Raw genomic sequence first — 42,355 nt, forward strand, 5'->3', positions numbered from 1 at the left:
CTCCGCCCCGCTCGCCGGCCCGCTGGAGCGGTACGGCCCCGGCGTGGTGAGCGCGGTCTTCGGCGTGGGCGACCTCGACGGCGTCGTCCGCCAGATCGACCAGGCCGACCTCCTCGGCGCGCCGGCCGCGTTCGCGAGCACCCTCGACGACACTGGCACGCGGACCTACGAGATCGGCAGCCGTGACATCGTCGGGTTCGACATCGTGCTGGAGGAAACGCCGGCGACCGCAGCCGCGACGCTCGCCGCTTCGTAACTCCTACGACGTCGCGTGCGGCACGCCCTGTGGGGTGCCAGGCTGGAAGTCGACCTGGGCCCGTGACCTGGGACGATCCGACGTTCCGCCCACCGCCACGATGGTCAGCTGTGTCCGTACACCTGCTCTATTTGATCTTCATTCGGTTGTGTGGCCGGCTGGTGCTGCTCGGTCGTTCGTCGGCATCCAAGGACGTCCAGCTGCTCGTCCTTCGGCACGAGGTTGCAGTGCTGCGCCGTACCCAGCCGCGGCCGAGATGGGACTGGGCGGATCGGGCGGTGCTCGCCGTGCTGCTCAGACGCCCACAACCGCATCAGCCGCCTTCACGCTGACCTCCAACAGCAATGGCGGACCTACCCGAAACGGTTGCCCCCGGTGACCTGCTCGCAGGCGTGACCCCGGTCAGCTAGGGGACTGTTTCAAGATCGGCTCCGGCCCATCTTCCACTCTGTCGCAATTTCAGTGGTGACTATCTGTTGACGGCGGATGGTGGAGGATGAACCCACCCGAACCTGGACTGGTCCGCGGCGTCCGGATCGGCGCGCTGATGGATCACGCGTCCCGCGCCGGTGGCGACACCGAAGACCACCATCATTAGGCGATCCGACGGGAATAACAGATCACAATGCCTATCTACTCTCTGTTACCACTGAATGTGAGACGGAGCCAGAGTTCGTTGTTGTAGGCAACCTTTCCAGCGCGACCCGCGCGGCCCTCGGCTGACCCTCACCGGCTACCGCGGCCGATGTAATTATTTTGCCGCGCCCATAGCCGCTGCCCGTCCCGCCGGCTGGCCAGACCCGTCCAGATCGCCGGCACCTGCCGGCCCATCAAGATCTGCCACGGTCGGCGCGTCGGAGAATCGCAGCCTGGAGTGTGCGGACCGGCCGTCGGTGGACAAGGCCCAGGCTGTCGCGCTTCGTATAGAAACGTCAATGGGAGATGGCATTTCATGATCCTTCGCTGCCTGCGCATGCGTACCGCTTCGGCGACGATCGCCGCCATAGCGGTCGGGCTATCCACCGCCCTCGCCGCATGCGACACATCGTCGAACTCGAATACGAGCGCTGCCAATCCCTGCTCGACGCAGGAGCCAGGCGTGACCGCCGCTTCCGTCAAGATCGGCCTCATCTACCCCGACACCGGAGTCCCCGAGATCGCCTCCGCGTTCAAGGCGTCCCGCAGCGGCGTCGAGGCGCGCATCGACATGCAGAACGCCCGTGGCGGCGTCAACGGCCGCCAGATCGACCTGGTGTGGGGCGACGACCAGTCCGACGCCGCGACCTTCTCCACGGTCGCGCACGACCTGGTCGACACCCAGCGGGTCTTCGGCCTGATCGCCACATCGATCGTCCTCGACCAGTCAGCCGGCTGGCTCGAGAAGGAGAACATCCCCGTCACCGGAACCGGGACGAGCGCCACCTGGAGCAACCACCCCAACCTTTTCCATGCCGGCAACCTGTTCAACACCGGCGGCACCTCCGTCTTCGGCGACTTCGTCAAGGCACAGGGCGGCACCAAGGCGCTGGTCGTCGTCGACCCGAACGTCGCGGCATCCCGCAGCCTCGCGATGCAGTTCGTCCCCAGCCTGCAAAAACGCGGCATCCAGATCGTCGACGAGGTCACCTTCACCGAAGGGGTCACAGACCCGGCCAAGGTCGCCGCCGAGCTGAAAAATTCCGGCGCGGACACGCTCATCGGCACAGCCCAGTCCAACCCCTTCATCGACATCTACGCGAAGGCCAAGGCCCTCGGAGCCAAGATCAATGTGGCGTTGAACGCCACCGGTTTCAGCCCTGGTCTGCTCGCCCAGCGCGGCAGTGACATGGCCGGAATGTCGATCATCTCAAGTGTCGCCGCACAGGGCACTCCGGTGATGAACGCCTACCAGAACACCATGACCACCTACGCGCCGGAGCTGGCGGACCCCACCGACGAGCTCGCCCTCGCCGGATACGTGGCCGCGGACCAGATGATCCAGGGACTCCAACTCGCCGGGCCCTGCCCCACCCGCCAGGCCTTCATCGAGACTCTCCGCAGGGTGACCGACTTCACCGCCGGCGGCCTGATCCCCCCGATCAACCTGTCCCTGCCCACACAGCCGATCCTCTGCGAAAACTTCATCACCGTCGACCCGACAGGGCGCAGTTTCACCCCCGTCCCACCGCCCGCGGCACTCAACCGCGACGGCTACTGGTGCGGCCAAGCGCTCCAATAGCTCCACGGTGGACCATGGCGTTGATCCATGGTGGACAGGTCGCCGCGACCCGCGACTACCGGACGGCGACGCGGCAGCGCAACCAGCGAAGAACTGGCTTACTTCCCACCCGCTTCCACCGGCGCCTCGACCCCTTGGATGAACCTCGCCGAACGCCGATTCACCGAACTGAACAACCCGCATTGCCCACCGCTCCGTCGTCGAACCCGCGGTCGACACCGGCAGCTCGATCAAAACCTGGCGCAACGGCCCAAAATCGCCCATGTGGACTAAGGCCGTCAACGAGATCTTTAAATCCCCGCCACCACTACCAGCAAGTCGACGATCCAGACACCAGATGACCCGGCATTGTGTTTCTTGTGAGAATTCTCGGACTCGCCCCCTACATCCCACTCACTAACCCCTTCCTGTTGTCTCTCGGTTTCTTGCCTGTCGATGTCGACATGGTTGTGTGGTGGCCGCTTGGCCTTGGCCGCCCAATTCACTCTTCCCCGGTCTTGTTCTGCGACCGACAAGCCGGCTCTCCCTCACAGGTGATCCCCCGGGCGCGGCCCGATGTACCTATTTCCCACAACGGCGTTTCCTTCTCGTCAAAAGAGTCTTTATCGAGTAGCGCCTGCTCAGCCGGGTTGTTCGTCCAGGAATCCTGAAATCCGCGCAGAAGAGCCAGACCTGGTCGGCCTTCGCGGCGAGCCGCTTCGCCAGGACATAGGCGGGGTGGTTCGCGTCGTCCTTCCAGGCCGACACCGGTTGGTCAGCCGGCCCCACTGGACGTCGGTGTCGTAGCGGGTCCGCAGGTCGGCGAGCGACTCCGCGTCGAGGCGGTCCTTCCCGGCGGCGGTCGCGGCGACCACGGCGTGGTGGGCCTCGCGGAGCAGTTCGATGAGCCGGCCGGCCCAGGCCTGGACCTTCGGATCCAGGTTCGCCACGCCCCGCAGGTGGCGAATGACGTGCGCAGAACATTGCTGGATGCCGGCGAGCTGTGCGGCGAACTGGTACCAGCCGGCGTAGTCGTCCCGGACCAGGGTGCCGTGGTAGTCGGACAGGACATGCAGGCCGTCGATCGCCGCCGACGAGCGGGAGTGGATCCCGGCGTACCAGACCAGCCCCGGGCCCGGGGTGCGCACGGTGACGACGTGCGGGTCCCGGACAGCGGCTTCCCTGCCTCGTCGAGGTCCCGCAGATCCGGCGTGGGTCACCTGGGTTCAGCTCGGCGAGCGAGACCACCAGCGCCTGCTCAGCCTCCCCCTCGGTGGCGAACGGACCGCGCCGCGGGTGCCTGCGCCTCCCGCTCGGGCCTGGTGGAATCTCGCGGCGAAACCACCAGGCACCATTGTCGGACCGGCCCAACTTGGGGTAGTGCTTTCCGAGCTCCTTCTTCGTGAGCGGATCCTGGCAACTGCACCTCTTGAAGACAGAACCCTTCACCGGTCGACGCTCCAAGCGGCCGCCCGGCCTCGCGACGGGAGAACGTCCGAGCACACGTCGTCCGCAGCGCCGTCGACGGCCGGCTCACCCCGGCGACCGTGCTCCGCGTCGTCACGGCCCGGCCACGGGACCTGTCGGTGTTCCTCTGCGGTCCCGAGCCGCTCGTCGAAGCGATGACCGAAGGCCTGCGGGCCGGCGGCGTCCCCGCCGGCCGCTTCTACCGCGAGTACTTCGACTGGCGCTGACAATGCTCGACGCACCGCTCCGTCGGTGGTGGGTGGTGTTCGTCCGGCGACTCGGCCTCCTCGAGCAGCAGTTCCGCCGCAGGGGCGACCCGCGACGGTCGGTTCAGCAGGTTGGACACCGTGCCGACCGAGATCCCGGCCACGAGCGCGACCTCGCGGATGCTCGGCGTCGTCACCCTCCCCTCACGGTTGGATGGGAGCTCGGACATGGATCAAAACTGAAACGTGTCAAGCATGGGAACCCACGGGCGTGCGGGCCGGGCCACAACTGGTCGAGCCAGGGAGGCATCCCGGCTTGACGTGGCCCCCCAGGTCACCTATCGTTCGGGGACCGGTTATGAATCGTTTCAATTGTCTCAATCGGGCAGGACGTGCGCCAGGCATGCACCTGACGCCTCCGGACCTTCGTGTACACGCGTCATGACAAGAACGGGAACGAGATGGCCGATCTGACGGCGGTGAAGTCCGCGCTGAAGGCGCAGCAGATCGAGACACCGTCGTGGCCGCTCGGGAATGGTCGTCGACCTGCCAGCTGAGGCTCCGCTGTCCGACGTCGTCACCCGCCTCAAGGAACTGCACGCGGCCTACCGGGAGGACTACGCCGCCTACTAGCGGCGCCACACCACACCGGACTCGCCGCCGATGCGGGGCGCCGATCCGGCGATCGTGCTGGTCCCCGAGGTGGGCATGTTCAGCTTCGGAGCCGACAAGCAGACCGCCCGGGTCGCGGGCGAGTTCTACGTCAACGCGATCAACGTGGTGCGCGGGGCCGAGGCGGTCTCCCGGTACACCCCGATTGACGAGGCGGAGAAGTTCCGCTGAACCGGGTCGACGGCGTCCATGGATCCCGCACCCTCGTCGTCCTCGTCGCCGACCTCTGACGGCGGCAAGACGGCCTACCGCCCGGCACGGGTGGACCGCGAGGCCGCCTGGGCCTGGCCCGGCGAACCAGCCGCTGACGATTTAAGTCCGCGCTCCCTACTCCCTCCCTCCAGCCATACGACGGACGCAGTCACGCGACCGTCCTGCGGTCATCACTCATTCCTTACGGTCCCCGATTCGTTGCCGGTGACCGCTCGAAAATCCTACGAGAGTATTGACCAGGTGATACTCGACAGAGTACATTCTTTCGTATCGTCTCGTCCGGCCTTCACCAATCCCGTGCCGGACATCACTCGGATCGTCCGGCACGTTCCTGCCGGTGAGAGGGACGCCTGCGATGGCAACCGTCAACTTCGCCAAGGTCAGTAGAAGCTACCCGGGTAGCACAAGCCTGGCGGTGGACACGCTCGACCTTCAGATCGCGGCCGGGGAGTTTCTCGTCCTCGTCGGTCCGTCGGGGTGCGGCAAGTCCACGTCGTTACGCATGCTCGCTGGGCTGGAGGAGGTGGATTCCGGGGAGATCTGGATCGGCGACCGCGACGTCACCGATGTCGCTCCGAAGGCCCGGGACATCGCCATGGTCTTCCAGAACTACGCGCTCTACCCGCATATGACCGTCGCCGATAACATGGGTTTCGCGCTGAAGATCACCGGCGTCGGGAAGGATGAGCGTCACCGGCGGATCCGCGACGCCGCGAAACTGCTGGACCTCGAGCCCTACCTGGAGCGGAAGCCGAGAGCGCTTTCGGGCGGGCAACGGCAACGGGTCGCGATGGGACGGGCCATCGTCCGGGAACCGCAAGTGTTCCTGATGGACGAGCCGCTGTCCAACCTGGACGCCAAGCTGCGCGTGTCCACGCGCACCCAGATTGCTTCCCTACAGCGTCGTCTCGGGATCACCACCGTGTACGTCACTCACGACCAGGTCGAGGCGATGACAATGGGTGATCGGGTGGCCGTCCTCAAGGCCGGCAAGCTGCAACAGGTCGACGCTCCGCTCGCCCTGTACGAGCGACCGGCCAACGTCTTCGTGGCCAGCTTCATCGGGTCACCCGCGATGAACATCGCCGAGGTGCCGCTGCGCAACGACGGTGTCCAGCTCGGCGAGACCGTCATCCCGCTACCGCGCGAGACTGCGCAAGCAGCGGCCGCCGAGGGCGCCACGACCGTGACATTGGGGTTCCGGCCAGAGGCGTTGGACGTTAGCGGCGGCGGCCCGGGCTTCGAGGCCGTGATCAATCTTGTCGAAGAGCTCGGCCCCGACGCCTACCTCCACGGAACCATCGTCGCCCCTGAAACGGCCTCGCACGCGGACGAGGGCAAGAACGCCGATGTGGTAGTGCGAGTCAGCCCCCGCGGCGTCCCGCAGCGGGGCGAGAAGGTCCGGATGAGTATTCGCGAAGGGGAGCTCCACGTGTTCTCCGTCAAGACCGGTCAGCGCCTGCCCGGCTGAACCAGCCTCACGGCGCGTCCCACGGAGCTCATTCCGTGGGACGCGCCGTGGATCCGGAGTGCCGAAGATCAGCTAGGGTAAGTCTGATCCACTGCACACGGACGTCAAACCGGGCAGCGGTCTGGCCTGCCCCGGTCGGATCGGCCGGTGTGAGCGTGGTTATCCGATGGGGCGACCGAACCGCGACCGGGGGTGTCGACGGTGTGCTTTCCAGACCCCAGGGTCAGCCGCTCACGTCCGGGGAGTTCCACCATCCCGACGCACCCCTCGGGCACCGTGACGCGGGCAGTCATCCCGTCCGCGGTCACCTCCCAGGACAGCGCCGCCGTCCCATACGGAGTCTCGTGTCGGGTATTCGCCCACGTGATTCCGCCGCCGGGACGCGGCCTGTAGGCGATGGTGCGGTAGCCGGGCGCTGCTGGGGTGATGCCGCCGACGACGCGGTGCAGCCAGTCGGCCACGGCGCCGAAGGCGTAATGGTTGAACGACGTCATGCCGCCGGGGTTGAGGCTGCCGTCGGGGCGCAGGCTGTCCCAGCGTTCCCATATCGTGGTCGCTCCCTGGGTCACCGGGTAGAGCCAGGAGGGGCATTCGGTCTGCTGCAGCAGCCGGTAGGCGACGTCCAGATGTCCTGTATCAGTCAAGGCATCGCAGATGAGTGGGGTGCCGACGAACCCGGTGGCAATGTGGGCGTCTTCCGCCAAGACGAGGGCGGCGAGCCGGTCGCCGGCGGACTGACGCTGCGCGGGGTCGACGAGCAGGCCAAAGGCGAGGGCCACGCAGTATGCGGTGGGGCTGTCACTCGTCAGGCGGCCGGACGGCAGCACGTAGCGGCGACGGAAGGCCCGCGCAACGTCGTCGGCCAAGGTGGCGTACTGCGCCGCGGCGCCGGAGTCGCCAAGCTCCGCCGCCGACCAGGCCAGGTGGCGGGCTGACCACGCGAAGTAGGCGGTGGCGACGAGGTAGCGGTCGGTCCGCGAGGCCGCCGGGTCGTCGGGCGGTGCGGCGGGGTCGAGCCAGTCCCCCAACTGGAAGCCGGCGTCCCAGAGCCGGCTGGGTCCGGCGAGCCGTGCCACGAGGTCGACCCAGGCCCGGCCCGCGGGGAACTGACGGCGCAACAGCTCACGGTCGCCGAAACGCTCGTAGAGCACCCATGGAGCCACGGTCACGACGTCCCCCCAGGCGGCACCGGGACGGATCGGAGTCCACAGGGGACCGCCGGGGATCACGGGGACGTACCAGGGGACGGCGCCGTCCGGCAGCTGTTCGACGGCGACGTCGGTGAGCCAGGACTCGAGCATCCCCGCACAGTCGTACAGGAAGCTCGCGGTCGGGGCGAAGATCTGCAGGTCGCCGGTCCAGCCGAGCCGTTCGTCCCGGGCCGGACAGTCGGTGGGGATGTCCACGAAGTTGCCGCGCATACTCCATACGACGTTCTCGTGGAGCCGGTTGATCAGGTCGTCACTACATTCGAACCAACCGATGCGGCGCATGTCGGTGTGGTGGACCAGCGCGGCGACAGCGTCGGTGTTCAGCTCGCCCGGCCATCCAGCGACCTCCGCGTAGCGGAAACCGTGCAGGGTGAACCGCGGCTGCCAGGTACGCGGCCCGTCGCCCGCCACAATGTAGGTGTCGGTGGCGCGGGCTCCCCGCAGCGGTCGGGTGGCCAGTTCCCCGTCCTGCAGAACCTCCGCATGGCGCAGGGTGATGGCGGTCCCCGCCGGGCCGTCGACGGTGATACGTAGCCGTCCGACGAGGTTCTGGCCAAAATCGAGCAGGTAGCGGCCGTCCGGTCGGCGGGTGATCGCGACCGGGCTGACCTCCTCGGTGCACCGCACCGGCGGGCCTTGCGGCGCGACGAGCGTATGGGGGTCGCGGGTGCCGACGGCGACCGGTGCCCAGTCAGCCGTGGGTTCGGCGTGCGGCGTCGCCCAGCTCGGGTCGTCCAGGCGGGCGTCGAAGATTTCGCCCTCGTACAGGCCGCTGGCCACTATCGGCCCGGGCGCGGCGATCCATGAGGAATCGGTCGCGATGACAGTGCGGGTGCCGTCGTCGTACGTGACCTCGAGCTGGGCGATCAGGGATAGATCAGCGCCGTAGATGTTGCGGGTCCCGCCGTTGAAGCCGAGACGGCCTCGATACCAGCCATCGCCGAGCCACGCGCCAATGGTGTTGGCACCCTCGGAGAGGTGATCCGTGATGTCGTACGTGCGGTAGCGCAGCCGCGCGTGGTAGACGGTCCACCCGGGAGACAGGACGTCGTCACCCACCCGCCTTCCATTGATCTCCGCTTCGAACAGGCCGTGGGCGGTGATGTACAGGCGGGCGCGCGCGACGTGCCGGGCGAGGGTGAAGTCCTTACGTACCCGTGCTGGACGCCGGTCGCTGTCGGGGCCTTCGAGCGAGTCTGCGCGGACGGGGACGGCGCTCCAGTCGGACGCCGCCAGCAGGCCAGCCTCGACAACTCTCGGCGGGCTCCACTCGGACGGCTCGTCAGGTCGGTCCGCGGCCCCGGCCCAGACCCGGACACGGACACGGACACGCTCACGGGACGTAAGTGGTGCGCCGGGCCAGGGCACCAGGACCTGGTCGGCGCTGTCGATGCGGCCAGTGCGCCGCACGAGGCCGCATCGGTCGAGCTCGATCTCATACCCGACCTGGACGCGGGCACCGGCCGGCAGCGCCCATGACAGACGCGGTTCGGCGACGCCGACGCCGATGCCGTCCCGCAGGTGCTCGAATGACACCGGGCCAGGCTGGCGGAGCATAAATCAGACCCTCCGTGACGACGCAGTGCCTCAACCTGCGGCACCGGAACGGGGATTGGCGCGGGCGTCAGCCCTTGACTGCTCCTCCGGTCAGGCCCTTCATAACCTTCTGATTGAGGAAGAGATAGATCACGAGCGTACCGATGACGTTGATGCAGATGGCCGCGAACAGCGGGCCGTACTGGGTGGCGCCGAAGTCCCCGGTGAAGTTGAGCAGGCCGACCTGGATGGTGCGCAGGTCCTGGTTGTTAGTGAACGTCAACGCTATCAGAAGGTCGTTCCAGATAAAGAAGAACTGCACCAGTCCGACGGTCAGGATGGCGTTGCGGACCATGGGGATGCTAATACTCCAGAACGAGCGAAGAATCCCAGCGCCGTCAATGGTCGCCGCCTCGAACAATTCCCGTGGAACGGCCCTGTAGTAGGTGGCCATCATGAACACGGTCAGCGGCAGGCCGGTGCCGGTATAGGTAAGGATCAGCGGCCACAGAGTGCCCGACAGGCCGGCCCGGAAGTAGACGGTGAACAGCGGTAGCAGAATCATCTGGGAAGGTACCATGATGCCCGCGAGGAAGATTATCAGCATCAGGCCGCGCCCCTTCCACACCATGATCTGCAGGGCGAATCCGGCGGCGGTGCCAAGCACGATGATTAGTAGCAGGGCGGGAGCGGTGGCGAGCAAGCTGTTTCTCACATACAGCCCGATGTGCCCGGTCGTCCAGGCCTCGCTGTAGTTCCCCCACTCCCAGCTCGTCGGCAGACTCCAAGTGGACTTGTTCAGGTAGTCGCTGTTGGACTTCAGCGAGGTCAGGAACATCCACAGCAGGGGGTAGACCTCGACTACCAGCAATAGGCCGATAACTACCTTCACCCAGATCCGTCCGGGGTGGCGGCGTCGCCACAAGGCGCGGGTGGTTCCGGGCCGGCGAGCGCTGCCCGAGGCCTTCATCATCGGGGGTGAGTCGAGCGCCATGGCGTCAGCCCTCCGTTAGGTCGCGCCGCGAGACGCGGAAGATGGCCAGGGTTACCAGCAGGCACACAACTGTCAGCAGCAGGGCGATCGTGCTTCCGTAGCCATAGTCGCTGTAGGTGAACGACGTCTGGAACATGTAGAGGGTCAGCGGCGTGGTGGCATTGCCGGGGCCGCCGTTGGTCAGCGCGACGATGGAGTCGAAGACCTTCAACGTGCCGTTGATGCTGAAGATCAGCGCCGACATCAGCACCGGGAACGACAGCGGTAGCACGATGTGACGCACCAGCCGAAGGCCCGATGCCCCGTCAAGACGGGCCGACTCCAGCACTTCGTCGGGGATGTCGACCAGGCCAGCGAACAGGAGGACGGCGTAGAAGCCCATGGAGCGCCAGATGTCCATGATGACCAGGACCCAGAATGCTTTGCCGGGGCTGCCGAACCAGTCGACCGAGCCCACGCCCACCGTGGAGAGCAGCGAGTTCATCGGACCGGTCTGCGGGGCGACCTGGAAGAACTTCTGGAAGAGCAGACCGACCGCCACGGTGGGCATGATGACCGGGAAGAACACCAACGTGCGGATGACCGCGGAAGCGCGCTTGAGGAAGAAGATGTACAGCAGAGCGAGCAGGTAGCCGGCGAGCACTTGTCCGACGGTCACGGCGACGCCGTATTTGAGGCTGAACCAGAGTGCCTTGTGGGCGGCCGTGTCACTGAACAGGCGCTGGAAGTTGTGCAGGCCGTTGCCGGTGAAGCCGTCGATGGTGTTGCCTTTGGTGAACGAGTACCCCAACGACCACACCATCGGAACCAACATGACGAGGGAATAGACGAGCAGGGCGGGACCTATCAGGGTCACAATGGCCCTGCGGTCACCTAATACGCGGTGCATAAGCGCTTTCCACTTCGTGTGGGGATGCGGGCAGAAAGTAGGTCGAGATTTGCCAAGGGTGGCTCAGGAGCCGCCATGACGGCGGCTCCTGAGCCGCACACGGCTCGGGCTCAGCTACCCGACAGGGCCCTCTGAACGGTCTGCATGAACTGCTCCGGGCTCATGCTCCCCGTGACCAGCGAAGCCGCGTTCGTCTGGCTGACGTTGGTGGCCTTAGTGCTGAACAGAGCCTCGAACCACAGGACGTTCTGCGTCGACGCGCCGATGGTCTTCCTCACCTGCGTGGTGATCGAATTCGGGTCCTGAACGGGGGTGTTGACCTTGAATCCCGAGATGGAACCTTGGTCCTTAAGCGCGACGCTGCCGTAGTTCTGGGTGATGCACTTGACCCAGGCGCCAACCCTGCTGTCGAAGGTCTTGGCTCCCAGGGTCATCGCCAGGCCGACGTTGGAGGGATACTGGTCAATCGAGCCCTTACCATCGGGGACGGCGGGGAAGGGCATGAAGCCGATGTTCTCGGCGCCCACCTGGTCCTGCTTGGGGTCGTCAATGTTCGTCAGCGCCCAGCTGCCCATGTAGAACATGGCCGCTTTGCCGGTAAGGAACTGGTTAAACGCGGTGTCGTAGTCGATCGACCCGACGCCCTTGCCGAAGTAGCCGTTCTTGCCGAGTTCGGCCACCTTCGCCGCGGCCTCGACGTACTGGGGGTCGGTCAGCTTGGCCTTGCCGTCGGCGACGTCCTTCATTGCGTCCGGCCCCAGGCTGCGGTATAGGTAGCCGCTTACCAGCCGGGTGATAGGCCAGCCCTGCTGGCCGGAGGCAGCGAACGGCTGCACCCCCGCCGACTGCAGCGTGGCCGCGTCCGACACCAGCGCGTCCCATGTCGAGGGCACTGACAGGCCGTGCTCGTTGAACACCTTCTTGTTGTAGAAGATGCCCTCGATGTTGTACTCGTACGGCAAGACCTCCATCTTGCCCCCGTACAGCGCCTTGATCGTGGAGATCGCCGCCGGCTCAATCTGGTCGTATACGCCGAGATCCCTCAGCTTCGTCTCGAGGTCGGCGATCTTGCCGGACTTGTAGAGCTGATCTGTCAGCGCGGGCGCGTTACCTGCGGCGAACTGGACCGGCAGGGCGTTCTGCCCGGCGAGCAACTGGAGCTTCTGGTCCAAGCTCGTCTGCGGCACAGTGTCCACGTTCAGGGGTAATGTCTGGTTCTGCGCCTTACATGCACCATTCGCCAGAGTGCCCAGGCCCGTCTTGACGGTGGTGTTCTCGACGTTCGTCAGATAGCTGAACTGTTTCGGCGCGGAGGACGAGCCCGTGCCCGTGCCTCCACACGCCGCTACCAGAACCGCCACGGCGGTGGCGCTCGCCGCGAGACCAGTGATCCGTGCCCTGCGGGCGCGGAGAGAGTGGATGATCACAGTTGGCTCCCTGTCGTCGTTCAGGCAGAGGTAGGCGGAGACTCGGATCGCGCCGGCGCGTATAACGTTCTCCATGCGGAAGTGGGACAAGGCTGCACTCAGCCCACCGCTGTGTCAAGACCTCCAGGCCGCCATCGGGGTCGAGGTCCTCTAGCTGGGTCGCCGAACCGCTGGCGAGCTCGGTCAGCTCGGACCGCAGGTCGACCAGCACGTCCGGGACCTCCGCCCGCCAGGATGCAGGCCCCGCAGCGAGTCCACGGTCTTGAGGCCGCGACGGCACCGCCCCCGTGTGGCGATCGGCCTCGCGCCTATGATCAGGCTAGCTCGTGCGCGTGACACGATGTAGATCGTTCTATAGGCATGACTCAGGAGTACACCAGGCATGGACTCGTCGCCAAAACGGACGAAGCGCGTGACGATCACAGATGTGGCACGGCACGCTGGCGTCTCCACCCCCGCGGTCTCCAAGGTGCTGCGCAACGCCTACGGGGTGAGCCCCGCGATGCAGGAGCGGGTTCGTGCGGCCATGGCCGAACTGGACTACCGGCCCCACGCCGCCGCGCGCGGCATGCGTGGACGCACCTATACGATCGGCGTCCTGCTGGACAACATCCGTAACCCCTTCTTCGCCGACATCCTCGACGGAGTCCGCGACCAATTACGCGACAGTGAGTACACCGTCCTGGTCGGGGCGGCCGGGTTCGGCGCTGATGACCAGGCCAAGACCATCCGCTCCATGGTCGACCGCCGGATGGACGGACTGATCCTGATCGCGCCCGGAACCCCGCGCAGCGAAGTGCTCACCATGGCCGCCGCCACTCCTACGGTGGTCATCGGCCACCACGACGCTGCCGACGTTCATGACTCGGTCGTGGATGCGGACGCCATCGGCGCGGGACTCGTGGTGGATCACCTCGTGTCCCTCGGCCACCGCGACATCGCTCTGGTAGCAGCAGCGGGGACCAAGGTGAGCCTGTGGAAGCGCACTCCGGAGATTGAGCTCACAAACGGCTATCTGGAGGCGATGAGCGGCCACGGCCTGCAGGAGCATGCCCGCGTCTGTCGCGCTGCCTACTCAGACGACGGCGGCTACAAGGCCGGCAGGCAACTGCTTACCGGCGCAGAACCTCCAACGGCCATCATGACAGGCGCGGACATCGCCGCCCTCGGCGTCTACCGCGCGGCGCACGAAATGGGCGTACGCGTCCCCGAGGAACTGTCCCTTGTCGGCTACAACAACACCGCCATCGCGGCCCTTGCCCCCGTGCAACTAACCAGCGTCGACCAAGCCGGCCAGGAAATGGGAGCCGCCGCCGCGAAGATGCTCATCGAGCGAGTGGAAGGCCATCGGAACCGCGCTATGCAGACCTCGATGACACCCCAGCTCGCCATCCGCCACAGCACGGCACCCCCGAGGCTTACGCCGGTTCTCGGACTGCGCTCTTCATGAGAAACAAGGACATGTGGGATAATTACACTCCTCCCATGACCCCCCAACGACATCGCCAGACGAAGAGACAACGCAACCACCCCACCACGCGCACGCACGGAAGACGGGGTTTGGCTCAATGCGTCCGAGCCCCTCGAATGAACGCGATCATGGAACGGTGGGTAGGAACCTGCCACCGAGAGCTCCTCGACCGAACCTTGATCTACAACCAGCGGCATCTCCTGCATGCGCTCCGCGAATACGAGGCGTTCTAGCCAGGTAGCCCCGGCGCACGAAGGATCTGGGTTAGTCGAAGACGATGACGCCGCGGATGTTGCGACCCGCGTGCATGTCGTCGTACGCCTCGTTGATCTGATCCAGCGTGTAGGTGCGGGTCACCAGCTCGTCGAGCTTCAGGTCGCCCTGCTTGTACAGGTCGATCAGCAAGGGGATCTCGCGCGCCGGAGATCCCATGCCGTAGAGCGCACCCTGGATCCGCTTCTGGTACATCGTGAGCTCGAGCAGGTTGACCGGAATACCGACCTCGTCCTGAGCGGCGGCGGCGGTGGCGACGACCGTCCCGCCCTTGCGAACCGCGCTGAACGCCTGGGCGAGGTGGGTCCCGGTCACGACCCCAACCGTGACGATGGCCGCATCGGCGCCCTGGCCCTTGGTCACGCCGCGCGCGAACTCGCTGGCCTGCTCGATGTCGGCGAAGGCGTCGGTCGCGCCCAGCTTCAGCGCCAGCTCACGTTTGAACGGCACGGGGTCGACCGCGATGACCCGGGCCGCGCCGACATAGCGGGCGCCCTGGACCGCATTCATGCCGATGCCGCCGGTACCCATGATGATGACCACGTCGCCCGGCGTGATGCCCGCGGCCCGGATCGACGAACCCCATCCGGTGGGCACACCGCAGCCCACCAGGCACGCGACGTGCAGCGGCACGTCGTCGTCGATCCTGATACAGGACACCGCCGGCATCACGCTCCACTCGGAGAACGTGGAGACACCGCCGGCCTGGCCCACGTCACGGCCGTCGACATGCATGCGGAAGGTCCCGTCGAGCTGGCTCCCGACCAGCATGAGCGCGCCATTGTCACAGAGGTTCTGCTGGCCGGAGGCGCACCACCGGCAATGCCCGCAGCTGGGGATGAACGACGTCACGACGTGGTCGCCAGGCGCTACCGACCGAACTCCCGGGCCGACCGCCTCGACGACACCAGCGCCTTCATGCCCGGCGACGAACGGCAGGGTGGCGACACCGATGTCACCCTTGGCGAAGTGGTCGTCGGAGTGGCACAGACCGCTCGCGGCCATCCGGACCAGGACCTCGCCCTCCTTCGGGGGGTCCAGCTCGACCTCCCCGACCTGCCACCGACCGGGCGTCTCCCACAGCAGCGCGGCGCGGGTTCTCACGTGTTCAGTCCCTTTCGTCGTTGATGGATTTCGGGTGGCTCGGCCGCGGTTGGGTCCTCCTGGTTTTCCGGCGCTCCGGTGTTCCCGCGCGCCGGGCGGTTCCGGCTGGCGTCCGCGTTCTAGTCCAGGGCGCTGGTCGGAGGTTCCAGTCCGAGCTGTTCGGCCGCCCGGGTCAGGCTCCGCCGTTTCTCCGCGAGGTCTCCCGATGGCCACACCTGGTCGGCCCACACGATGTGCTCGCCCAGCCAGATCGCGTCGAAGCCGAGCTCGTCGGCGGCCACGGCCAGGTCCAGCAGGTCCCGGGGGTACAGCCCGTACACCGTCAGGCCGATGCTCACCGGCCTGCTACCGTGTCGAATCTCACGGCCGCACTTTAAACGTCATGAGGAATCACCGCAAGTGTCTCCCTCGAGCCCCTGCCATGATTCATCATGAGGTCGATGAATCATCAACCCTCCGCCCCCAGTCGACTACTCATAGTGTGCGACCTCGTGTCGCACCGCATGCTTGCACCCTTCAGGACGACATCAACTGTTAACAAGGCGTCGAGAGATCATGCTCCACGGGCCGCACGAGTCAGGGCCAGCGCTCGTGCCCTGTAGGCGCTGCTAAGACTTGACCGGTGGCCGGCAGGTGCGACAGCGCGCCTGCACTGCTGGGCGACCGGCGCTCGGCGGGCGACAGCATCGCCTAGGCCTCGCCACCCTCCCGAGCGGGCCATGCTGCGGCCGTCGTTCGTCCCGCCGGCCGCGGTCCGGGACCTGCGGCCGCTGACCCGGCTGCGGCTGGTACTGGTCATCGAGTCCTACCGCCACCGCAATCGGATCGAGAAGGCGCTGGCGGACCCGCTGCCGAAGATCTCGGGGTGCTGCCGGACATGTTCGGGGTCAGCAGGCCGCGGATCCTGGACGCGCTGGTCGTCGGGCAACGATCCGCGAAGGTTCTGGCCGGGCTGGCCGACCCCTGCGTCAGGGCAAACTGGACGCGGCGCCCACGGGCCAGTTCCGCGACGCGCACGCCACCGAGATCAAGGTGCGGTTGGAGCTCGTCGACATCCTGCAGACGGAAATCGCCCAGCTCGACGTGCAGATCGCCGTGCGGGTGGCGGAGACCTGCCCGGCGCGCGCGCCGGGCCGGTCTACGCCGGGGGGGTCAGCGGGACGGCGCACGCCCCACCCGCCCGGACCAGGCACGCCCGGTCTTATCACTCGTCGAACAGCTCGACGAGATCACCGGCGTCGGGCGGTCGTGCGCGCACGACATCAATCACCGAGCTGGGTGTCGACGTTGCCGTCCAGTTCCCGACCCCGGGGCATAGCCACCGACTGGTCCCGCTGGCCGACCAGTCCGGCGCCACCACCAGACCCTTGCCGACCGGCGCCGGAAGCCGAGAAGCCGCGGCCGGGCGGCGGCGACCGCCCGGTGGTCAGGCCGGGAGAGCGATGCCGGGACCGGGCCGCGGCGACCGCTCGGTGGTCAGGCGGGGACGGCGATTCCGGAAACGTCCGCGGCGGTGACGAAGCGATCGGGACGCAGCGCGACGACGCGGGCGCCATGGTCGCGCAGCCATCCCAGGCCCGCGCCATCGAGGTCCACGATCTCGTCCGACCCCAGCGTGCGCTTGTCGGGCGGACGGACCGCGACGTAGCAGGCCCCCAGCGCGTCCCACCCAGCCTTCTCCTCGGCGGTGAGCATGTCCGCGGGGTCGACGTCGTCGCCGAGCAGGTCGTCCAGCCGGGTGCCAACCCCGCGCGGGGACGCCGCCCTCGGCTGGGGGATCATCCTGCCGACGATGCTGGCCTGACCGACCGGTCCGCGAACCCAGCCGGCGGCCAGGTGGGGCGGCGTGAGCAGCGGGAGTTCAGGCGGGGTCACACCCTCCGGCGGCGGGGCGGCAAGAGCGGCCATCTCCTCGTCGGAGATTTCCTGCTTAATGACCTTTCCGAGTTCCACCGCGATCTAGGTGTACATCGCGACATTGGGCTTCCGCTCGGCCTCGTAGGTGTCGAGCACGCTGTCCGGCATGGCTCTGGCGAGCACCTGGGCGATCTTCCAGCTGATGTTGTGGGCGTCGCGGACGCCCGACTGCATGCCCGAACCCGACCACGGCGGCATCAGGTGGGCCGCGTCGCCGTCGCGCGCGGCGGCGACTTGGGCGCGGTGGTCTCCGCCGTCCAGAACAGCCTGGACATGACCCGGATGGAGGCGGTGGACTTCACGTACCTGGTCGCCCGGGTCTACTGCCCGGACGTATCGCTGCCCGATATCGGGTCGCTGCTCACCCCTACGCCAACCGCGCCGCCGCGCCGGCGACGACCATCACCCCGGGAACCTGGCTGGTCGGCAGCAACATCCAGCCGGGCACCTACGAGACCACCACCGCCAGCGTGGCGATCACCGACTCCTGCTACTGAGCGCGGCTGTCCGGCACGTCCGGGGAGTCCAGCGAGATCCTCGCGAACGGCAACGTCCAGGGCCACGGCATCGTGACCATCAAGCCGACCGACGTCGCGTTCCAGACCCGCTGCACCTGGACCAAGCTCGGCTGAGCCCAGGCCGCGGCGAATAGACCGACGGCGGCCCGGTCTGGTCGCCGCGCGACGCTGGCCCACCCAGCGAAAGGAGACCCGATGACAGAAATGGACCTACGCGCCCAGGCCGACTACGACACCGGCGAAGTCCGCATCAGCCGCTCTCGCCATGATGATGGCGAGAGCATCGGCAACACCGGCGTCACCCGGCTCGACAGACCAGACCACGAGGCCGACCTTGGGGAGCTCGAACGGGCCGCCGACATGCTGCTCGCCGAGAACGGCTTGAAGCGCACCGGCCCATGGCGTCGAGGCCGGAATTGGAAGATTGCAACTACGGTCACCGAGTCCGAGCCCGTGCAGACCGCCAGCTGAGCCGATGGCGACGAACGCCCCGCCTCCTGGTTGCCACACCGGGAGCGGGGCCGTTCGCATGACCGCTGACAACCGGCCTACGGCACGAGCAGGCTGATGGGCTGGCGAGGGTCGGACCGGTTCTGGTTGTGGTGCCAGGAGACCTCGATGTGTATGGACACGGGGCGGCCGATCCCTTGGGTCGGGCTGGCGCGCGGCCACCGAGCCTGGCGCTCGGTAACACCCCCGAGTTCTTGCACTCCACGGGACCATCAATAGTGTCTCGCGAGGAAGGCCGACTGGCCTGACGGCACCGACCTACCGTGCAACGTCTGCCTGTCCCGATACGCCGGTTCGCGACCTGGGGATAGCCTCGTGCACCGCTACGGGTGTGATCGGACCGGGCAGGCAGAGTTGCGCCGCCCCCAGGGCGGAGAGTTCCTGTTCGGCCAGAACGCGGTACGGCGCACCCGCAGCGGCGGCCTTCAGCCGCATCCAGCCCGGTGCTCGTGTCCAGCCGCCGGCGCAGTAAATGACCTGCGCGCCGGGCGCCAGGCCGCGCAGCGCGGCAGCGCCAACCACGGCGAGCTCCCACACGGCTGCGGCCGCTCGCCGTTCGTCGGATAGCCGTCGGGCCGCTGCCGTCCACCGGGGAGCCTCACCGCCGGCCGTACCCGGGACGAACACCTGCGGGCCGGGCGGAGGGGGGGCAAGACCCGCGGCCAGGACGGTATCGACCTGGACGCCCAGGCCCGACCTGCGCAGCCAGGAAATGTTGCGGTCCAACTCCAGTACGGTGAGCGCGGTCTGGCCGGTGCCGAGGATCGTGGGTGACAGGTCGACGTCGCGCGGTGGTCGCCCGGTTCCGACCGTCCGGACGACAACCTCCGCGGTGCCCATTGAGTCGAGTGGGGCGCCTGGATCCTGCCGGTGCACGACCGACGCGGCGACCGGGTGGTCGTGGCCGCCCGCGACGACGACCGCGTCGGAGCTGAGCAGCCCCGCCAGCCGCCTGCTGCGCAGCTCGCCGATCACCGTGCCGGCCGGGACGACCGGGGGCAGGCACTCGAGCGGCAGGAATGGGGTGACCCGGTTCGGGTCCCAGCGGCCCGGCTCGAGCAGCCAGGCCCCGGTGCGCGCGGCCAGGGTGCTGGACATCACCGCCCGTCCGGTCCAGCGCAGGGCCGGGTAGTCGGTGCACGCCACCCAGCCGGTCGCCGCGGCGACCTGGTCGGGCGGGAGCAGGGCCCACGCCGCGATGGTGCGGGCGGCGTCGAGTTCGACGCCGTATCGGATACGGTCGTTCGGGCCGCGCAGCGCGGACAGCTTGTCCAGCGCGGTCCGCCGGGATGGGTCGTACCACGGCAGCGCTGGGCCGAGTGGCCGGGCGGCGGCGTGTAGCACGCCGTCCTCGCCGACCCCTGCGACACAGACCCCGCGTAGCCGGGGACTGCCGACGTCGTGGGCCGCCTGGAGGATCAGCTCCTCGAGTGTGTCCACGAGTACGTCGGCGTCGGTGCGCAGCCAGCTCCGCGGCGTGGGCCGTGATGCTCGGGCGAGCACGGTGCCAGTCCAGTCGGTGAGCAACACCTTGACGTTGGTGCTGCCCAGGTCGGCGCCGGCCCAGACGTCCCGCATGGGTCAGGCGCTCTGCAGCTCGTGGCTGCCGGTGCGTGACAGAGCGGCGAGCTCCGCGACGATCGCGTGCGCCTGCGGCAGGTCCCGTTGCCAGATGTTGCGGCCGACGATGATGCCGCGTGCGCCCGCTACGACGGTCTGCCGGACCGCGTCGACCGTGTCGACCGCGTTGCCCGTGCGGGGGCCGCCGGCGATGACGACGGGTAGGCCGAGCTCCTCGACCAGGCGGCGGGTGCCGTCCTCGCCGGGGAAGGCAATCTTGATGATGTGTGCGCCGAGGTCAAACGCAATCCGCGCGGCCTGCTCCTCGGCCGCGATCACCTCGTCGGTCCGCGGCGCGCCCAGCATCACCGGTTCGAGCATCAGGGGGATCTGCCACCGCTCGCACTCCGAGATCACCCTGCCGACACGGGTGACCAACGCGGCTTGCTCGGACCTGGTGGTGTTCCACGGCATCAGCATCTTCACGCAGTCCACGCCGAGCCGGACGGCGTCCTCGACGCTGTGCTGCAGGGCGCCGGCGCCGGTGTCCGCGTCGGTGTAATGGTAGAAGGCGTCGATCGCCATGACGCGGGACAGGTGCGGCCGCTGAGCGAAGTACCGTTCGGTGCGGACGACGAGGCCTGGGCTCATCATGAAGCCGGTGATGTCGTCGTCGCCGAACTCCTCGACGACCGCGGCCGGGTTCTCCAGACTGGGTAGCCGGTCAAAGATGAGCCCGTGGTCGACGGGCATGATGATGGCCACCCGGTCTTCCGGCAGCGTCCGGGTCATGCGGTAGGCCATGGTCATGGGTTCGCCTTTCGTTCAGCGGTCACGTGAGGGGTCGACGTGCACCTTCAGTGCGTCCGCCGAGGCGGCGGTCGCGAGCGCGTCGGTGTAGGACGCGAGGGGGAGTGTGTGGGTGACCAGAGGCCGGATGATCGCGGCCAGGTCGGGGATCTGCTCGACGGCCGCCGGGTAGCAGTCGGCGAGACTGTTGGACCCGAGTACGTTGAGCTCTTTTTCGAAGATCTCGAACGGATGCAGCGGTACGGTCGTCTCCGGTGCGGTCACGCCCATCTGCACGAGGGTGCCGCGGATGGCGATCCGTACGAGCGCGTCGGCGACGGCGGCGGGGTGACCACTGGCCTCCACGACAACCTCGGCGCCGTGGGCAAGGTCGAGCGCCGACGAGGAACCGGCGGCCCGGTCGGCTCCGAGGCGCACGGCGGCGTCGCGGCGGACCAGGTGCGGCTCGACGACCTGGACCCGGCCCGCTCCACGCTGCTTTGCCACGGCGCAGACCAGCAGGCCTATCGAGCCGGCCCCGTACACGAGGACGTCCTTGTCTTTCAGCGACGGCGCGCGGTCCAGCGCGTGTAGTACGCAGGCCAGTGGCTCGATCAGCGCCCCGGTCGTCGCGTCGATGCCGGCGGGCAGCCGGTAGGTGACCCGGGCGGGAATGACCACCTGCTCGGCGCAGGCACCGGGGCGGGTCACCCCGACCGGCTCGAGGCGCAGACAGAGGTTGTAGGCCTTGGCCTGGCACCAGCGGCACACGCCACAATTGATGTTGGGGTCGGCGGCGACCAGGTCGCCCGGTGAGATGGCACGCACGTCCGTGCCGACGCCGACGACCGTGCCGGCGAACTCGTGGCCCGGCACGACCGGGTAGCGGCCGGTGGCGTAGCTGCCCTCGACCAGGTGCAGATCGGTGCCGCAGATGCCGACCGCCGTGGGCGCGATGACGACCTCGTCGGGGCCGGGCGCCGGGTCGGGCAGCTCCGTCAGCGCCACGCCGCCTGTTCCGTCGAGAATGATCGCGCGCATCACTTCACCGCTCCGAACAGCAGGCCGCGCACCAGGCTGCGCTGGCAGATCCAGCCAAGGATGACGACGGGGATGCTGACCACGGTGGCGACGGCCGCCACCTGGGCGGTGTAGAGCTCACCGAAGGACAGGAACTTCTGCATGAACAAGGGCAGCGTGGACGTGGTCGTCGTGAGGTTCACCGCGTAGAAGTACTCGTTCCACGAGAACACGCAGCACAGCAGCGCCGTCGACCACAGGCCGGGCCGTACCAGCGGCAGCACGATGCTGCGCATGGTGCGCAGCCGACCGGCCCCGTCCAACGCCGCTGCCTCGAGCACCTCGCCCGGCACCTCCTGGAGGAACGAGCGGATCATCCATATGGCGAGCGGCAGGTTCATCCCCAGATGCAGGATCACCAGCACGACCACGGTGTTCAGCAGCCCCAACCGCTGCGCGACGACGTAGATCGGGATGATGCCCGCCGCGACCGGCATCATCTTGGTGCTGATGAAGAAGAACAGCGCGTCCTGCGCCTTACGGACCGGCCGCACCGCCAGCGCGTACGCGGCGGGCACGGCGAGCAGCAGCACCAGGATCGTCGAGACCGCGGCGACGGCGATCGAGTTGCCTGCGTACGCCCAGAAGCCGGCCTGGAACGCATCCTGGTAGTGCTCGAGCGTCGGGTGGAAGGCCAGTTTGGGTGCTGGCGCCGCCGCGTCGGTCTCGGTCTGGAAGCTCTTGAGCAGCATGTACGCGATCGGGGAGAACAGCAGCAGCGACCCGAGCCAGCCGAGCACCGCCACCGGCCAGCCGGCGGTGTCGCGGTCCCTGCGGCGCCGGCGTGGCCTGTCAGCCGGCCCGGGATCGACGGCCTTGTCCTGACCGAGGGGTGCGGCCGTGACGGTCATCGCCGTCCCTCCTGCTGGAAGATGCCGGAGAGCAGGCGCAGCGCCGGCATCGCCAGTGCGATGGTGAGTACCAGCGCGACCAGCCCATACGCCGACGCGGTGCCCCAGTCGAACGAGCTGAACGCGCGCAGGTACACGTAGTACGTGATGTTGGTTGTCCCGAAGGCCGGGCCGCCGGCGGTGAGCAGGGCGATCTCGCCGAACGTCTGGATGATGTTCATGCTCAGCAGCAGCGCGGTGAGCTCGAGAAACGGTCGCAGGTGCGGCAGGACGACCCCCCGCAGCTGCCACCACCACCCGGCGCCGTCGACGCGCGCCGCCTCAAGCTGATCCTCGGGCAGCGCCTGCAGCCCGGCGAGCAGCACGAGCATCGCGAACGGCGTCCACCGCCAGGATGTGATCATGATGATGGAGAGCATCGACTGCTCGCTCAGCCAGTTCACCCGCGGCAGCCCGACAAGGTCGGTGAGCCAGCCGAGCAGCCCGAACGACGGGTCGAACATGGCGCTGCGCCAGAACAGCGCGACCGCCACGGGCATGACGAAGAACGGAGTGATCGCCAGCGTGCGGGCGACACCGCGGCCGGGGAACTTCTTCTGCAGCAGCATCGCGAGCACGAGCCCGACGACCACGCTCGCGATCGTCGCGCCGCCGGTGAGGATCACCGTGTTCCAGATGGCCTTCCAGAACGTGTCGTCGGTGAAGGTGGCCCGGTAGTTGGCGAGCCCAGCGAAGCCCTTCCGGCCTGGGGACAGCAGGTTCCAGTTCCGCAGCGAGTACCAGATGGTCAGGGCGAACGGGATCTGGGTCAGCACGAGTGTGAAGCCGAGCGCGGGCAGCAGCGGGGCACGCCGGCTCCATGACCCGCGCCGGGTCAGCGGCCGCACCGGTGCGGTCGGCTGGCTGACGGCGGTCATGGCTCACCTCCCTTCTGGGTGATCGGGTGGCATGGCGGGCGGTGGCGCCCGCCATGCCACCCGGGCGATTACCGGTTACTTCAGCAAGCCGGCCTTCCTGACCACCTTCTCGGTATATTCCTGGGACTTCTGCAGCGCGTCCGGAACGCTCTGGGTGCCGCTGATGGCGCCCGCAATCTGCTGCGAGACGTAGTCACCGATGTCGACGAACTCGGGGATCTGCACGTACTGCACGCCGCAGCAGTAAGGCACCGGCTGGACGGTCGGCTGCTTCGGGTTGGCGGTGTTGATCGACGTCAGCGTCAAACCCGCGTAGGACTTGGCCGCCTCCTGGTACTCCGGGATGTCGTAGGTCGAGGCGCGTGAGCCGGGCGGGATCGCGTCCCAGCCGGCCTTGGTTCCGGCGAGTTTGATGTAGTCCTTGCTGGTCGCCCACGAGATGAACTTCCAGGCGGCGTCCTGGTGCTTGCTGGACTTCGTGACTGCCAGGGCCCACGCCCACAGCCAGCCGGATGCCGGGGTCTTGTCCACCGGCGCCAGCGCGAACGCCAGGTTGTCCTTGACCGCTGGGATGCCGTCCTGCAGCGCGGGGCCGGCGAAGACGGTGTCGTCGTACCACATCGCGGTCTTGCCCTGGGTCATCTGCTGCAGGCAGCCCTCCCAGCCTTCCTTGGCCGCGTCCGGCTGGCCATGCGCACGCACCAGGTCCACGTAGAACTTCACGGCCCTCGTGGTCTCTGGCGAGGTGAGCTGCGGGCGCCACTGCTCGTCGAACCAGCGTCCGCCGAAGGTGTTGATGACCGTGGTGATGGGGGCCAGGTTCTGGCCCCAGCCCGGCAGCCCGCGCAGGCAGATGCCGGACACACCGTTGCTCTTGTCGTCCATCTTGGCCGCGGCCGCCGCGACCTGGTCCCAGGTCGGCTTCTCCGGGATCGTCACGCCGGCCTTCTGGGCGAGATCCTTGCGGTAGATCAGGAACGAGCTGGAGCCGTAGAACGGGGCGGCGTAGAGCTTGCCGGACGCGGAGACGATGTCCTTGATCGGCTGCAGCACGTCGGTCGCGTCCCAGGCAGGGTCCTTGGCGACGTAGTCATCGAGCGGAACAATCCAGCCGTTCTTCGCCCAGATCGGCACCTCATAGCTGCCGATCATGGCAACGTCGTACTGACCGGAATTCGTAGCGACATCCTTGGTCACCGCCGGGCGCAGGTCGTTCTCCGGTAAGACGGTGAACTTGACCTTGATCCCGGGATTCTTCTGCTCGAAGTCGGAGATAAGACTCTCGGCCGTCTTCATCTGCGGGTTCGCCGCGAGCGCCACGGTGATCGTGGTCTTGCCCGAGGCGTCCTGCCCGGCCGAGTTGTCGGAACAGGCCGCGACGGCGAAGAGCGTCCCGACGGCGAGCAGCGCCGTGAGGAGTCGTTTGTTGCGGGGCATAGAAAAACCTCCTGAAGGTGGGACGGCGGGCGCGGGTCGTCTTTCTCGTCGGCCGTGGTCAGGGACTGACGATTCGGCCGATCTCGGGAGAGGGCGCGGATGCGTGCGCCGGCGCCGGCGTGCCGACCTGGACCTCGACATGCACGACGTCGCTGCGCACCCAGACCTCGTGGTAGTCGAAGGACTGCAGGTTCGCGTCCCAGGACGTTGACTTGATCTTCAGTAACGGCGTCCCGGGGCGCACCCGGAGCCGGTCGGCCATCTCGCCTTGCGCGGCGACGGCCTCGACGGTGCGAGCCGCACCCGCGAGGGCGTACCCGGCCTTGCGCAGTGTGCCGTTGAGGGAGCCCTCTCCGGTCGGCACATCACTGCGCGACACCAGCGCCCCGACCTGTGGGGGCAGGTAGTTGATGGAGAAGAGCGCGACCTCGCCGTCGAGCTCGCGCAGCCGCTCGAGGACGTAGCCATGGCTGCCCGGGGGCAGCTGCAGCGCCTCGACGGCCGACGCCGGCAGCGGCACCAGCTCGGCACGCAGCACGTGTGTGGTTACCCGGCGCTGCCGGCCCTCCACCTCGTCCTCGAAGAAGCCCTCGCGACCCTGCAGCAACCATCCGCGCTGCGACGGCATCGTGGCGAATGCCCCGCGCCGGGCAATGCGGGTGATCCACCCCTGCTCCTCGAGCAGGCGCAGCGCCTCGCGGACGGTGGCCCGGGCGAGGTCCCAGGTCGTTGCCAGCTCGCCCTCGCTGGGCAGCCGGTCGCCCCTGGCGAGGGTGCCAGCCATGATCTGCTGGCGAATCCGCTCGGCCAGCTGCTGGTAGTACGGCTGGGCCGAGGCGCGGTTGATGGGCTCGCTGCCGTCGGGTCCACTCATGAGCGCTCCAAGATCGATGGTCTGGTACGTACAGACCGGTCAGCCTGGACAAGCGCGGACTTTAGGGGTTAGTTTTCCGGCGCGTCAAGAGCTGGCAACAAAGGACAGGACCGCGGATGACTCGACGGCAGTTCGTCAACGACCCCTACCACGTGGTGCCCGAAGCGCTCGAGGGTCTCGTCCTTGCGCACCCGGGACTGCTGCGGCTGCACCCTGACCCCGCATACGTGACCCGGGCGAAACCCGCCCCTGGCAAGGTTGCCGTCGTGTCCGGCGGCGGCTCCGGGCACGAGCCGCTGCACACCGGCTTCGTCGGCGCCGGCATGCTCGACGCCGCCGTGCCCGGCGCGGTCTTCGCCAGCCCGACGGCACTGCAGGTGGCGGCCGCGACCACGACGGTGGACACCGGTCAAGGTGTCCTGCAGATCGTCAAGAACTACACCGGCGACGTGCTGAACTTCCGGATCGCCGCCGAGATCGCCACCGACCACGGCACCGCAGTCGATCAGATCCTCGTTGACGACGACCTGGCCTCGGAACGCGCCGACGGCGAAGGCCCGGGGCGACGGGGCACAGCCGCGGTCGTGGTGGTCGAGAAGCTCTGCGGCGCTCTCGCCGAGCAAGGAGCCGATCTACCCGAGCTGGTGCGGTTCGGCCGGGCATTGGTCGCGGACGCCCGGAGCATGGGCATCGCGCTGGCCGCCGGCGCGCACCCCGGCGACCGCGCCCCCGCCTGGGAACTGGCCGACGACGAGGTCGAGTTGGGCGTCGGCATCCACGGCGAGCGCGGCATCGGCCAGCGGGCGTTCGCACCCGCCGAGGAGCTCACCGCCGAGCTACTCGGCCGGCTCGTCGCCGCGCTTGGCTTGGACCGCGGCGATGGCGTGCTCGTTGTGGTCAACTCGCTCGGCGCCACGCACGGCCTCGAGCTGGCTCTGGTGCACCGGGCCGTGCACCGACAGCTGGCTGGGCGCGGCATCGACGTCGCCCGCAGCCTGGTCGGCCCTTACGTCACGTCCCTGGACATGGCCGGCCTGTCCATCACCCTGGTACGCGCAGACGACGCCCGTGTCGCGCTCTGGGACGCCCCCGTCCGTACACCTGCCCTGACCTGGTGACCCGACTCGCGTCACGAAAGGGATCGCCGTGAACGCTTCTGACACCCGCGACTGGATGCGGCGGTTCTTCGCCGCGTTCGACCGCGAGCAGCAGGCCCTCACCGACCTCGACCGGCGATCCGGAGATGGCGACTTCGGCGCCAACCTGCGCTTCGCCCTCGGCCGCGCCCGCACCGCGCTCGAGAACACCGCATCCGCCACCCCTGGCGACGTGCTCGATACGGTCGCCACCGCGTTCCTGCATACAGGCGGCACGTCGGGCCCGCTGTTCGGGATGTGGTTCCGGCAGCTGGCGAAGGCAACGCGCGCCGAGACGATCGGCGTCGCCGAACTGGCCCGCGGCTTCGCCGACGCGACCGCGACAGTGCAGCGGCTCGGCGGCGCAAGACCTGGCGACAAGACCATGGTCGACGCCATGGTCCCCGCCAGCGAGGCCCTGGCGGGAGCGTCCGGCAGCCTGGACGAGGCCCTGGACGCCGCGGCTGCCGCCGCCCGTTCTGGCGCCGAGGCCACGGCTGACCTTCTCGCAAAGCGTGGCCGAGCCAGCTACGTCGGCGAGGTGGCCCGCGGGGTCCTTGACCCGGGCGCGGTCACCGTCGCCCTGCTGGTCGAGGCGGCCCGCACTCGATGAGTGAGCGTGACCGCTGTCGTCGCCGTTCCTTCAGGCTGCGGGCGCGAACGGGCCGACGTCTAGCTGCTCAGTACTGGACGAAGGCCGGCTGAACCGGCACCTCGTTGCGCGGCGAGATACGGCGATGTACGGCACGGTATTGCGCTGGCCGGGGCCAACGCTGGTCCAGTCCAGATGCGCTCGCCAAGATGGCGCACCTGCCCGACAATGCCGCGCCCCCGAGCTTTACCACGTCGTTGGACGGCACGGACGACGCCAGCACAGACGCACAGCGCTAAGCGGCGACCGACGTTCGTGCGCGACGCACGGATTCAGTCGGATCGTCCGGCACATTCCTCCGATGAAAGGAAAGAAACATCATGGCCCGTGTCACCTTCGACCACGCGACCCACGTCTATCCCGACTCAGACCGGGCAGCGGTGGATGAACTCGATCTGGACATTGAGGATGGCGAGTTCGTGGTCCTCGTCGGACCGTCTGGGTGCGGGAAGTCGACCAGCCTGCGGATGCTGGCCGGGCTGGAGGAGGTCGACGCCGGCGCAATCCGCATCGGTGACCGTGACGTCAGCCATGTTGCGCCAAAGGACCGGCACATCGCGATGGTCTTCCAGAACTACGCGCTGTACCCACATATGACCGTCGCGGAGAACATGGGTTTCGCATTGAAGATCGCCAGGGTGTCGAAGGACGAGCGCGACCGTCGGGTCGAGGAGGCGGCCAAGATGCTCGACCTGGAGCCGTTTCTGGGCCGCAAGCCGAAGGCGCTGTCAGGTGGACAGCGGCAGCGGGTAGCAATGGGCCGCGCGATTGTGCGGCAGCCTCAGGTCTTTTGCATGGACGAGCCTCTGTCGAACCTGGACGCGAAGCTGCGGGTGGCCACCCGCACACAGATCGCCGCACTGCAGCGCCGGCTGGGCATCACCACCGTGTACGTCACCCATGACCAGGTCGAGGCGATGACGATGGGCGACCGGGTGGTCGTGCTGAAGGACGGTGTGTTGCAGCAGGTAGACCGTCCGCTGGCGCTCTACGACAGGCCGGCGAACGCGTTCGTCGCCGGGTTCATCGGTTCCCCGGCGATGAACCTGTTCGACGCGCCGGTGACGGCGACTGGGATCGCCATCGACGGCTACGAGGTCCCGGTGGCTCGGGACGCGCTTGGCCGGCTCGGCAGCACCGAGCTGGTCACCGTCGGGATCCGTCCGGAATCCTTCAGCGTCATCGGCGCTGGCGAGCACGGCGTGCCGGTCCGGGTGGACGTGGTCGAGGAGCTCGGCGCCGACGCGTACCTGCACGGCGAGTTGGCGCTGTCTGCCGAGAGGGCGGTGCCGGTCGTCGCCCGGGTGGACCCACGCCGGGCACCGGCCAAGGGCAGCAGGGTATCGCTTGCGGTGGACCCGGAGCGGGTACACCTGTTCGTCCCGAAGACCGGCGAGCGCCTCGTCGCCTGACTAAAGGATCCGTCCCCGAGAGCGTCAGCGGCCTCGGGAGATCGCCCCGCCCGCGCCGAGCAGGAACTCGCAGGTCGCTGGTGGACGTCACCCCTGCCGGCGCTCACCAAGCTCGGCATCCGTTCCCAAGCCGAACTTGGTTCCCGCCTTGCGCAGGGATGCCGAATGAATGACACAGCTGGCACACCACAGGTTGTCCTGGCAGTCGACGCGGCGGTGGTCGTGAGGCGCGCCAAGCTCAGCGTTGTCTCGGGCGGTGCCTACCGCGAGGTTTGCGCTATCCGGACGTGTCCTCAGAGCTGATTGCGGAGCCACCGCTTGGATCGCTGGGCTGGCATTGGCGCCGCGCCGCGTGTACCTCGCGCGCCGACGGCCCGGGACTGTAAGACCGCGACCGCCCCACTCCGCCCAACAACCCAGGCGACGGATCTGGAAAGGGAGTCCGGTGACTGAAAGCGTCCAGAGCTATGAGGGCTACTGCGTGAAGTGCAAGAAGAAACAGCGCCACGAGGGTGAGGTCCGGGTCAGCGAGTCCGGCCGGCGGATGGCGCCGAGGCGGCGGCTGTCGCGTCGGTGGGCTCGGTCGGTGATTCCTGCGACGCGATGGCGGAGGCGTTCAATTCGATCTTCAAAGCTGAGTTGATCCGTAACAAGGGGCCGTAGACGGGCCATGCCGATCTTGAGATCGCCATCGCCGAGTACATCGATTGGTATAGCGATCGGCGGCTACACGGAGAAATCGACATGGTCCCGCCGGCCGGGTACGAGGCCGCTTACGCGGCAGGCCACCACAAGATCGAGGTCGCCCGGAAACCCGTCGGTGCGTGACAGCCAGCTCTCCAAAAGAACTCGGTACTTGACAGTTCGTCCGTGCCGTCCACCCTGGGATGTCCCGTGTTTATATCGATACGGTGCGCGCGACTTGTACCCTGTTGCGTCCGAAGCGCTTGGCTCGGTAGAGCTCGACGTCTGCGAGGTCGACGAGCGTTTCCGGTTTGTCATCGGGGTTGGGGGTGATCGCGGCGACGCCAATGCTCAGGGTGACGATGTGGTTGGTGACCATCGGATGTGGTTCTGCCAGCTCGACGACAGCGGTGCAGAGACGTTGGGCTACCTGGGCGGCGGTGTCGGAGTCGGTGCCCGGCATGACGATGGCGAACTCCTCACCGCCGTAGCGTGCCGCCAGGAGGGGGACGCGGATGTTCTCGGCCAGGCAGGCGGCGACTTGTTGAAGGCATCGGTCGCCGGCGGTGTGTCCGAAGTGGTCGTTGTAGAGCTTGAAGTGGTCGATGTCGCACATGGCCATCGCGATAGGCATTGCCCGCTGTCGGGCGCGGTGCCATGCGGTGTCGAGGGCGTCTTCGAAGCGTCGTCGGTTAGCGAGCCCGGTCAGAGGATCGGTAGCCGAGAGCTGTTCTAGTCGCTGGTTGGCGGCGGCGAGTTGCTGGGTTCGTTCGGCGACCTTGCGTTCCAGCGACGCGTATATCAAGGCGTTGTCGAGCGAGACCGCCAGTTGCCCGGCGATGAGCCGGATCCCTTCGAGGCGTTCGGTGGAGAATGCACCGCGGATCATCCGGTTCTCCAGCAGGAGCGCTGCCCGCAGCTCGCCCCGGATGATAATGGGGACGGCCAGTACTGAGCAGTGGTTGAGGCCGGTGAAGTACGGGTCGCGTCGGAATCGGTCGTCGCGGGTGGCGTCGGCGACAACGACGGGTTCGCGGGTGCGTTCGGTGTACCAGACGACGGAGGACGGCGCCAGGTGCTGCTGGTTGGGCTCCTGGAGGGAGACGGCGCCGCCGTCGGACGCGGGCACCATCCAGTTGTGTTCCTGCTGGTCACGCAGTAGCAGGTGGACGCCGGTGGCGCCGGTCATCGCCGACAGGATTCCCACGACCCTGCTCCGGAGGCCGTCGATGCTGGTCTCGGAGCTGAGCGCCTGGGAAGCGGCGACGATACCGAGCAGGTCGATGGTGCCGGTGGTGACGGTGGAGCGGCGGGCAGGCTCGGCCGGTGGCTGTGTGACCGGCTCCACGCCAGCTGGCTCGACGCGTTGCGTCGGGTGGGCCCAGTCGAGCTGGCTGACCTTCGCGGTCGCTCCCCAGGCCAGGTACCGGCTGCGAGCCGCAACGAGCAATGCGTGCCCGGCTCCTTCCATGCCGTGGTCCAGGCAGAACCGTGCGGCACGTTCCATGATCAGTGCCTGGTGCCACGGGCGTCCCTTCCCGGAGACCTCTCGCAGCGCCCTGTCAAACGTGTACGAGGCCTCGCGGAAGTCATCGGCGGCCCAGGCCCGTTCCGCTTCCACCAGACGCAGCAGGTGCAAAAAGTTGACCGGCGCGTCGGCCGCACGAGCGGCCAGCCATGCGATCGACTTGTCCAACTCGGCCAGTATCGCGCCGCGCTCACCTGCGTCCGCCGCGCGGGCCTGCCCGGCCAACCCCAGGGCGCGCAGCAGGTGTGCCAATGCCGCCGGATGCGCCGCTCGGACGAATGGCAGCAACGGCACCACGGCCGCCGTATGCCGGGTCAGCTCGGCCGGACGATCAAGGATGGCCGCGGCGAGCGCCCGGGTGAGATGCAGGTCGGCGGCGGCAATCGGATTCGCGGCCAGCCGGCCCAGCCAGGCCGCATCGTCAGCCGCCGAATCGTCGGCCGCGGAGCCGACGTCCGTTTCTCGCAGCGCGCTGGCCAGCTGGCGGTACGCTCTGAACATCTCCTCGGCGAGGCCATTGCCGGTGCGGGCGGCGAATGCCAGCGCTTCGTCGGCCTCAGCGGCAAAGGCGTCGAGCGAGGGCGCGCAGTCCAGGAGGCCATCGAGCAGCGGACGGTGGGTCCAGCAGGCGTTCTGCAGGTCACCGCCCTGGATGAGGCCTTCCAGCGCGCGCCGCGCCACGGACAGGTTGTCCTCGAGCGGGTCGAACCAGTGACCGGCACTGAGCACGTATATCAACCACGCGTGCCACACCTCAGGCTCATAGCCGCGCTCCTGAGAGACCGCGAGGATCCGCCGCACCATTCGGTACCCGGTGCGGTAGTCGTTCCGGCGGGCGATGGTCACAAGCGCGGCGTCGCTGGTCGGGCCGACCAGGCGGGGATCCGGGCCATCTCCTGCCCACATCTCCAGCGCCTGGACGATCAGCCACTCCATCATCGGCTGATCGGAGAAGAACGCCGGGGGCAGGAGCCGGTTGACGAGCTTGATGGCGCCCAGGCGCGAACGGTCGGTGATTTCCGGTCGTCGCAGATCGTCGGCTTCGCTGGTCTGGTCGATCCACAGGTAGAGCGCGTCGAGTTTGCGGTCGATCTCCGCATCCAGGTGGTCGCGGTCCGGGGAGGCGAGGCCGAGTTGCCGCAGCTGTTCGAGGCCGAGCCGCATCGCCTCGCCAAGGCGGCCCTGGTTGGTAAGGTTACTGACCTGCACCACGGTCGCGGCCGCGCGTCGGGCCGGATCGCTACACAGCCGGGCGATCGTCCGGTATTCTTCGTCCGCCTCCTCAAGCCGCCCGAGGCTGTACAAGGCGGCGTGACGGCCGGTCCGGACCGTGATCACCTGGTCGGTGTCGGCCGGATCGACGAGCGTCACCGCCGCGGCCAGGAACCTCTCGACCAGCGGGTAGTTGCTCAGCAGCTGCGCTTCGTCGGCGGCGCGCCGGAAAAGCCCCGCCATCAGCTGGCGTTCCTCGGCCGCGTGCACGACGTCGGCCACGAGCAGGTACTGCTCCGCCGCCACGGCGAAGAACTCCGGCCGGTCGGCCAGGTGCCGAGCCAGGCACAACCGCGTAGCGCGCCGCGCATGCGAGCTCAGGCCTTTCAGGACCGATTCCTGAGCCCGGTCGTGGTGAAACCGCACGCTCGGCGGGCCGTCGGACTCCAACACCAGCAACCCGTCGGTCAACGCGGGGGCCAGCCGCCGCTCGACCTCGTCCGCCGACAGATCGGTCGCGGCCGCCAAAAGGTCAAGTTCCACCCGGCCCGCCATACACGCCATCGCCGCCAGCACCCCTCTGGTGACCGGCGGCAACGGGGCCACCCGGGCGGCCAACAGCTCGGTCACATCCACGCGGTCGAGCTCGCGGCGCAGCGCGGCTTCGTCCCACCGCGCACCGCCGGCTTCGGGGACCAGCGCGCCGTCGCGTCGCAGCGTGTTGAGCAACTCCACCGTGTCGTACGGATTACCTCCGGTCGATGGTGCGATCACCCCCGCCAGCTCCGCGGCCGGTCGCGCAGCCAGGCGCAGCAGGTCGGCCACCATCGCCGCCTGCCCGGCCTGCGGTAGGTTGCCCAACCGCAGCTGATACGGCCCGCCCGGCTGACGACGCCAGCGGGCCAGCATCGGCGCCATCGGATGCGTCGCGTCCACCTCGCTGTCCCGGTAGGCGGCGACCAGCAACAACCCCTCGACCGGCTCCTCCTCGCCAAGGATCAGATCGACGACGCCCAACGGAGTCCGCCCCGCCCACTGCAGATCATCGATGAACAGCACCACCGGCCGTTTCCGGGAGGCGACCGCGCGCAGTATCCCGAGTCCGACCCGCCGCACTCGCACCTGCGAGGTCATCGGATCCCCCAGCTGGGGCGGAACCTTCAGCAGCGCCGCAAACTCCGGCAAGGTGGCGGTGGCAAGGCCGGCGTTGGGTCCCAACATCCGCAGGATCCGGTCCCGCACCTCAGCCAGATAGTCCTCGGGCTCGGCCAGCAGCAGCCGACCCAACGCCCGAAACGCCTGCCAGACACCGTCATAGTCCTGATTACGGCGATACTGGTCGAACTTGCCGGCCACAAACCAGCCGTCGCTACCAGCCACGACCGGCCGCAACTCGTTGACCAGGGACGTCTTACCCACCCCCGGCACGCCACCGACGAGGATCCCACGACAACGACCCGCCATCGCATCGACAAACGCCGCACCCAACTCACCGATCTCCTGATCACGCCCGACCAGCCGCGACGGCGTCAGCCGCCGGGCGGGAAGATCGTGCTCACCGAGACGCACCAGCGCGCCGCCACCGCGCACCACAGTGAGATCGTGAACCAGCCCGTCGGCGCTCTGGTAACGGTCATCCGGCTCCTTCTCGAGGAGATGCATGATGATCCTCGAAAGTCCGGCCGGCACGGACGGATTCACCGCCGACGGCGGCGTCGGCACCCGCGCGAGATGACCGTGAATGATCCGCATCGGGTCGCCGACACCGAACGGAGGCGCGCCGGTCGCCATCTCATACAGGGTCGCCCCCACCGCGTACAGATCGGCCCGCTGATCAACCGGGCGACCAGTCCGGCCCGTCTGCTCCGGCGCCAGATACGGAATCGTCCCGACAACCTCACTGTGATGGATGAACCCCGGATGGACCTCCCTGAAGGTCGTCGCCAACGCGAAGTCGATCAGATACGGCGCGTCCCCGTCCCCACCCAGCACGATGTTCGCCGGGCTGATATCCCGGTGCATCACACCCCGCTGATGCATCCCCGCCACAGCGCGCGCGAGCGACCCGGCCAGATCGACCAAATCGGCCGGATCCAGCGGGGTGGCCCGCTCGGACAGAGCCGTGCCACCGACATCGGCCAGCAGAACCGACCCCGGGCACCGCGGGACGTCGACCGCCAGCTGCACAACCCCCTCGACCCCCGACAACCGCTCCAAAATCTCAAGGTCATGGCGCAACCGCCGCTGCGCGTCAGGCCCCAGGGGTTCCTTCCGGATCACGCTCCCAGCCGGGAACACCAGCCGCGACACCCGGGTCTGCTCCGTCTCATGGAGCAACTCCGTTCGCACCACCACCGCCGGCGGATCCCGACTCGGCGTCGCCCGCTCAGACCCCATCCACAACCCCCAGACGAGACGCGCACTGCCAGTTACATTCTGTCCCCGATCATGACGACGGAAACGGGCTTGTCGGGCACGGCTCGGTGGGCGCTTGACGCCTGCGGCGTCCGCTCGGCGTGTAACAACGGTGTAACTCCATTGTCGCACTCTGTGCATACGCGCAGGTAGAGGAGGCACCAGATGACCAGCATGGCGACAGATCCGAATCCGACTGACCAGCAGCGCGGTAGCGGGACCTCACAGGCCTGGATATGCCTGGGCCGGCCGATGTGGGGGGGCGGGGTGCCTGCTCGCTGCCGTCACACTGTGTCCCTGGTATCTCTTGGTGAAGAGCGGGCTGCTCGAGTGTCTGGGACGCTGCGGTTTGGCTGCGTGAGCGAAGGAGTACATGGAGATGGCGAACGACGATGCGCTGACGATTGAGTCGGACTGGTTGCCGTCCGCCGAGCTGCGCCGGCTCGTCGACGCGAGCCGTGCGCCGTTTCCGGAGCTGTCGGTCTCGGCCGCTGGTGACTCCCCGCATCGTGGGCCCGACCCGGCGCTGGCGGTCGCGATCGTCTCCGGCGTGTTCAGCCTGCTGGTTCCCTTCGTGACCAAGCCGGCCGACCGGATCTTCGCCGCGGAGCCGGACGCCAAGGTCAGCGTCCGCGGCGCGGACGGGCAGGACGAGGTGGTGGTGCATGCGTCGCTGCCGGCGGAGGTCCGCGACCAGCTTTTGCAGCAGGCGATCGACGCGGAGCACCGCATCCGCGCCCACGTCCTGCTCTGCTGGCTCGCGCTCCTGCTGATCCGGATCGCCGAACGCCGATCCGGCGAAACCTGGCGCACGATCCGCCGCCAGACCGGCCGGATCATGCAGATCACCCTCACCGGACCCGCCGGCACCGTGGCCCAGACGACCACCCTCAGCCCCGCCCAGAAGGCCATCTACCAGGGCGTTTCCGTCCCACCACCCGCCCGGGTCACCGCCTTCGACCCCAGCTGATCACCCCGCGACAGCCTTCTTCAGGGCCGGCCGGGGCGTGGACACACGCCCTCTCCCGGCCCGACACGCATTTCCCCAGGCCAACACCATGATCATCGCATTCGTGTGACCACCAACTGCGGAACTCGGGCTTCGGACTCTGACGAGCACCCACAGGACCATGATCATTGCCACGTATTTGCCACGGGCAGCCGGACACGGCCGGACGCAGCGGGCCAGGACCGGACCGCAACACGATCACGCCCGAGCGGCCACGGCGTGCCGCGCAGTACCGCTGACCTGCGAAAACAGGCGCTGATCAGGCCTTTGCCAGGTGGCGACTGATCACCAGGCGCTGGACCTGGTTGGTACCTTCGAAGATTTGAAAGACCTTGACACCTATAGATCAATATATGCCCTGACCTGCGTCGATGTGGCACAGCCTGGCTACGCCCTCCTGCGTAGCCACATCCTGTCCACAGACCGAGACGTGGCACCACAGAGATTCGTCCCGGCCCGCCTGGCCTGCCGCAAGGCTCAGGAGTGGCGACGCCAGCGCGACAGCGACGGCTACTCGCCTACAACGTTGAGCTCGCGGGGCCCCGGCTATGGGGGATCAAGGCGGAGGGGGATTCACCCATTCATACATGATCGGTCTACGCGAGGTTTTCGACCTGTCGCTCCTGGCTACGGCGACCGGGGCGCAGCGATGACCAGGCGCCCCAGGCTGACCGCGCCAACAGGCGAAGACTGACCCGACATGATCATCATGTCACCTGCAGCCGTGACATCTACGTCTCTGCGCATCACGGCGACGAGCGGATCACGCTCCACCAGGCAGGAACAGAGACACTGCCCTCGCCAGCAGTCTCGAGCGCGTTCCCTCCCCAAGCACAAGATCACGCCCACCTGAGACTCACCACGATCAAGCACGAGCAAGGCCGGCATTCAGCCGGTCCCAACATGCAGCTCACGGGCCCGAGAGCCAGGCCGCCAACAGGGAGCCGAAATCCGCACCAAACGATGCCTGCAGGCTACGCGCGGCGGCAGCCCACGCCACGACACTGTGATCACCCTGGACTGGACCCCACCCCGGCCACACCAGGACCGGCGCCCCTCCTTCGGGAGTTCGGGCGAGCACCAGCCGACCAGCCACCACTCATGATCATCATGGCCGAGCGACATCGTCAACGGCGTGGACAACAGTGGATCGACTTTCCTACGGCCCTCTGGCGGCGACAACGGCCGCAACCGCCCCGGGAGGAGCCGACCGGCCAGGGTTCCCTCAGCCAGCTGGTCCCAGCGAGGTTCTGCCACTCTCCAAAATCCGCACCGCACAGACCCAGAGTGCCGTCGGACAGCGCACCGAGCCATCCCTCGGTCAGCACCAGCACCCCTCCCCCAGCCCCGCCCAAGGCGCAAAAAGCCCCCACAGCCGTCCGATCACACGCGCCTAACGGCCATCAGCACGAAATACCATGCCAGCAACGCAAAACCGCAGGTCATGGATCCGCCAGCCAGCTGCGCGCAACACATTCAGAACTTCTTTAGCCGCCCGATTACAAGTCGGCCATTTGGGTGTTTCTCCGTGTTTGCGCATGCCGCGCGTTGCCCATTCGTCCACGTGATGGCCGATTTTGCTGTCATCTGGGGTTTCGGAATGCCGCATCGTGTCGCGCCGTCCGTACACACAATGAGCACACATCCGGTCCCGCTAGCGGCAGTTGCCCAGCCGCTATGGCCACGCCAACACCCCCGATCGTGATTGCAGTGCGTAGCCGTCCCGGCCTTGCCCACGCGTGCTGGCTCCGTAGAACGGAGCCAGGAGTGACCAACCGTTGCAGCCGAAGCCTGCGCGGCAGGAGCCGGATCAGCGCGGCGAGCACGGCCCGGTCCGCCCAGTCCCCCACCGTGGCTTGGGCTGGGTACGGCACAGCACCGCGACCTCGTGCCGCAGCACAAGCAGCTCGATGTCCTTGGACGCCGACGAACGACCAAGCAGCATCAGCCAGCCACACACCCGAACGAAGATTAGATAATGCAGGCGCACGGACATGGTTGACCATCATGCCGACGACTGGGCCATCGCATCAGCCCAGGTCACGGGCCCAGGCTGACTTTTGACACCCCACAGGTGCCACGTCCCAGCCCGGGATGTCGGTGTAACGAGGCATCAGCAAGAGTTCCCTGACAGTCGCCCTCTACCGGTCCTTCCCCTCACCTGTGACCGTCCTGGCTGGGACGAAGGTCCTTGGGCTTTCCCGTGGGCTTCGCACCCGACCGATCAGGAACCGGCCACGCACGCCACAGTGGGGACAGGTCGAACGCAGACCCGGAGCTACGTCTTCGACATACGTCGAACCTCCTCCACGAGCTCACTCACAACGTGCGACTTCGTGTCGCAACAACACCCACCGACCCCACCAGGGGCGAGACCAGCGTCCGCCGAATCACGACCCCGCCACCGTCGTACCCCTCGACAGCCCGATCCGCCGCCACGAGGTCCTGAGCGGCGTGATCAACGAGTACCACCGCGCCGCTTGATCGAAGAACAAAACTGCAGGTCAAGCCCCCAAATCGAGTTTTGGCACGCTACACGCCCTGCAGCGAACGCGGCCGGGAATCGATCGTCGTGCGTTTCCCTGTCACGGCCTGCCAGCCATGTCCCGTCCGTGCGTAATGCACCCGCTCTACCCGGAATGGTCGCCAGTTGATGCTGCGTCCCCGTGACATCCACGAAACGGTCGAGCAAGCCCGCGCCGACCAGACCACGACGCCTGGAAACAGCGCTACGCGACCCGCGCCGGTGTTGAGGGCACCATCCACCAATCAGTTGCCGTCACCGGGCAGCCGGGTCGACCCGGACTCGCAGGTCGACCCGGCCGGCCCAGGCAGAGCGCCGGCTCAGCGTCCGGGCTTGCGGTAAAGACTAAGCGGAACCCGGCTGAAGATCGCGTCCAGTTCGGTCAGGTCATTGTCTCGGCCGTCGGACCAGGTGACGTAGGCGTAGTTGTCGTCCAGGGCGATCCAGGACCAGCGGTCACCGGGAGGTCCAGCGTGCGCGGCCGGCTCGGTTTCGCGGTTCACCTTCACCGGTGCGCTGAACGATCGTCCGTGATCGAAGGAGACGACGGAGAACGCGTCGACCGCGGATGTCCTCCACATCACGCCCAGATAGCCATTCGGGCCGAAGTCCATCCACGGCCGCTGGGCATCTGGGGCGGCGATCACGGCCGGTCCGGTCCAGGTCTTACCGGCATCCTTGGTGACGTATACCTCGAGGTTGCCGTCCCTGGGGACCATGACGGCGAATCGCCCGGACTGTGATGGGTCGGCCGATACCCAGGGGATGGGGTCGGCAGCACCTCGCTGCTGCGGGACCGGCAGGAGCGGTCCGCTTCCTGCCGGGACCGGGGTCCCGTTGCCGCCGGTCACTGGGAGGTCCGTCCAGGTCTGCCCGTCGTCGCGGCTGACGTGCAGCGTCACTACGCTCTCTTGGCTCGCGGAGACCAGGATTCCGCCGTGGACGGCGAGCTCACGACCTGGGTAGCCGCAGGCGGGCGGAGCCTGCGGAGACACCACGACACAGGGTTGGGGGCCGGGAATCAGCCTGGGCGAGCCCCAGGTCTGACCGCGGTCCGCGCTGACGGACACCGCGCTCGGGTACTGCCATTTGAGGCCGCCCACCGCGTAGACCTTGCCGGTCGCGGTGTCCACGCGTAGCTTCGGCGCACCGCTGAGCACGAGCGGCGTCGTCACCGGGCCGGACCACGTCCGGCCGCCGTCGAGCGACCGGGAGACCACGACCCTGTTCGTCTGGTTGGCCGTGGAGTCAGGGCCGACCTGATTGTTGAGGATGTAGAAGGTTCCCTTGGCATCGACGGCAACGTTCGGTTCGCCGCACTGAGGCCGGTCGCCGAGGGGCCAGGGCACCCGCGTCCAGGTTTGGCCCCGGTCCTGGGAGTAGGCGAGGAAGCACTCCCCGATGGGATAGAGACCCGGATGCGGCTGGAAGACCGTCGAGGTGAAGACCAGATTCCTGGGGTTCTTCGGGTTGATGACGACTGCCGGCTGTCCCTCCTTGAGATCCGGCGTGTTGGTCATGTTGATCTCAAGGATTCTTTCCCGGACTGGTTTCCCTGGCTCCGCCTGGGCGACAGAGGTGACAGAGGTGACAGATAAAACAGCCACCGCTGACAGTGCGATTCCGCACACTATCGCCCTGGATCGACCCGGTAACAACGTCATGGTCTTCCTTTCTTTCCGTCCCGCACGGTTCCGTCAGCTCTCTGCTGGCGGTCCGAAGAGCTCGGCGAGTCGGCCCCTCGCGCCGCCGAACTCCTGCAGTGGGATGGGGGTCCGTTCGGAATCTGCTATAGAGAAGAACCGCGAGACCCGGGTGGTCGCGACGGGACACAGCGGCGCGTCCAGGCGGGCCGCGGCTAGGTCTGTCTTCTCGACCCGGCCGACGATCTCGTGGCCGGCGATGGAGGGGAACGCACCGCCCCACGAGGTGGGGACGTGGCTGCGGAAATGGTCGACGTCGCTGTGGCACAGACCGGTCGCCTCCACCCGCAGGACCGCCCCGCCGGGCTGCGGGTCCGGCACCGGGAGCTCGCGTAGCTCCCAGGTTTCGTCCCCGTTGAACACGACGGCACGGCTCACGGCAGAACCGGTCACAGCCATGTCGCGGACCCCGCCGGGTCGCAGGTGTCGAGCGGCCTCGACGGCGAGGACGCGCGCCATGCCGCCCTTCGAGCGGCTGCGGGACCGCATCCATCCCGACTGCCTAGACCAGGGCCTGGGCGAGATCCAGACCGATCCCCGCGTCACCATCGTCGCTGCCCACAACGACACGTCCCGACAAAGTGGCCATGGAGTATTGCTATAGCAAACCTCATATTGGAGTCAAGCCCATGACCTGGTCGGGGTTCGCTATCTTGGCTGCATGGCCCGGCCCGCGCCCACCCGCGCGGCAGACATCGTTTCCTTCCTCACCGCGCACCCGTCGCGGGGCCTCATGATCAGCGAGCTGGTCCAGCGCCTCGGAATGAACATCGCCTCGGCGCACGCCACCCTGGCTGTGCTCTGCGACTTCGGGTTCGTCGTACGGGACCCGGTGCACCGGACCTATGTCCTGGGCCCGGCCCTCGCGGCGACCGGCTTCGCCGCCCTCGAACAGCACCCGGCCATCGAAGGCGCTGTTGCGTTCGCTGGGGACGGCGGTCAAGCTGGTCGCTCAGGCATGATCGAGTAGTGCGTCGTCGGCGTGTACGACCTGTGGTCCCGGCCTCGGAGTTTGCCGGGTTCCGCTTCCCACCCGAGGTGATCGTTCTGGCAGTACGGCGGTACCTGCGGTTCGCCCTGTCCTACCGCGACGTCGAGGAGCTGCTGGCCGAACGCGGCCTCGAGGTCGATCACGTCACGATCTACAGGTGTTGCGCCATGAGGCGCCTTGTCGTATCCCCAGCGCAGTTGGGGGGAACTTGGAGGGATGTTCTCGGGCCCGATGGCTAACCCGGCGCCGAAAGGTCAAGGGGCCGTTTCTCTATTGACTGTTCGGATTCGGTTCGGGTCACGCATCCGTTTCATCCGCTCCGCGGTGAGGTGCTGCGGGTCGAGCGGGTCGGTGTCCGTGGCGGGGTAGTTGTCTTCGTGTGTGAGGGCGGCCCGACCGGGCGGGTCCGGGTCGGTGAGTCGTGGACCGACCGTGGGGGTGATCCGTTGTCCCACCGGCTTGCCGGGGAGGCTCTCGTCGAGCTCAAGGTGCTGGTCGATGCGCTTGCCCGCCGTCGCGAGCAGGGCGCGCGGGTCGGCGGGTAGGCCGTGAGGGGGTCGATGTGGGCTGTGCGGGAGCCTGTGACGCGGATGAACGATCTATGGCGCACGGTCGAGCGGGTCATAGCGGTGGCGAACATGGCCACCGCGGCGCTGGAAGGCTGCCATGAACGGCACATCGAAGATCATGTTTTCGCACTGGGACCGGCTGGCATTGGTGTACGTCCGCCAGTCCTCGCTGCGGCAGGTGGTGGGAAACACCGAGTCCACGGCGCGGCAGTACGCGTTGGCGGACACCGCGCGACAGCTGGGCTGGCCGGCGGACCGGATCGTCGTGATCGACGCGGACCTGGGGATCACCGGGCAGGACACGGCCCATCGAGCGGGGTTCCGGGAGGTAAGCGCCCGGGTGTGCCTCGGCGAGGTCGGTGCGATCTTCGCGCTGGAGGTCTCGCGGTTGTCCCGGTCGTCGGCGGATTTCCAGCGGCTGTTGGAGCTGGCCCGGCTGACCGGGACGCTGCTGGTCGACGCGGACGGTGTCTACGACCTGGCCGACTTCACCGCCTCGTGCTGGGCTTGAAGGCGACGATGAGCGAGGTCTTATGCCGACGTCGGCATAAGACCTCGGACATGGTGCCCTTCAGCCCCAGCAGCATCCGGTCGTTGAACATCGCCGGGTGGTAGACCCCGTCGGCGTCGGCGATCAGGGTGTCGGTCATCCCGGCCAGATCCAGCAGCCGGTACCAGTC

At 67.7% G+C, this 42,355-nt stretch carries 33 protein-coding genes and 5 pseudogenes (1 of these 38 only partly in view); 16 read left to right on the forward strand and 22 right to left on the reverse strand.

The annotated features are described in order from the left end of the window. Both QOZ89_RS22100 and QOZ89_RS22105 read left to right on the forward strand, forming a co-directional pair. Nucleotides 1-256, forward strand: partial view of a VOC family protein gene (locus tag QOZ89_RS22100; protein WP_312624926.1) — the 3' end only. It extends 746 nt beyond the left edge of the window; only the last 256 of its 1,002 coding nucleotides appear in the window; its start codon lies off the left edge, out of view; it ends in the stop codon at nt 254-256. 952 nt (nt 257-1,208) lie between these two features. Beyond that, the gene (locus QOZ89_RS22105) at nt 1,209-2,474 is read left to right on the forward strand and encodes an ABC transporter substrate-binding protein (protein ID WP_312624928.1); all 1,266 of its coding nucleotides are present in this window, start codon (nt 1,209-1,211) and stop codon (nt 2,472-2,474) included. A gap of 610 nt (nt 2,475-3,084) precedes the next feature. Here the strand turns inward: QOZ89_RS22105 and QOZ89_RS22110 are convergent. Then, a pseudogene (locus QOZ89_RS22110) lies at nt 3,085-3,654 on the reverse strand (IS66 family transposase); the annotation flags it as partial. A gap of 346 nt (nt 3,655-4,000) precedes the next feature. Here QOZ89_RS22110 and QOZ89_RS22115 point away from each other — a divergent pair. Continuing rightward, nucleotides 4,001-4,147 carry a hypothetical protein gene (locus QOZ89_RS22115; protein WP_157910542.1) on the forward strand — a complete coding sequence of 49 codons (147 nt, stop codon included), beginning with the start codon at nt 4,001-4,003 and terminating at the stop codon, nt 4,145-4,147. On the opposite strand, the gene QOZ89_RS22120 is transcribed toward QOZ89_RS22115, so the two are convergent. After that, nucleotides 4,120-4,323: a LacI family DNA-binding transcriptional regulator gene (locus QOZ89_RS22120; protein WP_312624931.1), complete on the reverse strand. Its 204-nt coding sequence runs from the start codon at nt 4,321-4,323 to the stop codon at nt 4,120-4,122. The two genes, QOZ89_RS22115 and QOZ89_RS22120, sit on opposite strands and share 28 nt — an antisense overlap. Nucleotides 4,324-4,774: 451 nt before the next feature. Between QOZ89_RS22120 and QOZ89_RS48320 the strand changes: the two are divergent. Next, nucleotides 4,775-4,969 (forward strand): annotated as a pseudogene (locus QOZ89_RS48320) (hypothetical protein); the annotation flags it as partial. 397 nt (nt 4,970-5,366) lie between these two features. Further along, entirely contained in the window at nt 5,367-6,482 is a 1,116-nt protein-coding gene (locus tag QOZ89_RS22130) for an ABC transporter ATP-binding protein (protein ID WP_071048577.1), read from the forward strand. Nucleotides 6,483-6,586: 104 nt separating this feature from the next. Here the strand turns inward: QOZ89_RS22130 and QOZ89_RS22135 are convergent, their stop codons facing one another. The 4 genes from QOZ89_RS22135 to QOZ89_RS22150 form a co-directional block, all read right to left on the reverse strand. Further along, nucleotides 6,587-9,250, reverse strand: coding sequence for an alpha-L-rhamnosidase (locus QOZ89_RS22135; RefSeq protein WP_083418544.1), 2,664 nt, complete (start codon nt 9,248-9,250; stop codon nt 6,587-6,589). 67 nt (nt 9,251-9,317) lie between these two features. Further along, entirely contained in the window at nt 9,318-10,223 is a 906-nt protein-coding gene (locus QOZ89_RS22140) for a carbohydrate ABC transporter permease (protein WP_071048576.1), read from the reverse strand. A gap of 4 nt (nt 10,224-10,227) precedes the next feature. After that, on the reverse strand, nt 10,228-11,079 hold the full coding sequence (locus QOZ89_RS22145) for a carbohydrate ABC transporter permease (protein ID WP_241841683.1): 852 nt from the start codon (nt 11,077-11,079) through the stop codon (nt 10,228-10,230). A gap of 143 nt (nt 11,080-11,222) precedes the next feature. Beyond that, a complete protein-coding gene (locus QOZ89_RS22150; protein ID WP_241841682.1) occupies nt 11,223-12,539 on the reverse strand; it encodes an ABC transporter substrate-binding protein in 1,317 nt (438 codons plus the stop codon). 382 nt (nt 12,540-12,921) lie between these two features. Here QOZ89_RS22150 and QOZ89_RS22155 point away from each other — a divergent pair, with 382 nt between their 5' ends. Next, nucleotides 12,922-13,989 carry a LacI family DNA-binding transcriptional regulator gene (locus tag QOZ89_RS22155; protein ID WP_083418542.1) on the forward strand — a complete coding sequence of 356 codons (1,068 nt, stop codon included), beginning with the start codon at nt 12,922-12,924 and terminating at the stop codon, nt 13,987-13,989. 285 nt (nt 13,990-14,274) lie between these two features. On the opposite strand, the gene QOZ89_RS22160 is transcribed toward QOZ89_RS22155, so the two are convergent. From QOZ89_RS22160 to QOZ89_RS22175, 4 genes are all read right to left on the reverse strand, one after another. Continuing rightward, the gene (locus QOZ89_RS22160) at nt 14,275-15,387 is read right to left on the reverse strand and encodes an NDMA-dependent alcohol dehydrogenase (RefSeq protein WP_071048573.1); all 1,113 of its coding nucleotides are present in this window, start codon (nt 15,385-15,387) and stop codon (nt 14,275-14,277) included. A 119-nt stretch (nt 15,388-15,506) separates the two neighbouring features. After that, entirely contained in the window at nt 15,507-15,725 is a 219-nt protein-coding gene (locus tag QOZ89_RS22165; protein ID WP_071048572.1) for an LLM class flavin-dependent oxidoreductase, read from the reverse strand. 1,138 nt (nt 15,726-16,863) lie between these two features. Beyond that, a complete protein-coding gene (locus QOZ89_RS22170; RefSeq protein ID WP_071048571.1) occupies nt 16,864-17,340 on the reverse strand; it encodes a hypothetical protein in 477 nt (158 codons plus the stop codon). Between the two features lie 6 nt (nt 17,341-17,346). Then, a complete protein-coding gene (locus tag QOZ89_RS22175) occupies nt 17,347-17,652 on the reverse strand; it encodes an FAD-dependent monooxygenase (RefSeq protein ID WP_312624969.1) in 306 nt (101 codons plus the stop codon). A gap of 155 nt (nt 17,653-17,807) precedes the next feature. Between QOZ89_RS22175 and QOZ89_RS48325 the strand changes: the two genes are divergently transcribed. Both QOZ89_RS48325 and QOZ89_RS22180 read left to right on the forward strand, forming a co-directional pair. Then, nucleotides 17,808-17,936 carry an Rv1352/Rv1906c domain-containing protein gene (locus QOZ89_RS48325; protein WP_491677133.1) on the forward strand — a complete coding sequence of 43 codons (129 nt, stop codon included), beginning with the start codon at nt 17,808-17,810 and terminating at the stop codon, nt 17,934-17,936. Between the two features lie 81 nt (nt 17,937-18,017). Beyond that, nucleotides 18,018-18,293 (forward strand): hypothetical protein, encoded by a 276-nt coding sequence (locus QOZ89_RS22180; RefSeq protein WP_131803955.1) that lies wholly within the window; start codon nt 18,018-18,020, stop codon nt 18,291-18,293. Nucleotides 18,294-18,590: 297 nt separating this feature from the next. Here QOZ89_RS22180 and QOZ89_RS22185 read toward each other — a convergent pair whose 3' ends face one another. The 7 genes from QOZ89_RS22185 to QOZ89_RS22215 all read right to left on the reverse strand — a co-directional run bounded on the left by QOZ89_RS22185 (nt 18,591) and on the right by QOZ89_RS22215 (nt 25,840). Then, entirely contained in the window at nt 18,591-19,910 is a 1,320-nt protein-coding gene (locus QOZ89_RS22185; RefSeq protein WP_071048569.1) for an FGGY family carbohydrate kinase, read from the reverse strand. Nucleotides 19,911-19,913: 3 nt separating this feature from the next. Next, entirely contained in the window at nt 19,914-20,702 is a 789-nt protein-coding gene (locus QOZ89_RS22190) for a class I fructose-bisphosphate aldolase (protein WP_071048568.1), read from the reverse strand. A gap of 15 nt (nt 20,703-20,717) precedes the next feature. Next, nucleotides 20,718-21,722, reverse strand: a complete 1,005-nt coding sequence (locus QOZ89_RS22195) for an alcohol dehydrogenase catalytic domain-containing protein (protein ID WP_312624942.1) — start codon at nt 21,720-21,722, stop codon at nt 20,718-20,720. After that, complete coding sequence (locus QOZ89_RS22200) at nt 21,722-22,612, reverse strand: carbohydrate ABC transporter permease (RefSeq protein ID WP_071048566.1); 891 nt, start codon at nt 22,610-22,612, stop codon at nt 21,722-21,724. The genes QOZ89_RS22195 and QOZ89_RS22200 overlap by 1 nt, the downstream gene beginning before the upstream one ends. Next, nucleotides 22,609-23,529 carry a carbohydrate ABC transporter permease gene (locus tag QOZ89_RS22205; RefSeq protein WP_071048565.1) on the reverse strand — a complete coding sequence of 307 codons (921 nt, stop codon included), beginning with the start codon at nt 23,527-23,529 and terminating at the stop codon, nt 22,609-22,611. The genes QOZ89_RS22200 and QOZ89_RS22205 overlap by 4 nt, the downstream gene beginning before the upstream one ends. A 75-nt stretch (nt 23,530-23,604) precedes the next feature. Then, complete coding sequence (locus tag QOZ89_RS22210; protein ID WP_312624946.1) at nt 23,605-24,966, reverse strand: ABC transporter substrate-binding protein; 1,362 nt, start codon at nt 24,964-24,966, stop codon at nt 23,605-23,607. A 58-nt stretch (nt 24,967-25,024) separates the two neighbouring features. Continuing rightward, complete coding sequence (locus QOZ89_RS22215) at nt 25,025-25,840, reverse strand: GntR family transcriptional regulator (protein ID WP_071048563.1); 816 nt, start codon at nt 25,838-25,840, stop codon at nt 25,025-25,027. 116 nt (nt 25,841-25,956) lie between these two features. On the opposite strand from QOZ89_RS22215, the gene QOZ89_RS22220 reads away from it, so the two are divergent. From QOZ89_RS22220 to QOZ89_RS22230, 3 genes are all read left to right on the forward strand, one after another. Further along, the gene (locus QOZ89_RS22220) at nt 25,957-26,958 is read left to right on the forward strand and encodes a dihydroxyacetone kinase subunit DhaK (RefSeq protein WP_312624951.1); all 1,002 of its coding nucleotides are present in this window, start codon (nt 25,957-25,959) and stop codon (nt 26,956-26,958) included. A 28-nt stretch (nt 26,959-26,986) separates the two neighbouring features. Next, on the forward strand, nt 26,987-27,589 hold the full coding sequence (gene dhaL / locus QOZ89_RS22225) for a dihydroxyacetone kinase subunit DhaL (protein WP_241841680.1): 603 nt from the start codon (nt 26,987-26,989) through the stop codon (nt 27,587-27,589). A gap of 359 nt (nt 27,590-27,948) precedes the next feature. Further along, nucleotides 27,949-29,040, forward strand: a complete 1,092-nt coding sequence (locus QOZ89_RS22230) for an ABC transporter ATP-binding protein (protein WP_312624954.1) — start codon at nt 27,949-27,951, stop codon at nt 29,038-29,040. 898 nt (nt 29,041-29,938) lie between these two features. Here QOZ89_RS22230 and QOZ89_RS22235 read toward each other — a convergent pair. Further along, nucleotides 29,939-34,861 (reverse strand): diguanylate cyclase, encoded by a 4,923-nt coding sequence (locus QOZ89_RS22235; RefSeq protein ID WP_312624956.1) that lies wholly within the window; start codon nt 34,859-34,861, stop codon nt 29,939-29,941. A gap of 397 nt (nt 34,862-35,258) precedes the next feature. Here QOZ89_RS22235 and QOZ89_RS22240 point away from each other — a divergent pair, with 397 nt between their 5' ends. Next, nucleotides 35,259-35,849 carry a hypothetical protein gene (locus QOZ89_RS22240; RefSeq protein ID WP_131803937.1) on the forward strand — a complete coding sequence of 197 codons (591 nt, stop codon included), beginning with the start codon at nt 35,259-35,261 and terminating at the stop codon, nt 35,847-35,849. Nucleotides 35,850-37,606: 1,757 nt separating this feature from the next. Here the strand turns inward: QOZ89_RS22240 and QOZ89_RS22245 are convergent. The 3 genes and pseudogenes from QOZ89_RS22245 to QOZ89_RS22255 form a co-directional block, all read right to left on the reverse strand. Next, nucleotides 37,607-37,884, reverse strand: a pseudogene (locus QOZ89_RS22245) (integrase core domain-containing protein); the annotation flags it as partial. An 848-nt stretch (nt 37,885-38,732) separates the two neighbouring features. Then, nucleotides 38,733-40,076: a sialidase family protein gene (locus QOZ89_RS22250; RefSeq protein WP_071049911.1), complete on the reverse strand. Its 1,344-nt coding sequence runs from the start codon at nt 40,074-40,076 to the stop codon at nt 38,733-38,735. Between the two features lie 186 nt (nt 40,077-40,262). Next, a pseudogene (locus QOZ89_RS22255) lies at nt 40,263-40,493 on the reverse strand (alcohol dehydrogenase catalytic domain-containing protein); the annotation flags it as partial. Between the two features lie 283 nt (nt 40,494-40,776). On the opposite strand from QOZ89_RS22255, the gene QOZ89_RS22260 reads away from it, so the two are divergent. The 4 genes and pseudogenes from QOZ89_RS22260 to QOZ89_RS22275 all read left to right on the forward strand — a co-directional run bounded on the left by QOZ89_RS22260 (nt 40,777) and on the right by QOZ89_RS22275 (nt 42,186). Beyond that, the gene (locus QOZ89_RS22260; RefSeq protein ID WP_071049909.1) at nt 40,777-41,085 is read left to right on the forward strand and encodes a helix-turn-helix domain-containing protein; all 309 of its coding nucleotides are present in this window, start codon (nt 40,777-40,779) and stop codon (nt 41,083-41,085) included. 23 nt (nt 41,086-41,108) lie between these two features. Then, nucleotides 41,109-41,264 (forward strand): annotated as a pseudogene (locus QOZ89_RS22265) (IS6 family transposase); the annotation flags it as partial. Between the two features lie 114 nt (nt 41,265-41,378). Continuing rightward, on the forward strand, nt 41,379-41,651 hold the full coding sequence (locus tag QOZ89_RS22270; RefSeq protein WP_274536555.1) for a DUF5372 family protein: 273 nt from the start codon (nt 41,379-41,381) through the stop codon (nt 41,649-41,651). Nucleotides 41,652-41,772: 121 nt separating this feature from the next. Beyond that, nucleotides 41,773-42,186 carry a recombinase family protein gene (locus QOZ89_RS22275; protein ID WP_071049906.1) on the forward strand — a complete coding sequence of 138 codons (414 nt, stop codon included), beginning with the start codon at nt 41,773-41,775 and terminating at the stop codon, nt 42,184-42,186. Here QOZ89_RS22275 and QOZ89_RS22280 read toward each other — a convergent pair. After that, the coding region (locus QOZ89_RS22280; protein WP_312624962.1) for a hypothetical protein at nt 42,164-42,355 on the reverse strand (192 nt) is incomplete at its 5' end. The genes QOZ89_RS22275 and QOZ89_RS22280 overlap by 23 nt on opposite strands.

Origin of the sequence: Pseudofrankia coriaricola, assembly GCF_032027725.1 — a bacterium.
Taxonomy (GTDB): domain Bacteria; phylum Actinomycetota; class Actinomycetes; order Frankiales; family Frankiaceae; genus Pseudofrankia.

What these genes read in the sequence shown, in the direction of transcription:
- QOZ89_RS22105 (WP_312624928.1), top strand. Translation starts at nt 1,209, where the DNA reads ATGATCCTTCGCTGCCTGCGCATGCGTACCGCTTCGGCGACGATCGCC.
- QOZ89_RS22130 (WP_071048577.1), top strand. Translation starts at nt 5,367, where the DNA reads ATGGCAACCGTCAACTTCGCCAAGGTCAGTAGAAGCTACCCGGGTAGC.
- QOZ89_RS22135 (WP_083418544.1), bottom strand. Translation starts at nt 9,250, where the DNA reads ATGCTCCGCCAGCCTGGCCCGGTGTCATTCGAGCACCTGCGGGACGGC.
- QOZ89_RS22140 (WP_071048576.1), bottom strand. Translation starts at nt 10,223, where the DNA reads ATGGCGCTCGACTCACCCCCGATGATGAAGGCCTCGGGCAGCGCTCGC.
- QOZ89_RS22155 (WP_083418542.1), top strand. Translation starts at nt 12,922, where the DNA reads ATGGACTCGTCGCCAAAACGGACGAAGCGCGTGACGATCACAGATGTG.
- QOZ89_RS22180 (WP_131803955.1), top strand. Translation starts at nt 18,018, where the DNA reads ATGACAGAAATGGACCTACGCGCCCAGGCCGACTACGACACCGGCGAA.
- QOZ89_RS22185 (WP_071048569.1), bottom strand. Translation starts at nt 19,910, where the DNA reads ATGCGGGACGTCTGGGCCGGCGCCGACCTGGGCAGCACCAACGTCAAG.
- QOZ89_RS22190 (WP_071048568.1), bottom strand. Translation starts at nt 20,702, where the DNA reads ATGACCATGGCCTACCGCATGACCCGGACGCTGCCGGAAGACCGGGTG.
- QOZ89_RS22195 (WP_312624942.1), bottom strand. Translation starts at nt 21,722, where the DNA reads ATGCGCGCGATCATTCTCGACGGAACAGGCGGCGTGGCGCTGACGGAG.
- QOZ89_RS22200 (WP_071048566.1), bottom strand. Translation starts at nt 22,612, where the DNA reads ATGACCGTCACGGCCGCACCCCTCGGTCAGGACAAGGCCGTCGATCCC.
- QOZ89_RS22205 (WP_071048565.1), bottom strand. Translation starts at nt 23,529, where the DNA reads ATGACCGCCGTCAGCCAGCCGACCGCACCGGTGCGGCCGCTGACCCGG.
- QOZ89_RS22210 (WP_312624946.1), bottom strand. Translation starts at nt 24,966, where the DNA reads ATGCCCCGCAACAAACGACTCCTCACGGCGCTGCTCGCCGTCGGGACG.
- QOZ89_RS22215 (WP_071048563.1), bottom strand. Translation starts at nt 25,840, where the DNA reads ATGAGTGGACCCGACGGCAGCGAGCCCATCAACCGCGCCTCGGCCCAG.
- QOZ89_RS22220 (WP_312624951.1), top strand. Translation starts at nt 25,957, where the DNA reads ATGACTCGACGGCAGTTCGTCAACGACCCCTACCACGTGGTGCCCGAA.
- QOZ89_RS22230 (WP_312624954.1), top strand. Translation starts at nt 27,949, where the DNA reads ATGGCCCGTGTCACCTTCGACCACGCGACCCACGTCTATCCCGACTCA.
- QOZ89_RS22235 (WP_312624956.1), bottom strand. Translation starts at nt 34,861, where the DNA reads ATGGGGTCTGAGCGGGCGACGCCGAGTCGGGATCCGCCGGCGGTGGTG.
- QOZ89_RS22240 (WP_131803937.1), top strand. Translation starts at nt 35,259, where the DNA reads ATGGCGAACGACGATGCGCTGACGATTGAGTCGGACTGGTTGCCGTCC.
- QOZ89_RS22250 (WP_071049911.1), bottom strand. Translation starts at nt 40,076, where the DNA reads ATGACGTTGTTACCGGGTCGATCCAGGGCGATAGTGTGCGGAATCGCA.
- QOZ89_RS22260 (WP_071049909.1), top strand. Translation starts at nt 40,777, where the DNA reads ATGGCCCGGCCCGCGCCCACCCGCGCGGCAGACATCGTTTCCTTCCTC.
- QOZ89_RS22275 (WP_071049906.1), top strand. Translation starts at nt 41,773, where the DNA reads ATGAACGGCACATCGAAGATCATGTTTTCGCACTGGGACCGGCTGGCA.